The organism is Hyphobacterium sp., assembly GCF_965229905.1.
Taxonomy (GTDB): Bacteria; Pseudomonadota; Alphaproteobacteria; order Caulobacterales; family Maricaulaceae; genus Hyphobacterium.
In genome coordinates, this window is record NZ_OZ245930.1 from 1676886 (window position 1) to 1731447 (window position 54562).

The following is a 54562-nucleotide window of genomic DNA, read 5'->3' on the forward strand; positions in this document are numbered from 1 at the left end:
CGCCGAGCTTTCCCCCATTGGCGAAGACGCCCATCAGCGTGGCGATCGCCGTCGCGCTGCCATGTCCGTTGGCGGCGGGGAATTCGGCGCAGCGCCAGGCGTCCGCGCCGCGGCGGCCCGGGCTCGACCAGGGTTTGAGGAAGGCCAATGCCTTGATGTCGTTGATCTTGCCGAGGAAGGGCGGTTTCGGCGGCAGCTTGTGCTCGGCGATGCGGGCGTGCTCGCTTTCCGGCGTGCTGACGAAAAAGTCGATACCGCGCGGACCGGCGACCTCGTCCTTGAGGATTTCGCCAATCGTGCGCCCGTCGGTTCGCCGGGCAATGGCATCGGCAATAAAGCCAAAGGTTATCGGATGATAGCCCGTCCCCTTGCCGAGCGGCCAGAGCGGGGCCTGGGCGGCGAGCTTGTCCTCGATCGCTTCGCGGTCGAACCAGCTGGTCGCCTCCATCTCCTCGGAAAGGCCGGACAATCCCGCCTGGTGGGAGAGCGCCTGGGCGATCGTGACCTCGGCTTTTCCCGATTGCGCGAAGGCCGGCCAGTGGTCGGAAACGCGGTCACTGAACCTGAACTGACCCTGATCCTGAAGCCATCCCATGACCAGGGCTGTGATGGCTTTTCCGGTCGAGAACACCGGAACGATGGTGTCGTCCGACCATTCCGCCTCATGGCGCGGCGTGGTCCAGCCGCCGCGGAGGTCGATCACGCGCTCGCCCCCGATCTCGACCGCGAAGGCCGCACCGATCTCGTCCGTGCCGTCCCAGAGCGTGGAAAAAACATCCCGGACCGGTTCGAAACCGGCGGCGGTATGGCCGTTGATGGACGGTGTCTGTGTCATGGTGTGGAGCTACGCTTTCAGCGGCTGCAAATCAATCACCGCTTCGGCATGCAGCTTATGCCGGCGGGCGGAAATGTCGGGCAGTTCGAAGGCGTTCCAGTCGCGGGCTTTGAGCGCGGCATCCAGTGTATGACGTACCGCGGTCTCGAAGGCGTCGCCGGGGGCGGTGCCGAGGATCAGTTCGCCGAGCAATTCTCCGGCGAACAGATCACCCGTGCCGTTGGGAACCGTTTCCAGCTCCGCATGGGCGGCGAGCGCGGCATGGCCGCTGGCATGGTAAGCGGTGCCGAAGCGGTCGCCGAACCGTGCCGAGGTCATGAAGGTGACGGGCGCGGCCCGGTTGGCGGCGGACAGAAAGCCGGCCGGGCTGTCGACCGGTTGGCCGGCCAGCCAACCGAGCTCGAACGCGTTCGGCGTGATGATGTCGGCCAGCGGCACGAGCTGATCGCGGACGGCGTTGGCGACCCTGTCATCGACATAGAGCGCACCCCGATCGCCGATGATCGGATCGATAACGATGAGCGGCCGCTCGCTGAAGGCTTTTGCATCGCCCCGCCGGCGCGGCGCTTTGCGGATTTCCGCAATCGCGGCGGCAGCGATCTCGACCTGCCCGGCGCTGGCGAAGTAGCCGGTCAGGACCGCATCGAAGAGGCCGAACAGGCCGTGCGCGGCAAGGCCTTCCAGCATCGCGCCGAATTGTTCGTCGGGCACCGGGCCACCGCCCGGCTTCCCATGGCCGGGATGGCGTCCCATCAGCACGGTCGGGCAGAAGGAGGTGTCGATGCCTCGGGCTTCCAGGGCCGCCGCGCTGACGCGGCCCCCGACCCGGCTGCCGGCGACAAGGGAAGACAGAATCAGGACGTGCGGCATGTGGTCATGTTACCGGCGCGGCAAAGGCTGAACAGAGCCCTGCTTGAGGCTGCGCGCTGGCAGGGGGTCATCCGGCGTCAAGCGTGAATCGCCATTTTCAGGCCGCGGGCATCATAGGGCGGGTTTTCGGGCAGGGTGAGATGTTGTCCGTTCGCGATGCGCTGGGCGACCACCGCGCAGATCGCCGCGTCGACCAGATCGTCCGGCGCAGCCTGGGTGTTCGGATAGGCGTGCGGATCGATGACGGAAACGGGAAAGTCCATCTTGCGCAGAGCGGTGAGCCGCGCCGCGCGGCCTTCGGCGGTCCGCTTGCGTTCCAGAATCGGCCCCCGGTTGAGTACGGCGAACGCGGTCTCTGGATGGGTTTCATGAATGGCGGGGCCCAGGGAGGAGGCCATGAAAGCGTCGACTTCGCGCATTTTCGGAAACAGGTTGAAGGATTGCCGCGACAGACCCGGTCCGCCCTCCTTGGCGTTGATGCGGCATGCCTCCTCATAGCTCGCTGCGCCAAGCGCTTCGCGGCTGGGCGCGGAAAAAACCGAGGAGGTCTTGCCTTTCAGACGGGTGCGCGCTTCGCGTTCGCACTGACGGCCGCCCGGCTGGGCGCGTTCGGGAAAGCCGATGGGCATGTCTATCGCGATGACGTCCGGCCGGTCGGGCTCCAGCAAAATCTGGTCGAGCCGCGCAAAGACTTGATGGCGCGGCGAGGCATGGCCGTGAATGTCATACCAGACCCCGATCCAGCCGCCGCGGCAACCATCGAGGCCCAAGACCCAGCACGGCGATTTCCCGACCCGGTGATGGCGGCGCATGCCTCCGGCGATTGCGGCATCCGGGTGAATCCGACCGGATTTCTGCTGTGGCAATGGCAGCTGCGCATAGTCCCATTCGCGCGACTTCAATATCGCGTCATAGACCATCAGAACGGCATGGTGCAGGGCTACATCGATCGGAGCCCCGGCAACACGGTTGAGCAGGAATTCGGCGGCCAGCATATCGCCCGCCCCCCTCGGCGCCTTGTCGAAGCGCGGATGGGTGCGGAGCCGCATTTCGCCGGAATCCTCATACATCACGCCGATCTCGTCCCCGGCGGGTATCGACGAGACCAGGGCCGGGCGGCCCAGCTTCTGGACCGCGCGGCGTGCCGAATCGGCGTCGGTGACCTCATGGCCGGTCAGCCAGCCCAGTTCGAAGGCATTCGGCGCCACAAAGCTGGCCAATGGCACCAGATGTTTGCGGATGGCGCGGGCGACGGATTCGGCCACGTAGAGGCTGCCGTCATCGCCGATCACCGGATCGACTGCGACAATCGGTTTTCCACCGGCTTCGCGAATCCGCCGGATCGCCGCCGCCGCTATCTCGACCTGAACCGGCGATGCGAAATAGCCGGTCAGAACCGCATCGATATTTTCAAAACAGCCATTCTGCTCGACGCCGTCGAGCATATTGGCAAAAGCCTCGTCGGCGACGGCGGCTCCGCCAGGCGCGCCGAGGCCGGGATGGCGGCCATAGTTGGCCGTCGGGCAAAAGACGGTATCGACGCCCGCGTTTTCGAGGATTGTCGTCGCGACCTTCCCACCCACCCGGCTCGATGCCACATGTGATGACAGGACCAATACGTTCGGCATTCCGCCATGTTATAGCGGCCATCATGACGCGTTCAATTGCGATTCGACCGATCCGATCCGCGCTTTTCGTGCCGGGTTCGCGGCCGCGTGCGATCGAGAAAGCGGCCGGCCTCGGAGCCGACATGCTGATCCTCGATCTGGAGGATGCTGCCGGCCCGGAGGAAAAAGACGCGGCCCGCGAAAGCGTGCCGGAAGCCCTGGCGGCTTGGGCGGGCAGTGGCGCTTTGCGGGCCGTTCGCGTCAATGGCATCGGCACGGGCCTGGAAGCCGGAGATATCGCCGCCGCCCAGGAGGCCGATGCGATCGTGCTGCCGAAAGCAGAAACCGCTGCTGATCTGCGGTCAGCGCGGAATCTGATGCCATCGGGGCCGCCGATCTGGGCTATGATCGAAACACCGCTGGCCTTGTTCCATTTGCGCGAGATCGGGGAAGCAGCGGACGAACTCAAGCTGGCCGGACTGATCGCCGGCACCAATGACCTTGCGAAAGAAATGAAGACCGGGTCCCGCGAGGCGCTGGTGCCGCATCTCGCGCGGATCGCCGCTGCCGGCCATGCTTACGGGCTGACGCCGCTGGATGGGGTTTTCAATGCCTATACCGATACGGACGGGTTTGCCGCCGAAGCGCGCGCCGGCAAGGCGCTGGGGTTTGCCGGCAAGACGCTGATCCATCCGTCTCAGGTGGCGGCCGCGAATACGGCTTTCGGGCCTGACGCCGCAGAGATCGAGCGCGCGCAACGGCTTGTCGCGGCCTTCGCGGCGCCGGAAAACAGGGGCAAGGGTGCGATCCCGTTCGAAGGCACGATGGCCGAACGTCTGCATCTTGCTGAGGCGGAAGCGATTCTACAGCAAACAAGGGACAATCGATGAGCGTTGAAATCTGGCACAATCCGCGTTGCACAAAATCGCGCGAGACGCTGGCCTTGTTGCGCCAGAAAGGCGTGGAGCCCGAGATCCGCGAATATCTGAACGAGACGCCGTCGGTGGACGAGCTGAAAACCGTGCTGGGCAAGCTCGGGTTCGATACCGTTCGCGCCTGGATGCGCACGAAAGAGGCAGATTACAAGGCGCTCGATCTCAAGAATGAGGCGGATGAAGACCGGCTGCTGGCCGCGATGGCGGCACATCCCAAGCTGATCGAGCGGCCCGTCGTCATCAATGGCGCGCGCGCCGCGCTGGGCCGGCCTCCGGAGACCGTTCTCGGAATTCTCTAGCGCGGATCGTCATAACCCCAGCGCAGCGCCCAGGGGTCGAGGATCGGCCGGACGGCTTCGAGCGCGAAGGCGTAATCATGCCAGCGGCCCGCCGAGCTGTCATAGATCGGCTGCACCACCTGCGGCGCTGAAGGCGTCGAGATGGCACGGGTTTTTGCCTGTTCGCGATAATCCATCACCTCGCCGGTCCAGTCGAGGCCGAGGAAGCCGACCAGGCGCCGCGCCTGGGTTTCGAGGTCGGCGACGCAATCCTCGTATTTTATCTCGATCTTCTGCGCGTCCGGGACGCGATCGAGCGCCCGGCTCCCCGCGAGCATGGCGGCGTCGTAATAGGCCGCCGCACCCGGCATGGTGAGCATCCGGAACATGGCGGCATTCATGCCGAAGCGCTGCTTGTAGGCTGAGAGAACGCAATCGCGCGGATCGCGCAGGCAAAGGATGAATTTGGCGTCGGGAAAGACCGCCGACAGCAAGCCGGCATAGGCAAGGTTCAATGGCAATTTGTCGATGAAAACGCCTTCGGGCGGGCCCTTTTTCCAGCCTTCCCAGTATTTGCGGCGCAGCGCTTCACGCTCGGCAGGCATGGCTTCCATGAAGGTGAGCCAATCATCGGGCGTATCGCCAGCGGATTCGATCAGTGGCGCAGAGAGTTCGGCCTCGTCGCTGGTCGTGATGCCGGGATGCGCCGCCAGCACATTCTCGATCAGCGTCGTGCCCGAACGGGGAAATCCGACAAGGAAGACCGGGGCGGGATGCGTGAGTCCGGTTTCCGTATCCACCGGAATGCCGGGCCATTGCGCGAGCTGTTTGACCCGGTCGAGGGCAAAGCCGTTGCGGATACCGGCATAGGCGTTCGTATACTGGCGCTTCAGCTTCTGATTGGCGGCGGAAAAAGCCGCCAGCGCCGCTTCGAACTCCCCGGCCTTCTCCAGTGCCTCGCCGGCACGGCCGAGCGCCAACGCGGCATTGGTGGCCGGCGCGTCCGCGGGCAGGCGCGTCTGGATCATTTCCGCGGCTTCGCGATGCGCCCCGCGGCGGATCATGGCAGCGGCCTTGACGGCCAATGCCAAGGCATCGCCTCTGGCAAGCTTCAGCGCCGCTTCGGCGGCTTCTTCGGCTTGGTCGGCCTCGTGGGCCAGCTCCAGCACGTGCGCGAGATTGCGCAGGCTCGGCAAGTGATCCGGCTCGATCTTCAGCGCTGCGCGATACGCGTCGGCCGCTGCGTTCAATTCACCGGCAGCGGCCAGGATGCGGCCCAGATTGAACGGTGCATTGACGAATTGCGGATTGGCGGCGAGCGCGCGGTCGAAGGCCTGCCTTGCGTCCTCGAGCCGGTCGAGATCGCCAGCGCACAGCCCGGCCATGTTCGCGAAATCGGCGATTTGCGGATGCTCTTCGGTCAGCGCGGAAAACACGTCAAACGCCGCTTTGCTGTCGCCGAGTGCGCGCAAGGCCAGACCTTCCAGGTAGCGCGCATTGGGGTCGGCCTCATGGGCTCGGGCAATGTCGAGCGCGCGTTGCGCCTGCCCCGTCTGAAGCGCGGCAAAACCCGATTGAAGTGTCGTCGTCATGAAGCCTCGTAACCGTATTTATCAATCCAGGGGGCGAGCACCGGCAGCGCTGGTTCGAGCACAAAACGGTAGGCCGACCATTTGCCGATCGCGCCCTTATAGAGAGGTTTTACAACCTGCGGCGCCGATGGCGTCTTGATGGCCTTGTTGGCCGCGCGTTCGCGATAGGCTGCGACCTCGTCATGCCATCCGGCGCCCAGGAATTCGAGCGCACGGGTGATCTCGGGGCGCCAGTCGGCGATCAGATCCTCGTATCGCAAGGCATGGACCGGGACGGCATGTTTGGATGCCAATGCGGCCTGTCCGGCGCGCATGGCGGCATCATAGAGCTGTGCGCATTCGCCGATGCGCAGCGTGCGGTACATTTCCGGATTCACAGCGAAACGCTGCTGGAAAGCCGACAGCACGCAATCGCGCGGATCGCGCAGGCAGAGAATGATCTTCGCGTCCGGGAAGATGCGCATCAGCGGGCCGAGCCAGACCAGATTCATCGGGTATTTGTCGATGAATATCCGGCCGGAAGGCGGCGGGCCGTCGGGGCGGGCTTGCTGCCAGTAGGCGGCGCGGATGGCGTTGATGTCGGCCGCAGACAGGGTATCGAGACGGGACAGCGTTTCGGGCCGGTCGCCGACGGCGCGGATCACCGGGCCGATGGCATCCTGCTCCTCAAGCGTCTCGATATCGGGATGCGCATCCAGCATCTGTTCGAGCAGCGTCGTGCCCGAGCGCGGAAACCCGACCTGGAAGACTGGTGCCGGGCCGGTCAGGTCCGCGACTTCGGGCGGCGCGGGATCATGGTTGGAGAACCAGTTGGCGAGGCGTTCGGCGGAGGCCAGAGAGCGCGGGCCGTCATACGTCGCGAACCGGTCCTGCGAGGCGGCGCGCTGTATATCATTGGCCGACTGCCAGGCGTTGAAGGCGGCTGCGGGGTCCTTCAGCTTGTGACAGGCCTCTGCGAGGCGCCCCCAGGCTGTGGCCAGCAAGGCCGGTGCACCGCGGGCGCTGGCCATGACCGGTTCGAGACGGGTGCGCGCGGTCCCGGCGTCGTCCTCTGCGAGCGCGATGGCGGCCTGTGCGGACCGGACCAGCCAGGCGTCGGGATCGATCGACGCGGCGCGTCCGGCGAGGGCTTTGGCGCCATCGAGATCGCGCAGGCGCAGGCTTAGCCCTGTGGCGATGGCGAGCGGTTCCGGATTCTGCGGCTGCAAGGCGGCCAGCTTTTCGAACAAGGGAATGGCCTTCTCCGGCGCCGGGCCGGCCAGCAGGCTGGCCAGGTTTCCGATGGCCGGGGCATGATCCGGGCGCAACCTCACGACCTGTTCGAAATCGCGCTGGGCACCGGCACGATCGCCCATGTCGCGGCGGCACAGCCCCGCCATGTTGATGAGATCCGGCTGATCGGGAATCTGCCGGTTGAGCATGTCGAGAGTTTTCAGCGCTTCGCCCGCGCGCCCGGCCAGGCGCAATGCGGCGGCTGACAGGTAGTGCGCCGTCGCATCGTTGGGATTGGCGCGCACCGCGGCCTGCGACGCCTGCAGGGCGGCCTGGGCATTTCCGGCGGTCAGCGCGGCCTGGGCCTGTTTCAAAAGCGCGGTCATGAGAACGTCTCCGAGAGCAGACGCTCGCACCAGGCCGGCACGGTTTCGGTGGCGTTCCCATAAATGGCATGCGTGAAGGCGTGACCGCTTTCCCCGGCATCCAGAGACAATTCCCAGGTTTTCGCCCCGGCGCGCCCGGCTTCTTCGGCGAAACCGGCGGCCGGCCAGACGGCACCCGATGTGCCGATCGCTGCAAAATGGGTTGCCTGCGGCAGCAGCGCATAGATTTCGTCCATGCCGATCGGGATTTCGCCGAACCAGACGACGTGCGGGCGCAATTGTCCCTCGCGGCCGCACGCGCCGCAGCTCATCGTAATCGACAGATCGCCGTCGCAGTCACGCAGATCACCGCAGGCGGCGCAACGCGACCGCAGAAGCTCGCCGTGCATGTGTATGAGGCGTTCCGAGCCGGCGCGCTCGTGCAGATCATCGATATTCTGGGTGACAAGGGTAAATTCGCCGCCCGACCGGACCCAGGCCGCCTCGAGCGTGGCCAAAGCAGCATGTGCCGCATTGGGCGCGGCGCCGCGCAAGCCCTGGCGGCGCGCATTGTAGAAGGCGTGAACCTCGGAAGGGTCGTCGCGGAAGCCTTCCGGCGTGGCCAGCCTCTGCCAGTCGAACTTCGCCCAGATGCCATCCGTGTCGCGGAAGGTGCCGAGGCCGGACTCGGCAGAAACACCGGAACCCGTGAGGATGAGGAGCGAAGGCGTCATGGCGACAGTGTGGCGTCTTGGCCAATCCACGCCAACCGGAGAGGGCAGCGTTGTGCCGACCCTTTTTCTCCCCCCGCTTGCGGGGGGAGTGTCGCGAAGCGACGAGGGGGGCATGCCCCCTCCACCACTTCGTGGTCCCCCTCCCCCGTGAACGGGGGAGGAAAATCTCCTTGGCGGACGTCTAGGTAACAAAAAAGCCCGCCATGGCTGGCGGGCTTCTTCGAACGGAAATGGCGTCGGAAAGCCTAATCGGCCTTCTTGGCGCGGCCGTTTTCCATGCCGCGGCCGGTGGTGCGCTCGGAAATCCGGGCCGACTTGCCGCGGCGTCCGCGCAGATAATACAGCTTGGCGCGGCGGACATTGCCGTGGCGCACGACTTCCACCTTCTCGACATTCGGCGAGTGCAGCGGGAAGACCCGCTCGACGCCTTCGCCGAAGGAGATTTTGCGGACGGTGAAGCTTTCCTGCAGGCCGGCACCCGAACGGCCGAGGCAGACGCCTTCGAACACCTGGATCCGCTCACGCTCGCCTTCCTTGATGCGGACGTGGACTTTCAGCGTGTCGCCCTGGTCGAAATCCGGGTGTGACTTGTCGCCGAGGACACGGGCGGCTTCGGCTTTTTCGATCTTCTCGATGAGGTTCATCGGTCTTCTCCTTGCCGGCGGATGTGGCGCTCCCACAGATCCGGACGGCGTTCCTGCGTCGTCTTTTCCGCCATTTCCCGGCGCCAGCGGGCGATCGCCCCATGGTCACCGGACAACAGCACTTCGGGGATCTCCTCACCCTCGAACACGCGCGGGCGCGTGTATTGAGGATATTCGAGGAGATCGCCCTCGAAACTTTCCTCCGCGGCCGATTCCGGATCCCCCAGCACTCCGGGGATCAGGCGCACACAGGCCTCAATGAGGCACATGGCGGCCGCTTCTCCGCCGGCGAGGACCGCGTCGCCGACGCTGACCTCCTCCAGCTTGCGCGTTTGGATGACCCGCTCGTCGAGCCCTTCAAAACGCCCACAAAACACGACGACGCCGGGTCCGGCAGCCCAGTCCCGGACACGGGATTGGGTGAGCGGACGGCCCCGGGGCGTCATGTAGATCAGCGGCCGTTCCTCCTCATCGGAGGCAGTCACCGCATCAATTGCCGCCGCCGCCACATCCGGGCGCAAGACCATTCCGGCCCCGCCGCCAGCAGGCGTGTCGTCAACGGAGGCGTGCTTATGGCGGGAAAATTCCCGGATGTCCACCGTTTCTAGCGCCCATAATCCCTGCTTTTGCGCAGTCCCGATCAGGGAGACGCCGAGGGGCCCCGGAAAGGCCTCCGGGAAGAGGGTGAGCACGCTGGCGGTGAACATGGCCGCGGCGTTTAGCAGGCGGCGTCGCGCTTGGCGAGTCGGGGGTTGCGCTGCGCGGCAGCAGCCCGAAATCAGGCCAGCCGCGACAACCCATCGGCGACGAGGCCGCTCGCCGCTTTTCAGATACGAAAGCCCCGCATGATGAAGCGGTTATTCGTCCTGGGGGCAGGCCGGCGTGGCCGGCCATTCGGCCTCATCGCGCGCCTCCATCACGAAGGCGATCTGCAGCACTTCGCAGTCCACGTCCCGGCCATTGCTGAACACCCAGCGCCGGACCGTATTCCGGGCCTGGCGGCCGAATGAGCGGCCCTGTTCGCGGGCGTTGCAATTGGAATCGACCACCCGTGAGAAACCGTTTCGGATGTTGTACACAACCGTACAGCTCGCGGATGCCCCGACCATACTGCCGCGAAGCGAGTATTGCGGCGGAATGCGCACGAGGGGCTGTGAATAGCCCCACCATTCCAGACCGCTATCTGTTTGGTCCGCGGAGAGCGTGATCGTGGCCGTTACTTCGCTATCCAGCAGCTGCACCAGATGCTCATTGGCAGCCCTTTCCCATGTGGCGTGACGGATCGCCTCGGCTTCGGCGCCGGCCGCGTTTTCCTCTGTATCGCACTCGGCCCGGACATTGCGCGACCCGATGCGGTCGCCCGGCGCGCTGGCGATCGTGAAGCTGACCTCGCAGGCCGATTGCGGCACCGATGCCGGCATGGGTTCCATCCACAAACTGGCCACCAGCAAATCGAAAATCATCCGCGTCACCTCTTCCGCTTGAAAGTAGCAGCGGTTCAGCCTTAACAGGTGCGCCGTCAGCTTGTCAGCCGTTTTCGTCCGTTTCGCCCCATGGGTCTGGCGTCGCGCCGGTATATCGTGTTGCGGGAAGACATGCCTGACGGCGGTCAGACAAATGAGAAACCCGGTCTAATCCTCCACGGGGCAAAGGTCCGGCAAGGTATCGGGGTCGGTGCCCGGTACGCCGCGATCGTGCACCGCGCTGAAATTCTCGAACACGAATTCTGCGGTGAAACAGCCATCTTCGGCCAATGGCAGCCAGACCGCCGACTCGATCATTGCGCGGACGCTTTGATCGGCATGCGCGATGACGCCGGGAATTCGCGCCGGACTCACCGATGTCACGCACCTCACATCATACCAGCGGGTCCGCCAGTGATTGTCCGGGATCACGCTGGCGCGACATGTGACAGATGCCCGCCGCCGATACATTTCCTCACTGATTTCGAAAGGGTGGGAGACTAGCATCTGACCTGCCGGCAGGCGCCATCCCGTCGCTGCGTCAAACTCCGCTTCGATCTGCAGATCATATTCCCAGGCCGCGCCAGGCCGGCTGAGCGGGCCGGCCCTGTCCAGGGCATCGTTCACCAGTTCCAAGAGTTCGTCGTACCGCGGCGCGTCTTCCGGGCAGATCGCGCTGAACCTGTATCCCTGCCCGGTAATATGGGATCGCAGATTGCATTGCGCGTGTCCCTCATCGGGATTGTAAGTTCCGGGCTCGTACCGGCTGAAGAATTCCGACAGGAACGGCGCATAGGGCCGGACCGGTTCAGGATACAGGTCCAAATGGTCGGCGGGCGCCGCGCAATCCGGACGATCGGGCAATATCAATTGCGGCTCTGTCACCCAGGCCCTGCCGAACGTCACCCTCATGTCAGCGCAATAGACCGGGAGCCCTCGGGTGATCATATAATCTGAAAACGCGCGGCTGACGGCCTCGGCGAAGGCGTCGGCATCGCCATCGGACTGACAGGTGACCGCCACCGGTTGTGCGTGCGTGTCGACGATATGATAGCGGGCGAGGCATTTCGCCTCCCGGCCCCGCATGATCTGACGGCGTGGCGGTTCCGGGACGGCACGATGAATGGTCAAAGGCTGCAGATACCAGCGCGGTCCCTCATCAGAATCCACAAGAAAGGCAGCGATATCATGCTGGACGGGTTGTTGCCGAATGGCGGGCGGCAATAGCGGAATGTCGTGTTCCGCGATGCGGCCGCGGATTTCCTGTTCGAGTGCCTGGCGGTAAGCGACAGGCGGGCAGTCGATATCGATCTCGTCGATCCGGCGCGGACCGAAATCGATTGTCACCATGCAGCTGACGGGCTCGGCGGCTAGCACGGCTTGAACCGCAAGGGCGAAAAGCGCGCTCAACGCCTATTCTCCTTCAAAATTCCGCGTAACCGCATGTGCAGGCTCCAACGGGCCGGGCGCCGGCAAACTCAACACCGCTTGCATGCAGAGTCACTCCCCAACTGCGCACAACTCTAGCCAGCAGTCAGGGCTGCTGTCAGCCGTTTTCCTCGACCTCATCCAGCACCGGCGGGTCGATGGTGATGCGGCCGGCGGCGATATCGACGGCCGGGACGGCGTCGCGGGTAAACGGCAGGTAGAAGCGGCCCTCCGGGCCGTCGATCTCGAGAAGATCACCGGCGCCGAAATTCTGTACGGCCGCGACGCGGCCGGCAGGCTCGCCGTCCACAGTCTGCACCGTGAGGCCGATGAGGTCGGTGATGTAGAACTCGTCCGGATCGGGTTCCGGCAGGGCGGCCCGCGGGGCGCAGAGTTCACGGCCGCGCAGGGCGGCGACCTCCTCGCGCGTCAATGCTTCGCGGAATGTGACGATGAATTCGTCCTTCTGGCGCCGCCATTTGAGCGGTGTGAGAAAGGCTTCGCCGTCCTTGTCGAGGAAGGGTCCGTAGGTGAAACAGGCGTCGGGCGCGGCGGTGAAGGACTGGATCCGCGCCTCGCCCTTCACGCCATGGGCCCCCTTGATGCGGGCGATGGTGATGAGTTTGTCTGTCATCTCAGGAAGAGCCCCCATCCCTCCCCTCGACGGGGAGGGTGGCTGGCGCGCAGCGCCAGACGGGAGGGGTGGAGGCAGATTTCCTCACCCCCTCCGTCCCTTCGGGACACCTCCCTCGTCAACGGCGAGGATGTCGACCTTGGGCAACCTTAGCCCTCTTTCTTGTCGTCTTCGGCGGCGTCTTCAGCCGGAGCTTCCTCGGCCGGAGCCGCTTCAGCAGTGGCGTCTTCCGCAGGTGCTTCTTCAGCCGCAGCTTCTTCTGCCGGAGCCTCTTCCTCGGCCGGCGCTTCGGCGGCGGCCTTGGCTTCGTCTTCAGCCGCCTTCAGCTCGGCTTCCTTCTCGGCCTTCTCGGCGAGGCGCTCCTGCGCCTTGGCGCCCGGCTTGGCTTTTTGCGGGTTGTTGCCATGTTCCCACTTGAAGGTCTCGCCATCGGCCTCGTGCAGGAAGCGCGCGACGCGGTCGGTCGGGCGGGCGCCCTTGGCATACCAATCCTTGGCTTTTTCGAGGTCGAGCTTCACGCGCTCGGCATCCTTCGGCAGCATCGGATTGTAGGAGCCGATCTTCTCGATGAATCGGCCATCGCGCGGCATGCGCGAATCGGCAACGACGATGCGGTAATAGGGGCGTTTTTTCGAGCCACCGCGGGAGAGACGGATTTTCAGGGACATGAGTATTTTCCTTGGTTAGTCAGTGATTTGTCGGGGGTTGGCGATTAGCCCGCTGATTTCATTGGGCGTGCAATTCGAATTGGGTCCGGCCTCGGGAGGGGGAATTTCCGAGCCGTCATCCTCCGCAAGCATGAATTCGATCTGGGTGTGGATGTTCGTCCGCGCGGCGGCGCCTCCAGAATAGGTCCATTGCAGGATGGCCGCCTCACTTGCGCGGGCGAACTCTGCGGCCACGAATTCACGAGTCGATTGCGGCAGATAGTCAGGCGCGGACGTGTAGCAGGTCACACAGACATCGTGCGGACGGCCTTCGGGGCTGACGTCAAAGACCGCCGGGCACGTCGCGGTGATCCCGAACTGAGCGGCGATGCCAGGATAGTCCGGGGGTACCCGCAAAATCGGCGTGGCATGGCTGTCGGCCATCAAGAGGAAGAGGGCGGTAATGATCGTCATTTCTTGCCAAAACCGATCGGCAGGCCGTCCGGTCCGAGCTGCGGCGCACCGCCGAGCCCGGGCAGACCGCCAGATTGTTCCTTCGTGTCACCGCCGGGCAGTCCGGGCAGACCACCGGATGTGGCGCCCTTCATGCGCTCGATCAGCGCCGGATCGGGACCGCCGCCGCCTCCGGGCGGGGTGAAGCCGGACAGAAGGCCTTTCGGACCCTTCTTGCCGACCTTTTTCATCATGTCCGCCATCTGGCGGTGCATTTTCAGAAGCTTGTTGACTTCCGGCACACCGACACCCGCACCGGCGGCAATCCGCTTGCGGCGCGACGCCTTGATCAGGTCCGGCTTCCTGCGTTCCTGCCGGGTCATCGAGGAGATGATCGCGACCTGCTTTTTCACCAGGCTGTCGTCCATGCCGGCGGCCGCGGCCTGTGCCTGCATCTTCTTGTTCATGCCCGGCAGCAGACCCATGATGCCGCCCAGACCGCCCATTTTCTGAAGCTGCTGCAGCTGGTCGCGCAGATCGTCCATGTCGAACTTGCCCTTCGCCATTTTGCGGGCGAGGCGTTCGGCTTTCTCCTGATCGACGTCCTCGGCGGCTTTCTCGACGAGGGCGACAATGTCGCCGCGGCCGAGAATGCGGCCGGCCATACGCTTGGCGTCAAAAGCGTCTAGCCCGTCGACCTTCTCGGAGACGCCGACAAACTTGATCGGCAGGCCGGTGACATGGCGCATGGACAGCGCCGCACCGCCGCGGCCATCGCCGTCCATCCGGGTGAGGACCAGGCCGGTCAGCGGCAGGCGCTCATGGAAACGGCGGGCGGTCTCAACCGCGTCCTGGCCGGTCAGCGCATCGGCGACCAGCAGCGTCTCGCGCGGATTGGCGGCGTCCGAGATCGCCTTCGCCTCGGCCATCAGATCCTCGTCGATCGAGGTCCGGCCGGCAGTGTCGAGAATGATGACGTCATAGCCCTGAAGGCGGCCGGCCTGCAGCGCGCGCTTGGCGATATCGACCGCACCCTGGCCCTTGACGATGGGCAGGAAGCCGGCTTCGGCCTGCTTGGCCATCTGCTCGAGTTGTTCCATGGCCGCCGGGCGGCGCGTGTCGAGCGAGGCGAGCAGGACTTTCTTCTTGTCGCGGGTCTGGATGCGGCGTGCCAGCTTGGCCGAGGTCGTGGTCTTACCGGATCCCTGCAGACCTGCCATGAGGATGACGATCGGCGGTTCGCCGGTCAGTGACAAGCCTTCCGGTTCGCCCTCGCCGCCCAGCAGGTCGACCAGCCCGTCATGAACGATTTTGATGACCTGCTGACCCGGTGCGACGGCGCGGATGACATCCTCGCCGACGGCGCGCTCGCGCACCCTTTTGACGAAGTCCTTGACCACCGGCAGGGCGACATCGGCCTCCAGTAGCGCGACACGGATTTCGCGCAAGGCTGCATCGACGTCCTTCTCCGAGAGGGCGCCGCGTCCGGTGAGCTTGTCGAAAACCCCGGAAAGCCGTTCTGTCAGTGCGTCGAACATCTGTTCGCCGTCTCCAATCCTTGCTCCGCCCTTCGAGATGCGCGGCTGCGTCTGTCTCCCCCCGCGTGCGGGGGGAGTGGTCCGGAGGACCGAGGGGGGCGTGTTGGCGTTCGCCCCCTCCGCTCGCTTCGCGACCACCTCCCCCGTGAACGGGGGAGGACAACAGCTGACATCGGGTCAGCCCCGAAGGTTCACGTGCAGACATAGGCATTGCCACCCCGGTGAGCGAGCCTTCGCCGACCGCGGGACCTCGCCGGCGTCGTCGCACCGGTCAAGGCAAGCATCCCTGCTTGCACGTGTGAGCGGCGGGCAATACGCGGCCCGCCGGCGAAAGTCAAGAAATGCGGGCTTGAGCTTCGGTTGAAGCTGCGTCTGATAGGACGGCGCCGAAAGGAGACGTCATGCGTTTGTTGCTGATCGAAGACGATACCGACATCGCCGGCAATATCTGCGACTTCCTGGCGGCGCGCGGTCACGTCGTCGACTGGGCTTATGACGGGCGCAGCGGCCGGGACCAGGCGTTGGCCGGCGGGCACGACCAGCTACTGGTCGACGTCAACCTCCCCGGATGCGACGGGTTTTCGCTGTGCCGCGACCTGCGGGCGACGGGAGACTCGCGTCCGGTGCTGTTCATCACGGCACGCGGCGAGATCGAAGACAAGCTGTCCGGCTTCGAAGCGGGTGCATGGGATTATCTGGTCAAGCCGTTTTCGCTGGCCGAACTCGAAGCCCGGATTCGGGCTGCCGGTCTGCGATCGCTGCCGCCGTCACCGATCCGGTTCGGGCCGATCAGCTGGCAACCCGGCCGCCGGCTCTTCGTCGTGGAGGACAAACCGCTGGTCCTTCCCAATATCGCGCAGACCATTCTGGCGTCTTTGATCGCGGCCGCACCCGGCATTGTGCCGCGCGATCAACTGGTGTCGGCAATCTGGGGAGAGGAGGAGCCGGACTCCTCGCCCTTGCGGTCGCATATCAGCGATCTGCGCAGCCGGCTGAGTGCCTTCGGCATGACCATCAAAACGCTAAGAGGCGCCGGATACCGGCTGGCGTTGAAAGACAATGAATAAGTCACTCGCCCGCCGCATCTCGATCATTTTCGGCCTCTGGGGCGCGGTGCTGGTCCTCGTATACAGTGCCGCCTGTATCCTTCTCGCCTATACAACGGAAGACCGCCTGCTGGAGGACGTACTCCTTGCTCACGCGGCGGCTTATCGGTCGGCTGTGGCCGAAGACCAGACCTACCGGCTGTCACTCGACTGGATTGCGGTGGTCGACGGACCGGATGCGGAAGCCTTGATCCCGAACGGATTTTCCTGGACCAGCGACCGGATTCAGGAGTTCGACGGACGAGACGGCGCGCATTATCACGGAATGGTCCTTAACACGGCGGCGGGATCGTTCTCACCGGCAATCGTGCTTGAGACGTCGCGGACACGATCGGTCACGTCCGAGCTTGATGGCTATTTGCGGATTCTGGCCCAGTTCGGCGCAATACTGCTTCTCTGTTCACTCGTCGTGAGCTGGCTGGCCGGCTGGACGGCGGCGCGCCCGATCACGCGGCTCGCGAAGCTGGTCCGCGCTACGCCAAGCGACAAAATGCCCGACGATTTCGCCCAATCGTTCGGCTCGGGCGAAGTCGGGCAGTTGGCGAATGTGATCGAAACCAGCCTGCGGCGGTCCCGCGAAGCGCTCGCGCGGGAACGCGCCTTCAATGAAGGGATCAGCCATGAGTGGCGATCATGGCTGCAGATCGCCCAACAGGCGGCCGAGCTGCTGCCGGCCGAAAGGGAGCCCGCCGCCCATGATCGGCTGATGCGGTCCCTCGATTCGATGGGGGAAGCCTCGCAAGCCTTCTTGTGGCTAGCCGATCCGGCGCGGGATGCGTCAAGCCAGACCGAGGATGCCAGATTCGCAGTGCAGCAGGCGGCCGAGCGGCTGAAATCCGCCGCGTCCGCGCGCGGTGCGAAGATCAAGTTTGAAAACTTGGCGCCGCTGGCGGGCCAGACCCCGACGGCCGTGCTCGGTGTGTTGACCACCAATCTCGTACGCAACGCCATCCAGCATTCCGGCGCGTCGCAGGTATCCGTCGCATTGAGCCGGGAGGCGCTTGTGGTGTCAGACAATGGCTGCGGTCTGCCGCCAGAACGCCGGGCGGCGATCAACCGCCATGAACCGCCCGTCAGCGCGGATGGCGTCGGCCTCGGCCTGATCCTGTGTCAGCGTTTGTGCGAGCGCTTTGCCTGGCAGCTGCGTCTTGACGGCAATGGCCCGGATCCGGGCCTGTCGGCGACGATTACCTTCGGTTCGATCTAGTTCACGGGAGAGAAATATGAAACATCCAGAAGCCTTCGGGCTGGCCGGTCTCGCCATGTCGATTTTCCTGGCTTGGCCGGCCTCCGCAGACCCGCGCCATGCCGACTGGGGCCACGTAGACGCGCATCTTGCCTCGATGATGGAGCGGCACGACCTTGACGGTCTCAGCCTGGTGGTCGGATTTGGCGACGAGGTTTATCACGAACGCTATCTCGGGGACGACCGGCCCGACACGGTGCGTGTTGCGGCGTCTGCCACCAAGCTGGTGGTCGCAGCGACGTTGCTGACGCTTGTCGATGACGGACATTTGACGCTCGATACGCGGGCCTCGTCGTATCTTGCTTATCTGCAGCCGCGCTACAGAGATGTCACCTTGCGCCACATGCTTGCCCATACGTCGGGCATGAGCGAGGACCATGGCCTCGATCAAGACCATGCGGTTCCTCTCTGGGTTTCGGCACACGCACTGTCCCTGACCCTTCCGCTCAACCCGCCTGGCGGACAAGTGAATTATGGTGGCGCCGGCTTTGCCAATGCAGGTCTGTTGGCCGAGACCGCCACCGGGACCGGGTGGCGGGACCTGTTCGCGCACCGGATCGCCGGGCCGCTCGGACTGGAGGACACCTATTTCAGTCACCCGACATCGCCAGGACGCCAGCTGGACAGCGTCAATGTGAACCTGTCGGGCGGCTTGTTGATCTCGTCACGCGACTATCGCCGCATCCTGGCGTCGCTGACCGGAGGCGGAACGCGCATACTTTCGCCCTCAATGGTGGCCGAAATGACGCGTCATCAGAGTGCCAATGCCGACCGCAGTGACATGCCAGGGCCGATTCCCGCAGATGGCGGAACGGGGCTCGGTGTGTGGTGTGAAGATATTCGTATCGATGGCAGCTGCGGCCTTGTGCATTCACTGGGCGCTTATGGCGCCTTGCCGTGGATCGATTACGAGGCTGGAGTATTCGCGGTTTTGCTGATGGAGGGTGAGAGCTTGCGGGAGCTGCTGCCGGATTTGCGTGAGCTGCAGCGGCGGGTCCGCGAGGCCGCGCGATAGCTATGGCGAATTGCCCCATCCACTTGCGGCGCAACCGTGGCTAGGGTGGCAAAAACGGGGAGACAAGATGGGCCAGGAAGTCGCCAGCTGCGATTATGTCGACGAACAGGCATTCGTGAAGCGCTTGCGCGCGGAAACGCGGCTTGTCTCCAACCTTTACAAGGATCAGCGCTTCGAGAGCTTCGATCCGCCGATGGGTGGGGCGGAGGTCGAGGCTTGGCTGGTCGATGACAACTGGCTGCCGGCGCCGGCGAATGATGCCTTTCTCAAACGGCTTGATGAGACGCTGGCGACGCATGAGCTGGCGCAGTTCAACTTCGAGCTCAATCTCGATCCGCATCCCTTGCCGGGCGGCCTGCCGAAACTGAAACAGCAGATCGAGGCGCTGTGGGCGAAATGTGCGGAGACGGCCGATGCGCTCGCGCTGAAGCCGTTGATGATCGGCATGCCGCCGACGCTGATCCAGGACATGCTGTCGCTGGACACGATGACGCCGACCAACCGGTATCGCGCCCTTAACGAGCGCGTGATGGAGCTCCGCGGTAAGCCGACCGAAGTCGACATTTCGCGACGCGAAAAGCTAGAACTGGCGCAGAACCATCTGATGCTGGAAGCCGCCTGTACCTCGCTGCAGACCCACTCCACCGTCAATCCGGGCGAGGAGGCGCGGATGTATAATGCGGCGCAGATCGCAGCGGCGCCGGTGGTGGCGATCTCCGCGAACTCGCCCTTTCTCTATGGCCGCCGGCTGTGGGAGGAGACCCGCATCCCGGCGTTCGAGCAGGCGATCGGGATCAACAGTTTCAGGGGCCGGGACGGGGCCAAGATCGGCCGTGTCACCTTCGGGGCGAAATGGCTGCGGCACAGCTTCCTGGAACTCTTCCTGGAGAATCTCGACGGGCATGAGGCCTTGCTGCCGATCCTCGAGGACGCCGAGCCGGAACGCCTGCGGCATTTCAAGCTGCAGAACGGGACGTTGTGGCGCTGGAACCGGCCGATCCTCGGTGGCGACTGCCACGGCACGCCGCATCTGCGGATCGAGAACCGCGTAACGCCGGCCGGGCCGACGGCAGCCGACATGGTGGCGAACGCCGCCTTCTTCATCGGTCTGACGCGGTATTTGGCCGGACTCGAGATTGCGCCGGAAACCGATATGGAGTTCGCCACCGCGCGCAGCAATTTCTATGCCTGCGCACGGCGCGGGCTGGGCGCGCAGATCGCCTGGACCGGCGGCAAGCCGCACGATGTGCAGCGCCTGATCCATGACCGGCTGGCCGATCAGGCCCGCGAAGGCCTGGTCGCGGCGGGCGTGCCCGAGCCCGAAGCCCGTGCGGTGCTCGATCCGATCCGCGGCCGGGCCCGGACCGGGCTTAATGGCGCCGCCTGGCAGCGCAATTGGGTGAATTGTCATGGCCGGGATTTCCAGGGCCTCGTGGCGGCCTATTATGAGCGCCAGCAAAAGGGGCGGCCGGTTCACACATGGCGGATCTAGAGCTGCGGCTTGACCGGCTGGACAACCTGCCCGGCGCGATTGCGCGCACGGCGGCGAAGGATGTGCGTACGGTGTTTCCGGAGAGCACGCTGATCTCGCTGGACGGGCGCCATCCCGATCCGCTGTTCGTTGCTGTGCTGGAGCATGGCAATGAGACGGTGGGCTGGGCGGCGCTGCAAAAGCTGCAGGCCTGGATGGCGCATCATCCCCTGCCGCGGTCGATGCTGATCTTTGTCGGCAATGTGCGCGCCGCCGAATTGCAGTCACGGATGGTGCCGGGGCGGCCGGACTACAACCGGATCTGGACCGGCGGCGATACGCCGGAGCACGCTCTGGCGCGGCAGGTGCTGGAAATCGCGCGCGCGGCAAAGCCCTTTGCCGCCATCGATCTGCACAACAATACCGGGGCCAATCCGCTTTACGCGCTGGTGCACAAGGAGCGGGCGCCCGATCTGCAGCTGACCAGCCTGTTTGCGGCGCACGCCATGCTGACGCGCAATCCGCCGGGCACGCTGTCGGAGGCGTTCTCGGACTTCTGCCCGGCGATCACCGCCGAGTGCGGCCATTCCGGTGTCGCGGTCAATGAGGAGGCGGCGTTCAATCTGGTGCTGGATGCGCTGCATCTGGATCACTGGCGCGGCGCGGCCGATCTGGAGCTCGATCTCTATACGGTGGCCGGGCGGATCGAGATCGCTCCCGAAGCCCGGATGGTATTCGAGCACGGTGTGGACGGCGATATCGAATTTCCGGCGAGTTTGGAGAAATGGAATTTCTTCGACCGGCCGGCCGGTTCGACATTCGCGCGGATCCGCGGCGATGGCGCGGTTATCCGCGTGTGCGACGATCAGGGCCGGGATGTGACCGGCGAGGTATTCCGCCGGGAGGGCGACCGGCTCTTGCTGACGCGCGATTTCACGCCGGCGATGCTGACCGTCAACGAGCCGGCGATCCGTGCCGACTGCCTCGGTTATCTGATGGAGAAGGCCTAAGCGCGCAACCGCCGCGCCAGCTTGGGCAGGGCAAAGACGAACCAGACGGCCGCCCAGATATTGCCGAGGATGGGCAAAGGCGCGATCCAGACGATGGCGCGCCACAGGCGGCGCTCGAACAGGGCGATGACGATCGCGATCAGGAAAAAGCCGAGATAGAGGTCGAGTAGCGTGACCTGTCCCCAGGGGTCGGAGATGAGCCAGGCGCCGGCGGCGCCGAAATCGCCCTGCGAGATGGCGATCCAGATCAGGCCGCCAAGGGCGAGCCCGCCGAGCGCGACCAGAATGCGGAGAATGAGCATGATGCGTATCCTTTCATGAAGGATACGTGGTGATGGGCCGCGTGGATTGGTGGTCTGAATCCGGAGGTCGCCGGAAAGAGATGCCCCGGACCCGCGCCGGCGCGGCCGGGGCATGACGCGTGCTTGAATTGGAGCGGCCGGTGCCTAGTAAACCCGCGCTTTCGGCTCGATATAGGCGACGTCATTCGACAGGGTGAAATTGTGCACGCCGCGATAGGAGAGGCGGACATTGCCCTCATCGTCGCACCAGGCGAGCGTGTGCTTCATCCAGTTCTCGTCGTCGCGATCCGGGAAGTCCTCGCGCGCATGGGCGCCCCGGCTTTCCTCGCGGGCAACGCCGGAGTTCACGGTGACCGCTGCCTGGGCGACGAGATTGTCGAGCTCCAGCGTTTCCATCAGATCGGTATTCCAGACCATGGAGCGGTCCTCGACGCGGATATCGGGCAGGCCGGCATAGACCTGATTGATGCGTTCCACGCCTTCGCTCATCACCTCGCCGGTGCGGAAGACGGCGCAGTTTTCCTGCATGGCGCGCTGCATCTGATCGCGCAGCTGGGCGGTGCCGGTCTTGCCTTTCGCATTGCGGTACTTGTCGAGACGGGCCAGCGAACTGGCGCCGGCGTCCTTGGGCAGGTCGGGCTGGCTGGAGGCGGCATCGACCGTATCGCCGACGCGGATGCCGGCGGCGCGGCCGAAGACGACGAGGTCGATGAGCGAGTTCGAGCCGAGGCGGTTAGCGCCGTGCACCGACACGCAGGCGGCTTCGCCGACCGCCATCAGGCCCGGCACGACGATCTCCTCGCCCTCCTTGTTCTGGGTCAGGACCTCGCCGTGATAATTGGTCGGGATGCCGCCCATATTATAGTGCACGGTCGGCAGGACCGGGATCGGGTCCTTGGTCACATCGACACCGGCAAAGACGCGCGCGCTTTCCGAGATTCCGGGCAGGCGCTTGTGGATGATGTCCGGGTCGAGATGGTCGAGATGGAGGTAAATGTGGTCCTTGTTGGGGCCGACGCCGCGGCCTTCGCGGATCTCGATGGTCATCGAGCGTGAAACGACGTCGCGGCTGGCGAGATCCTTGGCGGACGGCGCATAGCGCTCCATGAAGCGTTCGCCTTCCGAATTCGTGAGATAGCCGCCTTCGCCGCGCACGCCCTCGGTGATCAGCACGCCGGCGCCGTAAATGCCGGTCGGGTGGAATTGCACGAACTCCATGTCCTGCAGGGGCAGGCCGGCGCGCAGCACCATGGCATTGCCGTCACCGGTACAGGTGTGGGCCGAGGTGCAGGAGAAATAAGCGCGGCCATAGCCGCCGGTCGCGAGGATGACGGTCTTGGCGCGGAAGCGGTGCAGCGTGCCGTCGTCGAGCTTCCAGGCGGTGATGCCGCGGCAGATGCCGTCATCGTCCATGATCAGGTCGAGCGCGAAATACTCGATGAAGAATTCGGTCTCTTCCTTGACGCACTGCCCGTAGAGCGTGTGCAGGATGGCGTGACCGGTGCGGTCGGCGGCGGCACAGGTGCGCTGCACCGAGCCTTCGCCATAATTGCGGGTCATGCCGCCAAAGGCGCGCTGGTAAATCTTACCGTCTTCGGTCCGAGAGAAGGGTACGCCCCAGTGTTCGAGCTCGTACACGGCATCCGGCGCATTGCGGCAGAGATATTCGATGGCATCCTGGTCGCCGAGCCAGTCGGAGCCCTTGACGGTGTCGTACATGTGCCAGCGCCAGTCGTCCTCGCCCATATTGCCGAGCGAGGCGGAAATGCCGCCTTGTGCCGCGACAGTGTGCGAACGGGTCGGGAAGACTTTGGAGATGCAGGCGGTCTTCAGGCCGGACTGGGCGGCCCCGAGCGCGGCGCGCAGGCCCGATCCGCCGGCGCCCACGACGACAACGTCATAGGTGTGATCGATCCAGATGTATTCGGACATGTCTTCTAGTCTTCCCGTTATCCCGTCACGGCGAGGCGGATGAGGGCGTAGGCGCCCGCCAGCCACAGGCCGTAAGTGATCAGCGTGTTGGCGATCAGGAGAAATATCCTGGCGCCGGATGTGTGGATGTAGTCCTCGACCACGACCTGCAAACCGAGGCGCATGTGGTAGAGCGTCGCAGTCAGGGTGATGAGCGTCAGGATCGCGCCCCAGGCCGAGCCGAAGAAGGCGCGGCTGGCGGCCGGATCGGGTGCGCCGGAGAAGGCCAGCGCGATCACGAAGACCGGCATGGACAGGGCCAGCGCGATGGCGCTGACGCGCTGGCCGACAAAGTGATGCACGCCGGATTTCGCCGAGCCGAGCTTGTTGATGCGCTTGGCGGGGGTCAGGAAGCTCATGATGCGCCTCCCGTCAGGGCAAAGAACCAGATGACGGCCGGCGGCACGACCGAAGCGCCAATGATGATGGTCGAGCGGAGATTCGAGCCGGCGGGGTCGAAGCCCTTCCCAGCGTCCCAGGCAAGGTGTCGCAGGCCATTGAAGAAGTGGTAGGTCACCGACCAGGTGAGGACGATCAGCCCGATTGTCGTAAGCCAGGCCAAAGATCCGGTTGTCAGGATCTCTACGGCGCCCTCGCTGCCGGTCGCCAACAGCACCAGCCAGACTGTCAGCACGACCGCGCCGATGTAATTGATGATGCCGGAAACGCGGTGGAGGATGGATGACAGCATGGTCGCGTGCCATCGCCACACGGACAGGTGTGGCGAAAGCGGCCGCGTATCGGTGGTTCCGCTGGCCATTTGGTTTTCCCTGATCAGACAAATCCCAATTCGGGCGAGACAATAAGCTGCGCCGGTCTCAAATCAATGCGCGGCTGCGGCGGGATTGATCCCGATGATTAAACGAGCTTTCTTTCGCGAAGGTGTGAAAATTTGGACCAGGATATATTGGGCCGATGCGACAGAAAGTGAATCTCGCGAAATTCAACGCGGAATTTGAGTATCCATACAATTTGCGACAGGAAGATTTCTTGTTGGCAATGCAGGACGTTTATGACTTTTTTCAGGATGTTAATGCCCTTCTCGTCGGCCGTGGCTTGCACAGACTCGATGATATGTTGCGGCCGGCGGCAATGTCCGGATTGATCTCGGACATGCTCACCACCAGCATGGCAAAGCACGCCAGATCGCTTGTCGAGAATTCTTTCTTTAATGGCCATCCGGACTTGCTCGTTAATGGGAAATATCCGGATAACGCTGTGAAGTCCGGGACCGAAGGTATTGAAATCAAAAGCACTCGGAAAAGAGGCGGAGCCGTAGATACGCATGGAGCACGTGAGCAATGGATGTGCGTGTTTGTGTATCAGGTCGATGCTACCAGCCAGCCGACATCGGAAAGGAGCCCAATGAAATTCACCGAAGTCTATCTCGGATACGTTGAAATTGGCGACTTTCGGAAAAATTCTCGCGGTGAACTCGGTACGAGAACCGCAACACTTGACAGATTTGGCTTGTCAAAACTTAGAAAACAGTGGGTTTATTTAGATTGATGAAGCTTGCTTAGTTTTGGAATGGCTAATTGCGCGAGTTCAAAATAATAAGGGTCAATTTCCAAGCCTATGCTTGAGTATCCGAGGGCATTTGCGGCAGCAAGCGTCGAAGCGCATCCAGCGAACGGATCTAAGATGGTGCCCTCTCCCAACGGTAGCGAGCCCCTTACTATTTGTCGCATGAAGGCTTGAGGCTTCAGGGACGGATGTGGAGCAATTCGCCGTTCAATTGCCCGCGTCGGTGAAGATTGAATAACATCAGCGAAGGGTCTGTCACTCGATATCCTGCGAAATCCACCGGTTCTCCATTTTCTAAGATTGTCTTGCACCCGGCCTTCGAGCGGTTTTCGGAGTACAACCCAAGGCTCCCACATAGAACGCGGCATCACGCTCACATCAGAGAACTCCTCATGAGCGTTTTTCGGGCGATCGCCGCCCCGCATGGTCGTGGTTAAACGGGAAATAGCACCGCGATGTTCAAGCCCTGCATCTGACATTGCCGATGCAACGATATGAAATAGCAGCGAATTGCTTGCCACGACAACATTCGCACCAGGCACAAGAACACGGTTTAACTTCACACCCAGACGTTTGAAAAAGCGAAAGATAGCCACACGATCTTTGTCTGTGAGCGTGGTAAAGCGCGGCAGTGGTGCGCGTTTCGCCCCGTCAAAGGTTGGAGGAATTCGCCATACACCACCCTGACCAGACTGGAGCTTCTTTTGCTCGGTAGAGCTGTATTCAACAATGCCATAAGGCGGGTCAGTTACGATCGCCTCGATGCTGTTCGGCTTCCTGTTCGAAAGCCAATCCATACAGTCGGCCAGATAAAGTGAAGCCCTCTCATGATGAAACTTGCGGTGATCGCGCGATTTGACGGGAGTGGGCAGGTTGCTTTCATCGCGCTTTATAAGGCGATACTCACCTCGGTCAGTGCGTTCGAAAAGCCGAGGCGTATTGAGGTTCAGGTATGATCGAACAGAAGACGAAGCGACTTGGGTGCCCAGCGCTCGTTCAACAGCTAAAGCAATGTCCGCTAATCGCGCTGCGCCTTCAATATCGCTTAGATACGCGATTATAGAATCACGGACGACGCCCGGAGCGACGGTCATGTGACTGATCTCCAATTTGCGATCAGTAACATGGGGGAATGACGTCTAGACGTCAATATCAATTTAGAATTGTGCACTTGAAGCGCTTGGATACATTGCGTTTACGCGCCAAAGTTAGATCTCTCGCAGCTACTTCATCAACAAGAGAGAGTCTCAAATCAATGCGCGGCTGCGGTGAACCGGCGCGCCGGATCGGAGGGTCCGTCCGATCAACCTATTTACCTTTCTGGGGAAAATCGTAGTCTGAACCTTTAAGTGTATCGGGGACGGGGTGGTTGGATGACAGACATCAAACGTTTTCGCGAAACGCCCGGACGGCGGATATCGGATATCATCAAGAAGATCGCGCTTTACCGCGGGAAGGATGCCGAGGTGGAGCTGATCCAGGCTTTTGGCGAAGCCCGGCTCAAGGCGATCTATGCGGGTGACGAACCGCGGTTCAGCGAACTGGAGGAAATTGCGTCGATCCTGTCCGTGCCGTTGTCGACCTTCCAGCTGTCCTGTCCCGGTGATTTTCCGGAGCTAGAGATTGCGTGGATGGAAATCCTTTACCATGCATACAGTTTGAACCGCCGCGAACGCGAGAAGCTGGCATCCGACATGACGGGGCTTGTCCCTGACCCGATGGAGTGCGGCAATGTGCTCGATCTCACGCGGCGTCAGAAGAACCGGCGCACCCCCAGCTAGCGCTTAAAGCGAAATAATCCCCCTTGCGTAGCGTTCGTGCTATACACACGCTTCAATAGAAATCCGGATCCTTGTGAATGGCGCTTCAGACCATCCTCGTTCTTCACGCCCCTGACGATGCCAGGGATGCTTTTCGCATGGCGGAAGCGTTGTCGGCTGCGTCGGGCGGGGAGCTGGACGTCCGCCCCCTGCCGGCCGTGGATGACGACGCCCCCGGGGGGCTGGACGGCGTAACCGATATCGTGCTGATCGCCTCGGAGGCGGCTGTCGCCTCCCTCGCAGTCAGCCTCATCCTGGATGATTTTCTTGAAGCGAATGACCGTGAGCGGGTCTTTCCGATCGTGTCGTCGCGTGCGGCGGGCCAGGAGTCTGCGAACGCATTCATCAGCCCGTTGCTCAAATACCAGCGCACGTCGGATGACGGTCTCCTGGAAAGCGTGATGACGCCGGTGTCTGTGGCCGGCGATTTGCGGACGGAAACAGCCCGTGCGATCGCCGACCGCCTGTCGTCAAAGTTCCCCGCACAGGGGCTTTTTGGCTTGCAGCGTTTCGCGGAGCGGCCCGGTGTCGGCTGGGGCGTCGCCGCCGGTCTTGCCTTGCTGGCCGGCGTGTTCGGGGTCGAAATGATCGACCGCGACCGGCAGCTCGCCGAAGCCGATCTGGCGATCCACCAGGCGCGCGTGGAATCGACACGGCTGCTGGCGCGGCTCGAAGACACGCTTCCGGCGGACGCCCGCCGCGAAGTGTTTGCACGGCTCGGCGAGGACGTGATCTTAATGGCAGGCGCGGACGCGCCGGATGCCTCTGAAGAGGACCTTTCCCGCCTTGCGCAGCTTTTACACGTCGTCGGCGAGGCGCGGCGCGAGAATAATGATGTGGATGGCGCGTTTGCGGCGTTCAATGCCGCTGCGGGGATCAGCGGCCAATTGCTGGCTATGGCGCCGGAAGATCCGCAGCGTATATTCGATCACGCTCAGTCCGTTTTCTGGATCGGCGATTTGGGATTTATCTCCGGCCGTTATGAAATAGCCGCGGAACAGTATGCAGAATACGAACGCCTTGCGGCTCTGCTCATCGAGATTGATCCGGAGAATCCGGTTTACCGCGGCGAATGGGCTTATGCGCAAATCAACTCCGGCATCATTGATCTCGAGTTCGACAATTGGACTGGCGCGCTCGCGCGCTTCGATCTCGCGGCGGAGCTCTTCCAGGACGGGCTGATTGAACAGGGCGTTATCAGCGAAACCAGCCTTGCCAATGCTTATGGCTGGGCGGCGGCACCGCTCCGATCCCTGGGGCGACTGACAGAAGCGGCGGAGCGGCGTCAGCAGGAAATCGCCATCCTCGTGGACAGCCTCGCCGAAAATCCGGAGAGCCGGACGCGCCGCAACCGGCTGCTGTCAGCCCGCACGGCGTTGGCCATCCTGCAAATGGATCTTGGAGATCTTGACGCGGCCCAGGCGCAGATCGATTTGGCTGGCGAATTGGCGTCCGACCTGTCGGCCGAGTGGCCGGCGAACCGGTCGATTCTGCGGCAACATCTCACTCTGGAACGCCAGCGCGCCCGCCTTGCCTTGTGGCGCGGCGATCTCAGGACGGCGCAGCTTATCAATGCGCGGGCGCGGCTCGAGTTCGCCAATTCGGCGGATGCGGAGATCGACGATCACCGCTATGTCGACGCCGCCTATTTCGACCTGCTGGCCGGCGAAATCGCGATCTCGGCCGGTGCGTATGATGCGGCGTTGTCATCGGCAGCGGCGGCACTGGTGAGTTTCGAGCGAGATATCAGAACCACCGGCTCCCGATTAAGGCACTTCGCGGCGGCATCATTGCTGATCCAGGGACAGGCTTTGGACGCCATCGGCGGGCGCGGCGAAGCCGAGCGCGCCTGGCGCGCCGGTCTTGCCCATATCGATGCGATGCCGGAGCCGCGCGACCTTCGCGCCGAGGATTATCGTGCCCGCTTGCTCTGGGAGCTCGAACAACGCGATGCGGCCGAAGCGATCCGCACGCAACTGGCCGCCAGCGAGTACAACCGGCCGGACTTCCGGTCATTCTGGAATCAACCCGAGAGCTCGGTGAATACCGCGAGCGCGACGTTAAGCGAGGAGCAAGATGGCTAACCCGACCAGCGCCTTTTTCCAAAGCCTGGGTTTTTCCGGGAAAGATGTGAAGCAGATCGCGGTCAACGTTTTTCCCTACATGTTCGAACAGGGCGGCCAGCTGGTCGCCGGCTGGAAGGCCTATGCGGGCACTCATTGCGGCGATATCCGGTCAAGCCTCGCGACCGATTACATTTTCGCCGTCACCGATCCCGACTGGGAGTTTGCCGAGTTCGAACTCGGCGGCAAAACCTGGCCTGGGCTTTCGATCTATCCGGATGATGGTTGTGCGACAGTCGCGTTTGGCGATGAGAACCGCCGCAGCGTGATTCTCCAAAATACGTGCGACAAGCTCTACACGCACCGCTATCAGCTGGTGCTGAAACACCGTCAAACGGGCGAGATCGCAATCTGCGATCCGGGCTCGGGCAATGAGAACGGCAAGGGCGGCGACTGAAAAAAAGTGACCCGGTGAACGGGCATTAGTGCTTTCTGCGCGTTTTGGTGTACTCTATAAGCTCGTTAAAGCTGTATCGAGTCGCCTTTGCGGGAGCGCTGCCATGATTGACCATTCCCCTCGAAGCGCCACAAGTGTGGATATGCATGTCGGTTCGCGTATCCGCCTGCGGCGCCAATTGCTGAAAATGAGCCAGGAAGCGCTGGGCAATGAGCTCGGCGTAACGTTCCAGCAGGTCCAGAAATACGAGCGCGGTGCGAACCGGGTCGGTGCGAGCCGGCTGTATTCGCTGTCGCGGGTGCTGGATGTGCCGGTTTCCTACTTTTTCGAGGGGTTGGACGCCGAGCCGTCGGGCCGCTCGGATGGCACGGACGACCGGTCGGTCATTCAGGACCTGATCCAGAGCCATGACGGTGTGGCGCTGGCACAGGCCTTCTCGCAGATCGAGACCCCGAAGGTGCGCCGCCGGGTGATCGAGCTGGTCCGTTCGCTGTCGAGTGAGGAGGAGTAATCCTCACTCCATCCGCAGGCTTTGTGGCAGACGCTCCTCGATGACATTCCCGTCCTCGACATAAACAACGCCGCCCTTCATCACGAAATCGACGCTCTGCAATAGCGAGGGATAGGTCAGGAGATCGCCCTCGACGGCGATGATGTCGGCGTACAGGCCCGCCTGGATCCGGCCCCACTGATCCTGAACGCCCATCAGCACGGACGGCCAGTAGGTCGCCGAGCGGACGACGTCCATGACCGGAACGTCGAGCTCGCGGGTCCAGATGTCGATCTCGTTCCAGGTCGACTGGCAATGGAATTTGGTGGGGATGCCGGAATCGGTGCCGATCAGCATGACGACACCGGCCTCGCGCAATTGCTCGAACTTGCGGCGCAAAGTCGGACGGCGCAGCGGGGTGAGCTGCATGTATTCGAGCTGATCGACATGTTCGAGCGACGCTTCGATGTCGGCGATGGTGTCCGGCTGCAAGCCGCGATGCCAGCAGGTATTGTCGAGACGTTCGGGATTGTCCCGCGTGCGTTCGTAATTCCACAAGCCTTCAATCGTCGGCGTCCAGTAGAGCGGGCCGCCGCGGACCCGGCCTTGCGAGGTGCGGCGGCGCAGGGCTTCAATGACTTCGGGCGGATATTCCGGTGCGGTGGTGAGGCCGGTGTGCTCGAAATTGTCGACCCCGACGTCGAGGCCGATAAGGATTTCGTCGGCGCGGTGGGAATGGCCGACCACGCGCAGGCCGTGCGCATGGGCTTCGTCTACCAGGGCGCGGACTTCCTCGATCTCCATCTCGTCCTGGTCGACAAGCTTGATGATATCGACGCCGGCCTCGGCCAGTTCGCGCACCCGGGCGCGGGCTTCACGCACCGATGAAATACCCCAGCGATAGGCCTCGGTGCCGGGATAGGGCTCGTTTTGCAGGAAGGGTCCGGAGACGAAGAGGCGCGGGCCCGGCAGTTCGCCGGCATTGATGCGGTCGCGGATCGACAGGCTCTCCGCCAGCGGGGCTCCCAGATCGCGTGCCGTGGTCACGCCGGCGAGGAGCAGCTGGACGGCCGAGGCCGGCATGATCTCGTCCTCGAAGCGGTCGCGATAGGCCGGGTGCCAGTGGGCATAGTCGGCGTGGCCGGTCAGCATGAGATGCGCATGCATCTCCCACAGGCCGGGCAGCACGGTCATGCCCTCTGTCGAGACGATCTCATAGCCGTCGGGTACGGGCAGCGAATCCTGATTGCCCACCGCGGTGATGCGGTCATCTTCGACAAGGATGACGGAATTGCGGACCGGCGGGCCGCCATTGCCGTCGATCAGCGTGCCGCCGACGAGCGCCTGCCGGTCCTGCGCCGTGGCGGTGGCGGTCAGGACCAGCCCGGCGGCCAGCGCAAACATGCGTGTCATCATGATAAAGCCCCTCGAGAATCTGTCGGGCCGACACTAGGCCGAACTCCGCCCTGCGGCCAAGGGTCGCGATGAGGTGTTTGAGTGCACATGCGCCCTGTCACCAACATTATGTTCGCGTTATGTTCCGGTCCACAAGAGGAGACCGGAATGCCGAAGCGGAGCCTGATCGACAAGCTGTCCATTCTCGCCGATGCCGCGAAATACGATGCCTCTTGCGCGTCGTCCGGTACGACGAAACGGGATTCGCGGGGCAAGGCGGGGATCGGATCCAGTGGCGGGATGGGTATCTGCCATGCCTATGCGCCGGACGGGCGGTGCATCTCGCTTCTGAAAGTGCTGCTGACCAATTTCTGCATTTATGACTGCCGCTATTGCGTCAACCGGGTGTCGTCGAATGTCGAGCGGGCGCGGTTCTCACCTAAAGAGCTCGCGCAGCTCACGATCGATTTCTACAAGCGCAACTATATCGAGGGGCTGTTCCTGTCCTCGGGCATCATCCGCAATGCCGATTACACGATGGAGCAGATCAATGAAGTGGCGCGCCTCCTGCGCGAGGAGCACCATTTCCGCGGCTATATCCATCTCAAGACAATTCCCGAGGCGGCGCCGGAGCTGATCGAGGCGGCAGGACGGCTCGCCGACCGTTTGTCGATCAATATCGAATTGCCGACCGAGACCGGCTTGCGGCAATTGGCGCCGGAAAAGACGGGCACGTCGATCCGAAGGGCGATGGCCGGGGTGAAGACCGGTATCCAGGCCGCCACGTCCGATCCGGGCCGCAGTGAAAAAGCCCGGCGGGCGAGGACGTCATTCTCGCCGTCCGGGCAGAGCAGCCAGATGATTGTTGGCGCCGATGCGTCCGACGATGGCATGATTTTGAAGACCGCCGCAGGGCTCTATGCCGGCTACAGCCTGAAGCGGGTCTATTACTCGGCGTTCTCGCCGATCCCGGATGCGTCCGGCGATCTGCCGCCGCAAGCCCCGCCCTTGAAGCGCGAGCACCGGCTTTACCAGGCCGACTGGATGTTCCGATTCTACGGGTTCGATGTCGAGGAAATCGTGCCGGCGGACGGCGACGCCATGCTGGATCTTGATCTCGATCCGAAGCTGGCATGGGCGCTGCGCAACCGGCATCTTTATCCGCTCGATCTGAATACGGCCGACCGCGAACTTCTTCTTCGCGTGCCGGGGCTGGGTCCGCGCTCGGTCGACCGTATCCTCCAGGCGCGGCGCAACGGGCTGTTGCGGCTCGACGGGGTGAAACGCATTGCGCGGTCAATAAGGAAATCGCTGCCCTTCATCCAGACGATCGATTATTCGCCGGGCGGCCTGACCGACAGCGCCGATTTGCGTGCCCGCTTCGCGCCGCCCGCCCAGCAGCTGCAGCTGATCTGACGCGATGTATTCGGTTGAGTTGGCAACGCCGTCGGATTTCGATGGGTGGCGCGATGCGGCGCGGCGGCTCGCATCGCACCGCATCCCGGCATCAGACGTCTGCTGGCGCGCGGGCGGCGAGGGCGAAGATCTGTTCGCGGCGGCAAATGACCTGCCCGAAACCGACGGTCCGCACCCGGTCCGGGCCTCGAAGCGGTTTCTCGATTTCGCGGAACGCGCCGTCTGCCGTGGCGATCCCTCGCGGTTTGCGCGGCTCTACAAGCTGCTGATGCGCCTGCAGGACAAACCGCGCCTGCTGGGCGATGCGGCGGATGGCGATGTCGCCTGGCTGATGGGGCTTGAAAAATCGGTGCGGCGCGACATTCACAAAATGCATGCTTTCGTGCGCTTCCGGAAAACCGGCGAACGGGACGGGCGTGAAACTTTTGTTGCGTGGTTCGAGCCGGAACACCGGATCGTCCGGCTCGCATCGACTTTTTTCCGCAACCGCTTTGCCAATATGGACTGGACGATATTGACGCCGCATGAGTCTGTGAGATGGGACGGCGTCCGGCTGGAATTCGGATCGGGCGCTCGGCGCGAGGATGCCCCGGCGGACGATGCTCTGGAAGAGCACTGGAAAACCTATTTCCGGTCCATCTTCAATCCGGCCCGGGTGAAGATCTCGGCGATGACCTCGGAAATGCCGCGAAAATACTGGAAGAATTTGCCCGAGGCGTCGTTGATCCGCGAGATGATCGCAGAGGCGCCGCGGCGGGCGCGGGAGATGGCGCTGAATGCAATCAGCGAGCCGGCGCCGCTCGCTGCGAAAATCGCGGAACGGCGGGCGGCGATGCCGGACGGCGACCCGCAGACGCTCGCCGAGGCGCGGCAATTCGTGCAGGCGTGCCGCCGCTGCGGGTTGTGCGATCACGCCAGCCAGGCGGTGTTCGGCGAAGGGCCGGACAATGCGCGCCTGATGATTGTCGGCGAACAGCCGGGCGATCAGGAGGATCTGGCGGGGCGTCCCTTTGTCGGGCCGGCGGGCGAGGTGCTGGATGCCGGGCTCGAAGCCGCGGGGCTCGACCGGTCGCAGGCCTGGATCACCAATGCGGTCAAGCACTTCAAGTTCAAGCGGCGGGGCAAACGCCGCCTGCACCAGACGCCGGACACTAGCGAAATCGATCAGTGCCGATGGTGGCTCGATTTCGAGCGGGCGCAGGTGAAGCCCGAATTGATCGTGGCGCTGGGCGCGACGGCATGCCGGTCATTGCTCGGTCCGCGTGTCCGGTTGGCGGATGTGCGCGGAAAGATCGTCAAACCGCGCGGCACGCCGGTCCTGGTAACCTATCACCCCGCCTATCTGCTGCGCGAGCCCGACGCCGACACCAATGCGCAGGCCAAGGCCGCCTTCGCCAACGATCTCTGCCGCGCGCGGGAATTTCTTGCGGCGCGACTGGCGGGCCGCCGCGTCGGCGCTATGTTGCTCTGGCGAAGGAGAAATATGCCATGTCCCTGTCCAAACCCGCCGCCGTTGTCACCGGTGCCTCGACCGGTATCGGTCATGCCACGGCCAAAGTGCTCATCAAGAAGGGCTGGCATGTCTTCGCCGGTGTCCGGAAGGATGAGGATGCCGCGAAGCTCCGCGAGGCGTTCGGCGACGATGTCACGCCGCTGTCGATGGAAGTGACCAGCAGCGAGTCGATGAATGCGGCCGGCGACAAGGTGCGCGCGGCATTGGGCGGCAAGACGCTGCGCGGCCTGGTCTGCAATGCGGGTGTCGCTGTCACGGGACCGCTTTTGCATATCCCGATCGACGAGGTGGAAAAGCAGCTCGACATCAATGTGCTGGGCGTCATCCGCACGGTGCAGGCTTTCGGTCCGTTGCTCGGCGCGGACCGGAGCCTGGACGGACAGCCCGGGCGGATCGTCACCATGTCCTCGGTTGCCGGCAAGATGGGCATGCCGTTCGTCGGCCCATACGCCGCGTCGAAACACGCGCTGGAAGGCCTGTCGAAATCGCTCCGCAAGGAGCTCGCGCTGTATGGTATCAGCGTTCACATTATCGGGCCGGGCGCGGTCGCCACGCCGATCTGGGACAAGGCGGACGACACCTCCGAAGTGGACCGCTACAAGCATACGGATTTCGCCGCCGCGATGCAGAAAGTCTTCAAATGGATGATGGACCGCGGACCCAAGGGCCTCGCGCCGGAACGGATCGGGCGCCGGGTGCATCACTGCCTGACCGCGGACGATCCGAAGCTGCGTTATGCCGAGGTGCCGGACCGGCTGACCAATTGGACACTGCCGCTGCTTTTGCCGGAAAAACTGGTGGACCGGCAGGTCATCAAGCGGCTGGGATTGAGGCCAGAGGGCCGGGGAGCGTAATGAAGAACGCTAAGTATATGTAATATATACGTTATTTCGTGAAGATCAATAAATTACAAGAAATTTTTGTTTGGAGCTGCGAATCCTGGGACTTGCTCGATAAATAGATGTGAGAGCGAAGCTCTCTGCGTCCTCATTTAAGGCGTAAATAATTGAATTTAAGGAGTTATTCTTATGATTGATATTGTAGTCCTATTTGTCATGTGTGCCCAGCTTTGTGTGGCGCTGTATAACGTTCATAACCGCAGATAGACGGCGGAAGAAGGTGGCAGCTCCTTCGTAAGCGGGACAGTCGGCTGCACCAAAGGCTGACAAGCGCGAAATTGGCTCTAGGCTCGCCGGAAACCAATTCGGGAGAGAAACATGCTGCGCGCGCTACTGATTTCGGGATTGATCCTGACGGCTCCGGCCCTGGCCGATGATGCCGAGGATTTCGAGGCGCTGATTGCCGATTTCGAAGCGCACGAGAACCGGAACAACCCGGATGAAAATCCGGACGCGGCGGGCCGCTGGGCCGATCTCTCGCCGGAAGCCCTCGCGGGCATTCGGGAGGATGAAGCTGTTTTCCTGGAACGCCTGGAATCGATCGATCCGGATGCGTTGCCGGACGAGCAGGGCGTCAATCATGCGACGCTGGATTACATCCTGCGTTTCCGCGTCGAGCTGGCAGCTTTCGACATGCAGCGTGCGCCGTTTTCCAATGATAGCGGCTTCTTCTCGACGCCGCTCTACACGGCGTCGTCGACACGGCCGCGAGATGTCGAAGCGGCCGAGAACTGGATCTCGCGCCTCGAGGATCTGCCGCGCTTTCTGGACGAGAATGCCCACTGGATGCGCCAGGGGATCGAGGCCGGTTACACGCAGCCGGCCAATATCATCGGAGGCGTCCGCGACCAGATTGCCGCCATCGCCGCGATGAGCGTGGAGGAGACCGGCCTGGTGGCGCCGATCGATGCGCTGCCGGCGACTGTTTCGGAGGCCGAGCGCGCGCGGCTGAGAGCCGAGGCCGTTGCGGCCGTCGAGAATCATGTGCTGCCGGCTTATGCCGACCTCCTGGCATTCATGGACGAGGAATATGTGCCTGCGGCGCGCGAAGCGCTGGGCATCTCCTCGGTGCCCAATGGCCGCGAGCAGTATCAGGCGCTAGTCCGTTTCCACACCACAATCGATACCTCTCCGGAGGAGCTGCATCAGCGCGGGCTTGCCGAAGTGGCCCGGATCCGCGGCGAAATGGAAGACATCATCGAAGCGGTCGAGTTCGAAGGCAGCTTTGCCGAGTTCCTGCATTTCCTGCGGACCGACCCGCAATTCTATGCCGAGAGCGAAGTCGAGCTGATGATGTATGCCGCCTATCTGGCCAAGCGTGCCGACGACGCCATGCCGCGCTTTTTCGGACGGATGCCGCGCCTGCCCTATGGTGTGCGGCCGGTCCCGGCTTCGATCGCGCCGACCTATACGACGGGACGCTATTGGCCGGGTTCGCTCGAGAACGGCGTTGCCGGCGGCTACATGGTCAACACCTACGACCTCTCGCAGCGCCCGCTCTACAATTTGCCGGCTTTGACCGTGCATGAAGCGGTGCCAGGGCACCATCACCAGATTGCGCTTGCGCAGGAGCTGGAGAATGTCCCGGAATTCCGCCGCAACACCTACATCACGGCCTTCGGCGAGGGATGGGGGCTGTATACCGAGTATCTCGGCGAAGAGATGGGCATGTACGAAACGCCCTATGACCAGTTCGGACGCCTGACCTATGAGATGTGGCGGGCCTGCCGCCTCGTCGTCGATACCGGCCTCCATTATTTCGGATGGACCCGCGAGCAGGCCGAGGCCTGCTTCCTCGAAAACTCGGCCTTGGCGCCGCACAATATCCGCACCGAGGTGTCGCGTTACATTTCCTGGCCGGGACAGGCGCTGGCCTACAAGACGGGCGAGTTGCTGATCCGCGATCTGCGGTCCCGTGCCGAAGCGCGACTGGGCGAGCATTTTGACATCCGCGATTTCCATGACGAGTTGTTGTCCGAAGGGGCCGTGCCGCTGGGGTATCTCGAATCCCGGACGGAAGCCTGGATCGAGACGACTTTGGCGGAAGCGGACGCCGGGGAGGATGCTGCGGAGTGATCTCCAACGCGATTACATTCCTCATTGCGCTTGCCGGGCTGATCAATGCCCTGCCGGTGATCGGAATGGTCTCGGGTCGGCGGATCGAACGTCTCTATGCCGTCGAAATAAAGGGGCCGGACCTCGCCATCCTGATGCGACACCGGGCGGTGCTGTTCGGATTGCTCGGCGGCTTCATGATCTATGCGGCGTTCAATCCAGCACTGTGGCTAGCGGCCTGCGTGATCGGGCTCGTGAGCATGGCCAGCTTTATCATGCTGGCATGGATGACCGGTGGCTACAATGCGGCGCTTCGCAAGGTGGTCTGGATCGATATTGCGGGAATTATTCCCGTTCTCGTGGCGCTCGCGCTGATGGCGATCTAACCGCCCGTCCGGCGGGCCTCATTGATATGGCCGCGGATCAGCAGGACGGCGACGGTCTCGTCATCGGTCCGGGCCAGCTCGAGCGCGCGCTCCATGTCCCGCTCGGCGGCCGCGAGATCACCCAGCTCCAGGCGCGCCTCGGCACGCGTGCGCCAGCCGTCATAATTCGCCGGCTCATGCGTGATGGCCTGCGCCGCATCGGCCTCGACCGCTGCCCATTCGCCCAGCGCCGCAGCCGCGCGGGCGCGGCCCAGCCAGAGCGGCGCGGATTGCGGGGACAGCTCGACGCCGCGCGAATAGGCGCGGCGCGATTCCGACGGATAACCGGCGACCATCCAAGCTTCGCCCGCTTCGGCCAAAAACACGACTTTCATCGCGGTCGGTCCGCCGTCCGGCGCTTCCGCGAGAGCCTGGAGCCGGAACGCCCCTTCTTCCTCTTCACCGAGCGCGATCAGCGCCCGCGCTACGCAATGACGCGCCGGCCAGCCGCCCCCGTCGAAACGCCAGGAGAGCGCATCCTCGTACGCCATCTCGGCGTCGGTTTCGATCCGTTCCAAGCAATCTTCATATCGCTCGGTATCGCGCGACTGCGCATGTCCGGAGGCGGCGAACGCCAGAATGGCCAGAGCGGCCAGAATGCAACGCGTCATGTTGTGAGCTCCCAAACGCCCATTGGAGGCACCATAGGGACGGCCTAGATTGGCGTCCATGATGGACCACCGTTCAGCCTTGCTATTGGGTTGCGGCTATGTCGCGAAAGCCACGGCGCCGCGCTTGCGCGCTGCCGGATTCCCGCTGACCGGCACGACACGGTCCGAAGAAAAGGCGGATCGTTTGCGCGATCTGGGCATAACGCCGCTTATCGATCCGGACCGCGAGCGTCTGATCGCGGCATTGCGCGCGGCGAGCCATGTTCTGGTCTCCGTTCCGCCCGGCGCCAATGGCGATCCGGTGCTGGCGCAGATCGGCCTGCCGGATCTGCCGCGGCTGGAATGGCTGGGCTATCTGTCGACGACCGGTGTTTATGGCGATGCCGGCGGTGGCTGGGTCGATGAGGATACGCCGCCACAGCCCGCCGAAGACCGTTCCCGCCGCCGGCTGGAAGCCGAACAGGGCTGGCAGGCTCTGACGGACCGCACGCGGATTTTCCGTCTGGCCGGAATCTACGGCCCGGGCCGCAGCGCGCTGGACAAGCTCGCGGACGGAACGGCGCGGCGTATCGTCAAGCCTGGCCAGGTCTTCTCGCGCGTCCATGTCGACGACATCGCCACCGCGTTGATGGCATCGATCGCGCGGCCGGAGATTGGCGGGCCGTTCAATCTCGCGGATGCCGAACCCGCTCCGCAGGCCGATGTCGTGACCCATGCAGCAGAGCTGCTGGGCGTCGAACCGCCACCGCTGGAGGATTATGAAACCGCCGAGATGAGCGGCATGCTGCGCAGTTTCTATGCGAGTTCGCGGCGGGTGTCCGGTGAGAGAACGCGGCAAGAGCTCGGGATCGCGCTGGCCTATCCGACCTACCGGGACGGCCTGGCGGCGATTTATTCGGCCTCGACCTGACGCGAAAGGCGTTCCGCGACAACGGTCAGCCGGGCCAGATCGCGGTCCGTCGACAGGCGGTGATCGCCATTCTTGATCAGGGTGAAGACCACGTTCTCGCTGGTGACCAGATCGACGCATTTCCGGGCGTGCTCCCAGGGAACGCTCTCGTCTCTCATACCCTGCAGGATGCGGACGGGACCGTCGAACGGAACGGGTTCGCCCAGGACCGACCAGTTCTTGCCGTCCTCGATGAGCTTGCGCGTGATTACGAAAACTTCGTCATCATAGGCGGACGGCTCCTCGTATCGGCCCTCATTCGTGATTTGCCGGCGCACTTCTTCGGAGAAGCTGGGCCACATCAGGGCCGAGGTGAAATCCGCGGCCGGTGCGATCAGCAGGAGCCCGGCGAGCCGTTCGGCCCGCGCCCTGGCCGCGAGAAGGCTGATCCAGCCGCCCATCGAGGATCCGATCAGGATTTGCGGACCATCTGTCAGCTCGTCGATGACCGCCAGCGCATCGTCGCGCCAGCGTCCGATGGTGCCGTCCTCGAAATCGCCGCTGGAGCGGCCATGACCGAAATAATCGAAGCGCAGGAAACCGCGGCCGGATTCGCGCGCCCAGTTCTCAAGCACCAGGGCCTTTGTGCCGTCCATGTCCGACTTGAACCCGCCGAGCCAGACCAGGCTGGCTTTGCCGGGTTGGGCGTCGTGTTTCACATAGGCGATCGTCTCGCCGTCGCGGCGGTCCAGAAAGCGGATGTCCGGCGCATTTGTCATGGTCAGGGTCCTGTGAAACAAGTTGGTCAGACCTTTCCGGCATACCGGTGAGCCAGGTCAAGACCGGAGTGTGCGTCTTCGCATGAACGTCCTGCAAGTCATTCCAGAGCTGGAAACCGGCGGTGCCGAGCGGACGACGGTCGAGGTCGCCGAAGCACTGGTCCGCGAGGGGCACACGGCGATCGTGGCCAGCGCGGGCGGCGCGATGGCCCGCGAGCTGGAGGCCGCTGGCGGAAGGCTGGTGACATTGCCGCTGGCGACAAAAAATCCGCTGACCGCCTGGGCCAATGCCGGTGCGCTGGAACGTCTGATCCGGGCGCAGGACATTGATCTGGTGCATGCCCGCTCGCGGGCACCGGCCTGGAGCGCGCTGCGCGCGGCGCGGGCGGCGGGCGTGCCGTTCGTGACGACCTATCACGGCACGTATACGGCGCGTCATCCGCTGAAACGGTTGTATAATTCCGTGATGGCGCGCGGCGACCGGGTGATCGCGAATTCCGAGTTTATCCGCGATCATATCGTGGCCGAGCATGGCCTCGCGCCGGACGCGATTTCGGTCATTCCGCGCGGTGTCGACATCGCCCGGTTCGAGGTCACGGATGAGGTGAGGGCGCGCGGCCAGGCCCTGGCAAAGGTATGGGGCGTACCGAAGGAACGCTTTGTGGCGCTGCTGCCGGCGCGGCTGACTCGCTGGAAGGGACAATTGCTGGCGGTGGAGGCGTTGGCCCGGTTGAAACCGACCGGCGCGCCGCTGCCCCTTCTCGTACTGGCCGGCGATGATCAGGGCCGCGAGCGCTACCGCGGCGAGATTGCGGCCCTTGTCCGCGAGCACGGTCTCGAAAACGATGTGATCCTGACCGGTCATTGTCACGACATGCCGGCGGCGTTCGCCCTGGCGGATGTGGCGCTGAACCCGTCCATCGAGCCGGAAGCCTTCGGCCGCACCGCCGCCGAGGCCAGTGCAGCGGGACGTCCCGTTATCGTGGCCGATCATGGCGGTGCCCGCGAAGTCGTCGATCACAATGTCACGGGTTGGCGGATACCGCCCGGCGATGCCGGCGCGTTGGCAAAAACATTGCAGGCAGCGCAGATGCTTGATACGGGCTCGCGCGCAGCGATGGGGGCTGCAGGGCGCAAGCGTGTGATGGCCCGATTTACGGTCGCGGCACTGCAGGAATCCACCTTGCGGGTCTACCGCGAGCTTCTAGAGTAAGCGGATGGAAGCGATGGCAAAAGAAACGATCTACGTCCTTTTGTGGGGCGATCTGCCGTCGACCGTGCGCGGCCTGGCTTCGTGCCAGCGGATCCGCGAGGCGCATCCGCGCGACAAGCTGATCCTCTTAACGGCTCCCGATTACGAGGCCTTGCTGAAGCACTGTCCGTATTTCAGCCAGATCGAGACGGATGCGACCGCGACCGGCCCGGTCGCCAAGCTGACATCGAAGCGGATCAAGGCGATCAAGCCGAAACTGGTTTACGATCTCGTGGGCGACGCCGACGCCCGGCGGATCAAGAGCGGGCTGCGCTTTTCGCGCGTGAAGTGGATCGATGCTGCGCCCAAATCGGCGAGTGGGCAGCACCCGGTGGAGGCGGCCGCCGCAGCGCTCGGGCGGGCGGGCCTCGGGCGTTCGGATTTCCGGTTGGGCGAAGCCCCGTCGCCGGACGTTTCCTGGGTCGATTATCTGGCGCGCAATTCCCGCATGCTCGAGCCCGAATATTTCGGCCTTAACGGCCCCTACGCCCTTCTGGCGCCGGCCGGCGAAGAGGTGAAACAGAATCTGCGCTGGCCACGTGAGCGCTGGGCGTCACTGGCGCAAGCGCTGCTGGCCGAAGGGGTTACGCCGGCCGTCGTCGGCGGGCCGTCGGCGCGCGAAATCGGGCGCCATATCGCGTCGTCCGTCAGCGAAGCGCGCGATCTGACCGGCAAAGCCAAGCTGGTGCAATTGGCCGGGCTGGCGCGGCGGACGCGTTTCGTGTTCGGCGAAGAGACCGATCTGTTGCACCTGCTTGTCGCCGCGGGCCCTCCCGCCGCTGCACTGTTCCCGGATAGCGAGGCGCTCGAGCTGAAAGCGCCGCGCGGGGCGTCGCCGGTGGTGCTGCTGCATGCGCCGGTTCTGGCTCAGCTGACGGCGCCGGAAGCCCTTCAGGCGATGCGGGTGGCGGGCGGTTTCGAGGAATCACCGCGCGCGGCTTGATTTTCCGTGTGTGACCCCCATAACACTCCGATCCGCGCGGGCGCGGCCGGCTGTCAGTTGACCGTCGCCTTTTCGCCTGTCTGTGGTAGTTTTCGCGTTCTGGCTATTAGTGGAGAAGTTACATAGCTCGCCGACCATTTGCTGCGCCGCCTCCCAAGAAGGAGGGCCCCCGCATTAATGAAGACATCCGTGTTCCCCGTGTTCTGCTCATCGATGAGGACGGCGAAAAGCAGGGCGTCATGCCTGTCGAAGCCGCGATCGAAGCGGCCCAAGAAGCGGGACTCGACCTGGTCGAAGTGTCGCCAAACGCGGATCCGCCGGTCTGCAAGATCCTGGATTACGGCAAGCTGAAATACCAGGAACAGAAGAAAAAGGCCGAGGCGCGCAAGAAGCAGAAGACCCAGGACGTCAAGGAGATCAAGCTCCGGCCGAATATCGATGTCCATGACTATCAGGTCAAAGCCAAGGCGATGACGCGATTCTTCGAGGACGGTGACAAGGTCAAGGTGACGCTGCGATTCCGGGGCCGCGAAATGGCGCACCAGGATCGCGGTCTGGAAGTCATGAACCGGGTCAAGGAAGATTTCGCCGAGATTGCGAAGGTCGAGTTTGAGCCGAAACTCGAAGGCCGGCAGATGACCATGGTTCTGGCACCGCGATAGCGGCCGCCAGACGGTCCTCCGACACCAAAATTGACGAGATTCGGGCCGGAAATTGCCGGCGCGGCGTTTTTTTCGTTCAAGCGGGGTTCACGCCCCGCCGGTGTTTAATGCTAGTCTCCAAGCAGAAGTGGGTCAGGGGAGGACCCGACCCGTTCTGCGCCGGCTCCGGTTGTCGGAACCGGCCGATCAAAAGGGGACAGAATCATGCTTCGCAAGCTTTCCATTTCCACTGCCGTTTCGGCCCTCGCCGTTCTGGCCGTCACCGGTGCCGCCGGGGCGCAGGACTGGCGGCTCAATCCGGCCTATGGCGGCGTTTCGCTCAGCACCGGATTTACGCCCGACCCGTATGTCGTGAATCTGCAGTCAGGCGGCTCGATCGACGCGTCGCGTTCGATTGGCGGCAATTGCCGCGGTTTTGTGGCCAACGCACCGGATTACCGCCTGCAGTACAGCGCCGGGTCGGTATTGCCGCTGATCATCTCGGTCAATTCCAACTCCGACACGACGCTCGTGGTCAACGGGCCGGATGGCCGTTGGTATTGCGATGATGACGGTGGTCAGGGTCTGAACCCGTCTTTGCGCTGGAACACCCCGATGTCAGGACAGTACGACATCTATGTCGGCACTTATGGTGACGCGTCCTACCGCAATGCCACGCTGTCGATTTCCGAACTGAATTCCTACTAGCCTCCCACGCCAGTCAAGGAGGCTGACACCATGAAATATCTCATTCCAGCCCTGGGTTTGGCGGTGGCTGCCGCTGGGTCCGTGGCCGCACAGAATGTCTCGCAACCGCCCAGCTACGGGTCGATCACGCTGGATGCCGGCTTTGTGCCGGATCCGCACAGCGTGCAGATGCGCGCCGGGGGCACCATTTCCGTCAGCGAGCATATTCGGGGCGAAGGCGTTTGCCGCGGCTATATCGCCAACGCGCCCGATTATAATCTCTATTATACGGCCGGCAGTTTCGAACTCTTCCTCTCCGCGTTCTCGCAGCGGGATACCACGCTGGTCGTGCGCGATCCGCGGGGCGACTGGTTCTGCGATGATGACAGCGCCGAGGGTGTGAATCCCGGCATCCAGCTGGCGCGCCCCGCGTCGGGACTCTACTCGATCTGGGTCGGAACCTATTCCAGCGAAGCCGGTTTGCCGCCGTCGACGCTTTTCATTTCGGAACTCGGGTTCGGGCCGCGCCCGGTAATCGAGGGGGGACTCAACCCGTCTCTCGCCGCGAATTATGGAAGCCGCTCCCTGCAGTCGGGCTTCACGCCCGATCCGCTCAATATCCCGCTGTCAGCCGGCGGCGATGTCGATATCCGTGAGGACGGCCCGGAAGGCTGCTGGGGTTACGCCACTTCGGCGCCGGACTTCGAGCTGAACTATGCGGCGGGTTCGACGTTCGACTTGTACCTGTCGGCGACATCGGAGCGCGATACCGTGCTGGTCGTGAACGGCCCGGACGGCAACTGGTATTGCAATGACGATGGGGCTTCCGGCCTCAATCCGGGTTTGCGGTTCGAAAATCCGCAGTCGGGAATCTACGATATCTGGGTCGGGACCTATTCTTCATCGGCCGGCAACCCTCCAGCGACGCTGCATATATCCGAACTCGATTTCGGCGGCGAGGTGATGGTCGGGCGCAACCAGCTCGATTACACCCTGCCGGCCAATTACGGCTCGGTGCGGCTTGACAACGGTTTCCTGCCGGACCCGTACAACGTCCAAATCGCGGCCGGTGGCAATATTGATGTCGGCGAGAACGGTCCGGACGGATGCTGGGGCTATACGACCGCGGCGCCGGATTTCGAACTGACTTACGCAGCCGGTTCAACCTTCGACCTGTATCTGTCGGCCACCTCGCAACGCGACACGGTCCTCATCGTGAACGCGCCAGATGGCAACTGGTACTGCAATGATGACGGGGCAGCGGGGCTCAATCCGGGCCTGATGTTCGAAAACCCGCAATCGGGTGTCTACGACATCTGGGTCGGAACCTATTCCTCGTCGGCCGGTACACCTGCGGCCACGTTGCACATTTCCGAGATCGAGTTCGGCGACAACTAGCCGCCGGTTCGCAGATATCGGGAAAGGGCGGTCTTCGGGCCGCCCTTTTCTTATGCGGAAAGTCGATACCGGCGCTTTTCATCCGGGTTATGTTATATTATATCGCGCGCAACCGGATGACGAAGGCCTGATGACCCACCGCACCAAATCCATGCTCGACATGTCCGGCGCCAGCCTGTCGGTCGTCTGCCTTTTGCACTGCCTCGCCTTGCCGACCGCGGCCGTAGCGGCTCCGGCCTTGGCGCCCGACATCGCCGAGCGCCTGTCGCTGGTCGACCATCACGCGCATCTCTGGCTGTTCCTGGCGGCCGCGCCAATTACCGTGCTCGCCTTTTTCTGGGGCGAACGGACGATGCGCGCCGGAAAATGGACCATGCTGGTGGCGGGAAGCGGCCTGCTGCTGATGCTTGCCGGCGCGTCGCATGTCTTTGCGCAACCTTATGAGTCCTTGCTCACGCTGACCGGAGCGATCCTGCTGGTCGGAGCGCATTTCGCCAATTGGCGCCGCCGGCAGCGCGAAGGCCATGACCATGCCCGCGAATGCGGGATGTGCGAGGACTAGCGCGCCAGCAGGCCGCCCAATTCCTTCATCAGTTTGAGAGCGGCCGCAGCCGTCATACCGGACACGTCGCGGCCGGGATTGAACTCGACCAGATCAGCGCCGACGACCGGGCCGGGAATGGCCTGCAGATAGGCGATCAGCTGGCGCGTCGACAGGCCGCCGGGCTCGGGATGCGAGACGCCGGGAGCGAAGGCCGGATCGAGCGCATCCAAATCAATCGAGACATAAACCGGTTCGTCCGCGCCGAGCGGCAGGCTTTCGGGGAGGCTCGTCATGTCGAAGCACTCGACACCGAAACGCCGGATCTGCTCGCGCTGATGGGCATTGAGCGTGCGGATTCCGATCTGGATCAGGCGCGCGCACAGGCTTTCCTCGATGATGCGGGCGAAGGGACAGGCGTGCGACCAGGGCGAGCCCTCATAGGCCTCGTAGAGATCCGGATGCGCATCGAAATGAACGATAACCGGCGCCGGTCCGGCCTTAGCGATGGCGCGCAGCACCGGCACTGAAACGGAGTGATCGCCGCCGATCATCAGCGGTTTGGCGCCTTCGGCAAGGATTTCCGCGACGGCGGCTTCGATAGCAGGATAATCCGCATCGCCTGCGGTGTTCGCGAGGTCTATGTCGGGGCCGAAGCGGAAAACCGCCGGGTCGGCGAGATCGACGCCGTTTTCGGCACAGAGATTGGCATAATCCTTGGCGATTTCGGCCCGCAGGGCCGCCGGTCCTTGGGCTGTGCCGGGCAGATGCGAGGAATTGGCGTCGAGCGGGATCCCGCGTGCGATGATCCTCGCGCTCATGGCGGCGGCCGGCGTCTTGCCAGCAGGCGCGCCAGCCACGGGAAGAGCAGGATGAAACCGAACAGGCTCATGCCGAGCGCAAACAGGCTGGCGGCGATCAACAGCGGATGGTTGAAATTCGAGCGCTCCGAATAATCCATGATGTGGAGCATCCAGAAGAAATCATAGACCCGCCAGACATCGTTACGCCGCGCCACCACCTCGCCGGTGGCGGCGCTGACATAGAGGCGCGTGCCTTCACCATCGGCAAAATCGATCCGCCAGGTCGGCATGTCGCGGCGGGATTCCCAGGTCGCCTCACCGAAAAACGTGACAGCCTCAATCTCCGCCTCGCCGGCATAATCGGCGCGCGCGACGGCGATGGCCGTTTCCTCGTCGATGGGCGAGAGCACCTCGCCGGTGACGGCGTCGATAAGGACCGGCAGCCCGCGATCCCGGCCAAATTCGTAGACGGTGCGCCCGAGCCAGGGCCGCAATTCGACGGTGCGCGGCACGATGACAGCGCTGGCGGCGATTTCTGCGGGCGAGCGGACGCCAGTCAGATCGAGGCGCTCGGTTGTTTCCGCTATATTGTGCTCGCCCCGTACCCGTTCGATGGGAATGGCGCTCATGACGACGCCGCCGGCCACCCAGGCCAAAACCTGCAAACCGATGACCAGAGCGGCCCATTTGTGGAGCCGGATCAGCCATCGTGTGACGGCGTGCATCAGTCGTCCACTTCCGGCGTGGCAGCGATGACCGTCAGGCCGGTCTCGTTCATCGCGGCGGTAATCGTCAAAGCGGCGCCCGGCTCGAAGAGGGCGATTTCGACCTGCGGACCGATCGCAAATTCCATCACCATCGCTGGCATGCCGAGCTCGGGCATCGCTTCATGGCGCAGCAGCGCGGTGCGATTCTCCAGATCGACAGTGCGCACATCCGCCGCCACAGTCGACCGGGCGGCCATTTCCGCTCCGTGATGATGATCATGGCCATCCGATCCGTGATCGGCGGCACCGGTCAATAGCGCGAGAACAAAGAGGGCATGCATGGCGAGCTCCTAGTGACAGCGTTTTAGCTGACGTTTCAGCAAATAATAGTTTACCGGCCAAGCGGCGAGGAAGCCGGCGGGAACGGCTGCCGCAATCCCGACCCAGAACATCGGCGCGAAAACCGAGCCGGCCGTCATGCCGCCGACGGCATAATCAACGCCATTCATGGCGATTTCCATCACGCCGATGGAGATCGCCTCACCAAGCCAGATCACCGACATGGCCTGGCGGAATGACAGGCTTTCCCGTTTCATCAGCGGAAAGACCGCAAAAGCGAAGCCGGTTATGTAGGCGAGCGTTACGGCCAGGACGATTGTCCAGAATACGCCAATGCCCAGAGACGTGCCGATGGCCAGACCGGCGACTTCGCCGATGACGCAGCCGAGCAGGCAATGTAGCGTAGCCAGAGCGGATGAGCCGAGAGTCGTGTGTCCGCGGCCATCCGCGTGAGAATGATGAGTGTGATGCATTTCGGCCATTTCGGCCTCCGCTAATTATCCGTTCGGATCGATTCCGTCGCGCTGCAACTCGGCGCGGCTTGCTTCGCGGGCCTGGGTCCCGTCCGGCGCGTCGTACCAGCCCGGATCGCTCCCGCCGACAAGCCGGTCGCGCACTTTGAGAATGGTGAACATCCCGCCCATGGTGATGTAGCCGTGCGGTCCGTGCGCACCGACCATGGGGATGGAATTGTCGGGCACGTTCATGTGACCCATCTCGATATGGGCGCCGTGTTCGCCCATGCCGTCATGTCCCATGGTCATATAGGCCGGCAGCAATTGGCCCACCGCGCGGTCGATGGCGCGGGCGTTGACGCCGATCATGTTCGGAAAGCCGTGGCCCATCTGGTTCATGACGTGGTGCGTCATGTGGCAGTGCATGGCCCAGTCACCGGGATTGTCGGCGATAAATTCAATCGTGCGGGTCGAGCCGGTGGGCACCAGCACCGTCGTGTCCGGATGCTGAGCGGTCTCGGGGATCTCGCCGCCATCGGTCTCGATCGTCCGGAAGGCATAGCCGTGCAGATGGATCGGGTGGTGATCCATCGCCGACAGATTGCCGAGCCGGATCCGCACGCGTTCGCCGCGCTCGGCGAGCAGAGGCTGGGTGCCCGGATAGACGCGGGCATTCATGGTTAAAAGGTTGAAGTCCGACATCTCGTTCGGATCGGGCCGCCGGGCTCCGGGCTCCAGCTTCCAGGTCGACAGCATGAGGGCATAGTCGCGATCGGGGCTAGGTCCGCGCGGACGGCGCGGATGCACGACGATCATGCCCATTAGGCCCATCGCCATCTGGGTCATCTCGTCATGGTGCGAATGGTACATGAAGGTGCCGTGCTGGCGGAATGTCCACTCGTAGACAAAGGTTTCGCCGGGAGGAATGGACCGCTGGGACAGACCGCCAACGCCATCCATGCCGGAGGGCAGGATGACGCCGTGCCAGTGAACCGTGGTGGGTGCGATCAGGCGATTGGTCACATAGATCCGCACGCGGTCGCCCTCGACGCATTCGATCGTCGGCCCGTGGGTGCGGCCGTTATAGCCCCAGGTCCGGGCGGTCAGGCCGGGCGCGAATTCATGCTCGACCTCCCCGGCCACGAGATGAAAGACCTTCACCCCCTCGACGATGCGATAGTCCAGCGTCGCGCCGTTCGGCGTGATGACCGGGCGATAGTCTTCGCCGGGACGTCCCGGGCGATAGCGCTGACCATGGTTCACAGTGGTGGAATGCGCGTGCCGCGGGCCGGATTGCGCGGCCGCCGTGCCCGCCAGCATCGGCGTGGCGACCAGGCCGCTCGCGCCGGCGAGAAGGGCGTCTCTGCGGGACAGGCTCATATCAGTGATCCTCCGCGCCGGCATTTCCGGCATTCAGGGCCTGCGTCGCGGCCATGCCGATCGGCGATCCGCCCTGCATCAATGCGGTCAGCGCGATGCGGGCGCGGTGATAACGCTCCAGCGTATCGACATAGGCGCGGCCGGCTTCGACCTGGGCATTGAACGCATCGAGCAGGGCATACACCCCGATCTGCATGCCATTGTATTGCTGCAGGGTCTGTTCGAGCGCCAGCGTTGAGGCGGGCAACCAATCCTCGCGGATCAGCCGTGTGCGTTCGGCGGCGCGCTCCATCTCCATGAGATGAAGCTCGATTTCAGCGGCAATTTCGGTTTCCAGCGCCTGAAAGCGGTCGGCCGCCTGGCGGGCGCGGATACGGGCAGCGGCGCGGCGCGGATGGCCCAACCCGTTCACCGGGATGTCGACATGCGCCGAGATCCCGCGCTCGGTCTCGCCGTCCTCGATATCGAGCGCCAGGCCGAGCTCGCCGTGCAAGAGACTTTCGATTCCCGCGAAGCCCGCCGCCTGTGCCGCCGCTTCGGCGTCCGCGCGTGCGGCGGCCAGCGGCAGGCTGGCGTCTTGCGCTGCCATGCGGGCCGCATCGTTCTCCGGCCATTCCATGACATCGGCCGGGAGGCGATCAGGCAGCTCGACCTGTGTCGTCAGTACGGTTTCCAGCCGGATACGGGCGGCGAGCGCGGCCTGTTCGGCGTCCTGCGCGGCCGCCTGCGCGGCGAGCGCGTTGACGCGTTGCCGCGTCAGATCGAGTCCGGGAGCATTGCCCTGCGCATCGATTTCCTCGGCGACCAGAAGGGCGGCCTCGGCCGATTGCAGGATTTGCGCATACATGTTGGCGCGCTCGCGGGCGGCAACCGCCTCGATCCAGGACAACCGCGTATTGGCGGCAAAATCGATCAGCCGCTGCAGCGCCCGGGCCTGGGCGGCATCATAGCGCGCGCGCGCCGCGGCGCGCCGTTGCGGCCAGCCGATCAGTGCCGCGACCGGGGCCCGGATATCCGCGTCGAGAATGGCTCCGCTGCCCTCGGGATTGAACCAGGTCAGCTCCGCAATGAGGTTCGGCGGCATGACGGCCGACGCCCAATCGGCGCGGGCGAGGCCGGCGTCCGCCAGACCGGCGGCGAGCCGCGGATTACGGGCGATAGCGAGCGCGACCGCGTGATCTTCGCTGATCGCACCCTCGATCGAGGGCGGCGCGTCGACCGGGATATCGAGCGGGCGCGCGCGCTCTTCGATGGCGGCGCGTTCGATTGCAGGATCGACGCTGACGCAACCGGCGAGGATCAGCAGGGCGGGCAGGCAGGCAAAACGGGCACGCATTGACATGGTGGGCTCTCTATCATACCCCTAGGGGGTATACAAGAAGGTGACAACCGCATGACTGATATCTGCGAATCCGGCAGTGCCCACGCGGACCACTCGGCCCTGCTCGGACGCTTGCGGCGGGTCGAGGGACAGGTGCGCGGTGTGGCACGGATGATCGAAGACGACCGTTATTGCATTGACATCCTGACGCAGATTTCGGCGGCAAAATCGGCGCTTACCGCCGTCGAACGCGAGGTCCTGAAAGCACATGCGGATCATTGCGTGGCAAACGCGATGGCTTCGGGCGATCCCGACGAGCAGAACCGGAAAATGTCAGAGCTGATTGGATTGCTGCTGAAAGCCGGAAAGTGATTCCGCTCTGGCCGTCCGGGCGCCAACGCGTCGCCCTATCCGACGTTTATCGGGGGCATGACAATCTCTTTACCCTTATCCGGCTGCTGCTGGCCGGCGCCGTGGCCGTCGAACATGCTTTCGTCAATCGGCTCCCGCCGGATGCACCCGCGCCGATGGAGTGGCATGATTTTTCGCTGAGTTATGCAGGGGTCAACGCGTTTTTCATCCTGAGTGGCTTTCTGATCTCCGACAGCCTGCAACGCCGCAGAAGCCTAGAGGCGTATGCGGCCGCTCGGATTCTCCGCATCTATCCAGCGCTCATTATCCTTGTGTTTCTGGCGATCTTCGTGTTCGGGCCGATATTTTCGGCATTCGATGCAGCGGAGTACTGGTGGTCGGCGGACATGTGGCGCTTTCCGGCCGAGACCCTGACCTTCGTGAATGGCGAAGGTGGTCCGCCAGGCATTTTCCCCAACTCCCATTTCGCGGGAGAATTCTCTGCCAGCCTGTGGACGCTGCGATATGAAATCGTTGCCTATCTTGTCCTGCCAATCTTCTCAGCCATACCGCTAATATCGGGCCGCTGGGCGCGGTTGGCGCTGCCAATTGTATTGGCAAGCACCTATGAGTTATTGCTGGCCAGCGGCGGCGAAGCGGTCTGGTCGGCGACCATGGTCAGCTTCGCTCGGCTCGGAGCGTGTTTTGCCCTCGGGATGGCTATCTATTCGTTCAGGGAGGCCCTCACCCTGGGATGGGCAATACCCGTCGGGCTGACTCTGCTTTGGGCTACGCTGGCCGGTGGGACATTTGCCGGGGAACTCGTTGGCAATGCGGCTATTGCGGCGTGGATGTTCACTTTGGCGTTCGCGTCGAAGGTCGCGATCAGCCGGCTGAAATCCATGCCGGACTATTCCTACGGGCTCTATATCTGGCATTGGCCCATGATGCAGGTCTGGGGAGAGCTGGACACGGATGCCACAGCCCTTGAAACCCTCGCTTTCGCCTTGCCGACAGGCCTGATCCTTGCTGCCCTTTCCTGGCATATCATTGAACGCCCGGCGCTCGACTCGAAACGCCGCCTCGCGTGGCTTTTTGAGAACATGGCGGGCCGGTGAAACTAAGCCGAAAAATTCTGCCTGACACAGAAAGTCTGGAACAAGGCCTCAATCCAGCCGTTGCCGTCATTGCAAGAATGAGAGGACGCCAATGTCTGAGAACGCACAAAAATATTTCAAGTTCGCGGCGATGATCGCGACGTCGATGATCGTCATGTTCGTGATCAAATACCTCAATACATTCGAAGCCAGCCACGTCCATTTCTCAGAAACGCGTTTCTACATGACGTTCATGATGGGCGCGGCAATGGCCGTCGTCATGCTCGGCTTCATGTTGAACATGTACAAGGACAGTCGGATTAATGCCGCGATATTCGGCGGTAGCGGCGTCGTGTTCTTCCTTGCGCTATGGCTGGTGCGGTCGCAGGCGACGATCGAGGACGAGAGCTGGATGGATGCGATGATCCCGCACCATTCGATCGCCATCCTGACGAGCGAACGAGCCGATATTTCGGACGTCCGTGTCCGGGATCTCGCAGACGGCATTATCGAAGCCCAGCGCCGCGAGATTGCGGAGATGAAATGGTTATTGGCGGACATTGCCGAGAATGGTGAGGCGTCTACCCGCGCCGAGGCCGAAACGAGGCCGGTCCCAGACTTCAGTGTCCCGGCCCAGTAGGCGCAAAGACGCTTGCATTGCGCGCGCTTTGCCCTTATGACGCCCGCTCTTTGAAAGACCCCAGTTGTCCGGGCCGGATCGACATGCCTGACAGCTGCAAGAACGCAAGGTGGCCTGGCCCACCGGAAATGGAGCGGAAATGTCGAAAATGAAGACCAAGAGCGGCGCCAAGAAGCGCTTCAAGCTCACGGCCACGGGCAAGGTGAAAGCCGGCCAGGCCGGAAAACGTCACGGCATGATCAAGCGGACCAACAAGCAGATCCGCAACAAGCGCGGCACCACCGTCATGGCGGAAGCCGACCAGAAGATCGTGAAGAAGAATTATATCCCGTACGGCCTCTAAGGCTGACGGCGACGTTTTTGGAGTTTGAACCATGGCTCGAGTTAAACGCGGCACTGTCTCCCGCGCCCGCCACAAGAAAGTCATTTCCCAGGCCAAAGGTTATTATGGCCGCCGGAAGAATGTGTACCGCGTTGCCGTACAGGCGGTCGAGAAAGCCGGCCAGTACGCCTATCGCGACCGCCGCGCCAAGAAGCGCAATTTCCGCCGCCTGTGGATCCAGCGCATCAATGCCGGTGCGCGTCTCAACGGCGTGACCTATTCCCGATTTATGGCCGGCCTCACGAAGGCCGGGATCGAAGTGGACCGCAAGGTACTCTCCGATCTGGCCATTCGGGAACCTGAGGCCTTCAAAGCCCTGGTCGACCAGGCACAGGCCGCGCTGGACGCGTAAGGCAATATGCCGCTCGAGATGAAGCCCGCTTGCCAGACCTGCGAGCGGGCGCTCGAGCCGGACGGCCCGGCTTTCATCTGCAGCTTTGAATGCACCTTCTGTGCGCCCTGTACGGAAGACGTTCACGAATTCGTCTGCCCGAATTGCGGCGGCGAGCTGGTGGCCCGGCCGAAACGCATAAAATCACCCGGCTAACCCTCGCCAAGTCCGGAAACGGGCGGTAGACAGCGCAAAACCCGATTGCGCGCTGAAACTGGCGAGGAAAACGAGATGGCCGGACCGTCCGATATCGAGGCCCTGAAGAGCGAATTGCTGACCGCTGTCGAGCGCGCCGGCGATGCCGCCGCACTGGAAAGCTTGCGCGTCGAAGCGCTGGGCAAGAAGGGCCAGATCTCGCTGATGATGCGCTCGCTGGGGCAGATGAGCCCGGAGGAGCGCCAGGTGATGGGGCCGGCGCTGAATGGTCTGAAAACCACGATTGGCGATGCGATCTCTGCCAAGAAATCGGCGCTCGACGATGCGGCGCTGGATGCGCGCCTTGCGACCGAGCGGGCCGATGTCACCCTGCCGGTGCGCCCGGAACCGCGTGGCAAGCTGCACCCGGTCACCCAGGTGATGGAAGAGCTCGCCGTGATCTTTTCCGACATGGGCTTCACGGTCGCCGAGGGGCCAGATGTCGAGGACGATTTCCATAATTTCACGGCGTTGAACTTCCCGGAAGGCCATCCGGCGCGCGACACGCACGACACCTTTTTCATGAAACCGCGCGAGGACGGTTCGCAAATGGTGCTGCGCACGCACACCTCGCCGGTCCAGATCCGCACCATGATGAATGAAAAGCCGCCGATCCGGATCATCGCGCCGGGCCGGGTCTATCGCTGCGACTGGGACCAGACACATACGCCGATGTTCCACCAGGTCGAAGGGCTGGTGATCGACCGGAAAGCGCACATGGGTCACCTGAAGGGCGTGCTGATGGATTTCCTGGCGGCGTTTTTCGAAACCGACCGGGTCGAAGCGCGCTTTCGCCCGCACCATTTCCCTTTCACCGAACCGTCAGCCGAGATGGACGTGAAATACTCGCGGGTCGGCGATGCCGTGAAGATCGGCGAGGGCGACAGCTGGATGGAAATCCTCGGCTGCGGGATGGTGCATCCGAATGTGATCCGCTCTTGCGGGCTCGATCCGGACGAATACCAGGGTTTTGCCTGGGGGATGGGCGTCGATCGCCTCGCCATGCTGAAATACGGCGCACCCGATCTGCGCGATTATTTCGCCAACGATACGCGCTGGCTGGCGCATTACGGCTTCTCGCCGCTCCTGCAGGCCAATCTCGCGACGGGGCTGAGCTGATGCGTGTCAGCAAGATCCGTTTCTCCCCCCGCTTGCGGGGGGAGTGTCCCGAAGGGACGAGGGGGGCGCTGGCCCCCTCCGTCAGCTTCGCTGCCACCTCCCCCGTTTACGGGGGAGGAAAAAGGAGACGCTGATGCTCAACTGGTTCAAATCCAATCACCATGCGCTGACGGCGATTGGGGCGATGGTCGTGGGTCTGGCGGCGCTGTTTGTCGCCTGGGACCA

The 54562-nt window shown here is 63.4% G+C and carries 60 protein-coding genes (2 of these 60 only partly in view); 32 read left to right on the forward strand and 28 right to left on the reverse strand.

The window, feature by feature from the left end:
- The 3 genes from ACO08C_RS08510 to ACO08C_RS08520 all read right to left on the reverse strand — a co-directional run.
- Positions 1-835, reverse strand: partial view of a serine hydrolase domain-containing protein gene (locus ACO08C_RS08510; RefSeq protein WP_421784869.1) — the 5' portion only. 299 nt of this gene lie to the left of the window's left edge; the window shows 835 of its 1134 coding nt (coding positions 1-835); it begins with the start codon at positions 833-835; the stop codon falls past the left edge of the window.
- Between the two features lie 9 nt (positions 836-844).
- Positions 845-1705, reverse strand: a complete 861-nt coding sequence (locus ACO08C_RS08515; protein WP_421784871.1) for a bifunctional hydroxymethylpyrimidine kinase/phosphomethylpyrimidine kinase — start codon at positions 1703-1705, stop codon at positions 845-847.
- A gap of 77 nt (positions 1706-1782) precedes the next feature.
- A complete protein-coding gene (locus ACO08C_RS08520; RefSeq protein ID WP_421784873.1) occupies positions 1783-3333 on the reverse strand; it encodes a DUF429 domain-containing protein in 1551 nt (516 codons plus the stop codon).
- A 23-nt stretch (positions 3334-3356) separates the two neighbouring features.
- On the opposite strand from ACO08C_RS08520, the gene ACO08C_RS08525 reads away from it, so the two are divergent.
- Together ACO08C_RS08525 and arsC are read left to right on the forward strand one after the other, a co-directional pair.
- A complete protein-coding gene (locus ACO08C_RS08525) occupies positions 3357-4202 on the forward strand; it encodes an HpcH/HpaI aldolase/citrate lyase family protein (RefSeq protein ID WP_421784875.1) in 846 nt (281 codons plus the stop codon).
- Positions 4199-4546 carry an arsenate reductase (glutaredoxin) gene (gene arsC, locus ACO08C_RS08530; protein WP_421784876.1) on the forward strand — a complete coding sequence of 116 codons (348 nt, stop codon included), beginning with the start codon at positions 4199-4201 and terminating at the stop codon, positions 4544-4546. Before ACO08C_RS08525 ends, arsC begins: the two co-directional genes overlap by 4 nt.
- Here arsC and ACO08C_RS08535 read toward each other — a convergent pair.
- The 11 genes from ACO08C_RS08535 to ffh form a co-directional block, all read right to left on the reverse strand.
- Positions 4543-6117 carry a sulfotransferase gene (locus tag ACO08C_RS08535; protein ID WP_421784878.1) on the reverse strand — a complete coding sequence of 525 codons (1575 nt, stop codon included), beginning with the start codon at positions 6115-6117 and terminating at the stop codon, positions 4543-4545. The two genes, arsC and ACO08C_RS08535, sit on opposite strands and share 4 nt — an antisense overlap.
- Entirely contained in the window at positions 6114-7715 is a 1602-nt protein-coding gene (locus ACO08C_RS08540) for a tetratricopeptide repeat-containing sulfotransferase family protein (protein WP_421784880.1), read from the reverse strand. Before ACO08C_RS08540 ends, ACO08C_RS08535 begins: the two co-directional genes overlap by 4 nt.
- On the reverse strand, positions 7712-8428 hold the full coding sequence (locus tag ACO08C_RS08545) for a Sir2 family NAD-dependent protein deacetylase (RefSeq protein ID WP_421784882.1): 717 nt from the start codon (positions 8426-8428) through the stop codon (positions 7712-7714). The genes ACO08C_RS08540 and ACO08C_RS08545 overlap by 4 nt, the downstream gene beginning before the upstream one ends.
- Positions 8429-8673: 245 nt before the next feature.
- Entirely contained in the window at positions 8674-9072 is a 399-nt protein-coding gene (rplS, locus tag ACO08C_RS08550) for a 50S ribosomal protein L19 (RefSeq protein WP_421784883.1), read from the reverse strand.
- Complete coding sequence (gene trmD / locus ACO08C_RS08555) at positions 9069-9779, reverse strand: tRNA (guanosine(37)-N1)-methyltransferase TrmD (RefSeq protein WP_421784885.1); 711 nt, start codon at positions 9777-9779, stop codon at positions 9069-9071. The genes rplS and trmD overlap by 4 nt, the downstream gene beginning before the upstream one ends.
- Before the next feature lie 150 nt (positions 9780-9929).
- Positions 9930-10535, reverse strand: coding sequence for a hypothetical protein (locus ACO08C_RS08560; protein ID WP_421784887.1), 606 nt, complete (start codon positions 10533-10535; stop codon positions 9930-9932).
- A gap of 168 nt (positions 10536-10703) precedes the next feature.
- Entirely contained in the window at positions 10704-11945 is a 1242-nt protein-coding gene (locus ACO08C_RS08565) for a hypothetical protein (RefSeq protein WP_421784889.1), read from the reverse strand.
- Positions 11946-12081: 136 nt separating this feature from the next.
- Positions 12082-12597: a ribosome maturation factor RimM gene (gene rimM, locus ACO08C_RS08570; protein WP_421784890.1), complete on the reverse strand. Its 516-nt coding sequence runs from the start codon at positions 12595-12597 to the stop codon at positions 12082-12084.
- 149 nt (positions 12598-12746) lie between these two features.
- Positions 12747-13265: a 30S ribosomal protein S16 gene (gene rpsP / locus ACO08C_RS08575; RefSeq protein ID WP_421784891.1), complete on the reverse strand. Its 519-nt coding sequence runs from the start codon at positions 13263-13265 to the stop codon at positions 12747-12749.
- Between the two features lie 15 nt (positions 13266-13280).
- Positions 13281-13718, reverse strand: a complete 438-nt coding sequence (locus ACO08C_RS08580; protein ID WP_421784893.1) for a hypothetical protein — start codon at positions 13716-13718, stop codon at positions 13281-13283.
- On the reverse strand, positions 13715-15235 hold the full coding sequence (gene ffh, locus ACO08C_RS08585) for a signal recognition particle protein (RefSeq protein ID WP_421784894.1): 1521 nt from the start codon (positions 15233-15235) through the stop codon (positions 13715-13717). Before ffh ends, ACO08C_RS08580 begins: the two co-directional genes overlap by 4 nt.
- Positions 15236-15636: 401 nt before the next feature.
- Between ffh and ACO08C_RS08590 the strand changes: the two genes are divergently transcribed.
- From ACO08C_RS08590 to ACO08C_RS08610, 5 genes are all read left to right on the forward strand, one after another.
- Entirely contained in the window at positions 15637-16302 is a 666-nt protein-coding gene (locus tag ACO08C_RS08590; protein ID WP_421784896.1) for a response regulator transcription factor, read from the forward strand.
- Entirely contained in the window at positions 16295-17548 is a 1254-nt protein-coding gene (locus tag ACO08C_RS08595) for a sensor histidine kinase (RefSeq protein ID WP_421784898.1), read from the forward strand. Before ACO08C_RS08590 ends, ACO08C_RS08595 begins: the two co-directional genes overlap by 8 nt.
- Before the next feature lie 16 nt (positions 17549-17564).
- Positions 17565-18602 carry a serine hydrolase domain-containing protein gene (locus ACO08C_RS08600; protein WP_421784900.1) on the forward strand — a complete coding sequence of 346 codons (1038 nt, stop codon included), beginning with the start codon at positions 17565-17567 and terminating at the stop codon, positions 18600-18602.
- A 67-nt stretch (positions 18603-18669) separates the two neighbouring features.
- Complete coding sequence (locus tag ACO08C_RS08605; protein ID WP_421784902.1) at positions 18670-20094, forward strand: glutamate--cysteine ligase; 1425 nt, start codon at positions 18670-18672, stop codon at positions 20092-20094.
- A complete protein-coding gene (locus ACO08C_RS08610; RefSeq protein WP_421784903.1) occupies positions 20082-21083 on the forward strand; it encodes a peptidase M14 in 1002 nt (333 codons plus the stop codon). The genes ACO08C_RS08605 and ACO08C_RS08610 overlap by 13 nt, the downstream gene beginning before the upstream one ends.
- Here ACO08C_RS08610 and ACO08C_RS08615 read toward each other — a convergent pair.
- The 4 genes from ACO08C_RS08615 to sdhC form a co-directional block, all read right to left on the reverse strand.
- The gene (locus ACO08C_RS08615; protein WP_421784905.1) at positions 21080-21385 is read right to left on the reverse strand and encodes a hypothetical protein; all 306 of its coding nucleotides are present in this window, start codon (positions 21383-21385) and stop codon (positions 21080-21082) included. The two genes, ACO08C_RS08610 and ACO08C_RS08615, sit on opposite strands and share 4 nt — an antisense overlap.
- A 144-nt stretch (positions 21386-21529) precedes the next feature.
- The gene (gene sdhA, locus ACO08C_RS08620; RefSeq protein ID WP_421784907.1) at positions 21530-23317 is read right to left on the reverse strand and encodes a succinate dehydrogenase flavoprotein subunit; all 1788 of its coding nucleotides are present in this window, start codon (positions 23315-23317) and stop codon (positions 21530-21532) included.
- A 17-nt stretch (positions 23318-23334) separates the two neighbouring features.
- A complete protein-coding gene (sdhD, locus tag ACO08C_RS08625; protein WP_421784908.1) occupies positions 23335-23715 on the reverse strand; it encodes a succinate dehydrogenase, hydrophobic membrane anchor protein in 381 nt (126 codons plus the stop codon).
- Complete coding sequence (sdhC, locus tag ACO08C_RS08630; protein WP_421784910.1) at positions 23712-24116, reverse strand: succinate dehydrogenase, cytochrome b556 subunit; 405 nt, start codon at positions 24114-24116, stop codon at positions 23712-23714. The genes sdhD and sdhC overlap by 4 nt, the downstream gene beginning before the upstream one ends.
- A gap of 155 nt (positions 24117-24271) precedes the next feature.
- On the opposite strand from sdhC, the gene ACO08C_RS08635 reads away from it, so the two are divergent.
- The gene (locus ACO08C_RS08635; RefSeq protein ID WP_421784912.1) at positions 24272-24865 is read left to right on the forward strand and encodes a hypothetical protein; all 594 of its coding nucleotides are present in this window, start codon (positions 24272-24274) and stop codon (positions 24863-24865) included.
- On the opposite strand, the gene ACO08C_RS08640 is transcribed toward ACO08C_RS08635, so the two are convergent.
- Positions 24853-25977 carry a DNA-methyltransferase gene (locus ACO08C_RS08640; RefSeq protein WP_421784914.1) on the reverse strand — a complete coding sequence of 375 codons (1125 nt, stop codon included), beginning with the start codon at positions 25975-25977 and terminating at the stop codon, positions 24853-24855. The two genes, ACO08C_RS08635 and ACO08C_RS08640, sit on opposite strands and share 13 nt — an antisense overlap.
- Positions 25978-26256: 279 nt before the next feature.
- On the opposite strand from ACO08C_RS08640, the gene ACO08C_RS08645 reads away from it, so the two are divergent.
- The 4 genes from ACO08C_RS08645 (at position 26257) to ACO08C_RS08660 (ending at position 29734) form a co-directional block, all read left to right on the forward strand.
- Positions 26257-26664 (forward strand): hypothetical protein, encoded by a 408-nt coding sequence (locus tag ACO08C_RS08645; protein WP_421784916.1) that lies wholly within the window; start codon positions 26257-26259, stop codon positions 26662-26664.
- A 77-nt stretch (positions 26665-26741) separates the two neighbouring features.
- Positions 26742-28787, forward strand: a complete 2046-nt coding sequence (locus tag ACO08C_RS08650) for a hypothetical protein (RefSeq protein WP_421784917.1) — start codon at positions 26742-26744, stop codon at positions 28785-28787.
- Positions 28780-29223: a hypothetical protein gene (locus ACO08C_RS08655; RefSeq protein ID WP_421784918.1), complete on the forward strand. Its 444-nt coding sequence runs from the start codon at positions 28780-28782 to the stop codon at positions 29221-29223. Before ACO08C_RS08650 ends, ACO08C_RS08655 begins: the two co-directional genes overlap by 8 nt.
- A gap of 103 nt (positions 29224-29326) precedes the next feature.
- Positions 29327-29734, forward strand: a complete 408-nt coding sequence (locus ACO08C_RS08660) for a helix-turn-helix domain-containing protein (protein ID WP_421784919.1) — start codon at positions 29327-29329, stop codon at positions 29732-29734.
- Between the two features lie 3 nt (positions 29735-29737).
- Here the strand turns inward: ACO08C_RS08660 and ACO08C_RS08665 are convergent, their stop codons facing one another.
- On the reverse strand, positions 29738-31126 hold the full coding sequence (locus ACO08C_RS08665; RefSeq protein WP_421788678.1) for an amidohydrolase family protein: 1389 nt from the start codon (positions 31124-31126) through the stop codon (positions 29738-29740).
- Between the two features lie 150 nt (positions 31127-31276).
- Here ACO08C_RS08665 and ACO08C_RS08670 point away from each other — a divergent pair, with 150 nt between their 5' ends.
- From ACO08C_RS08670 to ACO08C_RS08690, 5 genes are all read left to right on the forward strand, one after another.
- Positions 31277-32524 carry a putative DNA modification/repair radical SAM protein gene (locus tag ACO08C_RS08670; RefSeq protein ID WP_421784920.1) on the forward strand — a complete coding sequence of 416 codons (1248 nt, stop codon included), beginning with the start codon at positions 31277-31279 and terminating at the stop codon, positions 32522-32524.
- A 4-nt stretch (positions 32525-32528) separates the two neighbouring features.
- Complete coding sequence (locus ACO08C_RS08675; protein ID WP_421784921.1) at positions 32529-34193, forward strand: UdgX family uracil-DNA binding protein; 1665 nt, start codon at positions 32529-32531, stop codon at positions 34191-34193.
- On the forward strand, positions 34082-34891 hold the full coding sequence (locus tag ACO08C_RS08680) for an SDR family NAD(P)-dependent oxidoreductase (RefSeq protein WP_421788680.1): 810 nt from the start codon (positions 34082-34084) through the stop codon (positions 34889-34891). Before ACO08C_RS08675 ends, ACO08C_RS08680 begins: the two co-directional genes overlap by 112 nt.
- 363 nt (positions 34892-35254) lie before the next feature.
- Positions 35255-37012 carry a DUF885 domain-containing protein gene (locus ACO08C_RS08685; protein WP_421784923.1) on the forward strand — a complete coding sequence of 586 codons (1758 nt, stop codon included), beginning with the start codon at positions 35255-35257 and terminating at the stop codon, positions 37010-37012.
- On the forward strand, positions 37009-37377 hold the full coding sequence (locus ACO08C_RS08690) for a phosphopantetheine adenylyltransferase (protein ID WP_421784925.1): 369 nt from the start codon (positions 37009-37011) through the stop codon (positions 37375-37377). Before ACO08C_RS08685 ends, ACO08C_RS08690 begins: the two co-directional genes overlap by 4 nt.
- Here ACO08C_RS08690 and ACO08C_RS08695 read toward each other — a convergent pair.
- Complete coding sequence (locus ACO08C_RS08695) at positions 37374-38027, reverse strand: hypothetical protein (protein WP_421784927.1); 654 nt, start codon at positions 38025-38027, stop codon at positions 37374-37376. The two genes, ACO08C_RS08690 and ACO08C_RS08695, sit on opposite strands and share 4 nt — an antisense overlap.
- A 58-nt stretch (positions 38028-38085) precedes the next feature.
- Here ACO08C_RS08695 and ACO08C_RS08700 point away from each other — a divergent pair, with 58 nt between their 5' ends.
- Entirely contained in the window at positions 38086-38937 is an 852-nt protein-coding gene (locus ACO08C_RS08700) for an SDR family oxidoreductase (protein ID WP_421784929.1), read from the forward strand.
- Here the strand turns inward: ACO08C_RS08700 and ACO08C_RS08705 are convergent.
- A complete protein-coding gene (locus tag ACO08C_RS08705; RefSeq protein WP_421784931.1) occupies positions 38919-39695 on the reverse strand; it encodes an alpha/beta hydrolase in 777 nt (258 codons plus the stop codon). The two genes, ACO08C_RS08700 and ACO08C_RS08705, sit on opposite strands and share 19 nt — an antisense overlap.
- 82 nt (positions 39696-39777) lie before the next feature.
- Here ACO08C_RS08705 and ACO08C_RS08710 point away from each other — a divergent pair, with 82 nt between their 5' ends.
- The 6 genes from ACO08C_RS08710 to ACO08C_RS08735 all read left to right on the forward strand — a co-directional run bounded on the left by ACO08C_RS08710 (position 39778) and on the right by ACO08C_RS08735 (position 45178).
- The gene (locus ACO08C_RS08710) at positions 39778-40908 is read left to right on the forward strand and encodes a glycosyltransferase family 4 protein (protein ID WP_421784933.1); all 1131 of its coding nucleotides are present in this window, start codon (positions 39778-39780) and stop codon (positions 40906-40908) included.
- A gap of 13 nt (positions 40909-40921) precedes the next feature.
- Positions 40922-41890, forward strand: coding sequence for a glycosyltransferase family 9 protein (locus ACO08C_RS08715; protein WP_421784934.1), 969 nt, complete (start codon positions 40922-40924; stop codon positions 41888-41890).
- A 122-nt stretch (positions 41891-42012) separates the two neighbouring features.
- On the forward strand, positions 42013-42552 hold the full coding sequence (gene infC / locus ACO08C_RS08720) for a translation initiation factor IF-3 (protein ID WP_421788682.1): 540 nt from the start codon (positions 42013-42015) through the stop codon (positions 42550-42552).
- Positions 42553-42756: 204 nt separating this feature from the next.
- Positions 42757-43239 carry a peptidase S1 gene (locus ACO08C_RS08725; protein ID WP_421784936.1) on the forward strand — a complete coding sequence of 161 codons (483 nt, stop codon included), beginning with the start codon at positions 42757-42759 and terminating at the stop codon, positions 43237-43239.
- Between the two features lie 30 nt (positions 43240-43269).
- Complete coding sequence (locus ACO08C_RS08730) at positions 43270-44616, forward strand: hypothetical protein (protein ID WP_421784938.1); 1347 nt, start codon at positions 43270-43272, stop codon at positions 44614-44616.
- 130 nt (positions 44617-44746) lie between these two features.
- A complete protein-coding gene (locus tag ACO08C_RS08735; RefSeq protein ID WP_421784940.1) occupies positions 44747-45178 on the forward strand; it encodes a MerC domain-containing protein in 432 nt (143 codons plus the stop codon).
- Here the strand turns inward: ACO08C_RS08735 and speB are convergent.
- The 6 genes from speB to ACO08C_RS08765 are packed head-to-tail and all read right to left on the reverse strand — an operon-like array spanning position 45175 to position 50183.
- A complete protein-coding gene (gene speB, locus ACO08C_RS08740; RefSeq protein ID WP_421784941.1) occupies positions 45175-45978 on the reverse strand; it encodes an agmatinase in 804 nt (267 codons plus the stop codon). The two genes, ACO08C_RS08735 and speB, sit on opposite strands and share 4 nt — an antisense overlap.
- Positions 45975-46685: a PepSY domain-containing protein gene (locus ACO08C_RS08745; protein WP_421784943.1), complete on the reverse strand. Its 711-nt coding sequence runs from the start codon at positions 46683-46685 to the stop codon at positions 45975-45977. Before ACO08C_RS08745 ends, speB begins: the two co-directional genes overlap by 4 nt.
- On the reverse strand, positions 46685-47008 hold the full coding sequence (locus tag ACO08C_RS08750) for a copper-binding protein (protein WP_421784945.1): 324 nt from the start codon (positions 47006-47008) through the stop codon (positions 46685-46687). The genes ACO08C_RS08745 and ACO08C_RS08750 overlap by 1 nt, the downstream gene beginning before the upstream one ends.
- 9 nt (positions 47009-47017) lie before the next feature.
- Positions 47018-47488: a DUF4396 domain-containing protein gene (locus ACO08C_RS08755; protein ID WP_421784947.1), complete on the reverse strand. Its 471-nt coding sequence runs from the start codon at positions 47486-47488 to the stop codon at positions 47018-47020.
- Positions 47489-47503: 15 nt separating this feature from the next.
- Positions 47504-48841: a multicopper oxidase family protein gene (locus tag ACO08C_RS08760; protein ID WP_421784949.1), complete on the reverse strand. Its 1338-nt coding sequence runs from the start codon at positions 48839-48841 to the stop codon at positions 47504-47506.
- Position 48842: 1 nt separating this feature from the next.
- Positions 48843-50183: a hypothetical protein gene (locus ACO08C_RS08765; RefSeq protein ID WP_421784951.1), complete on the reverse strand. Its 1341-nt coding sequence runs from the start codon at positions 50181-50183 to the stop codon at positions 48843-48845.
- Between the two features lie 51 nt (positions 50184-50234).
- On the opposite strand from ACO08C_RS08765, the gene ACO08C_RS08770 reads away from it, so the two are divergent.
- The 8 genes from ACO08C_RS08770 to ACO08C_RS08805 form a co-directional block, all read left to right on the forward strand.
- Positions 50235-50534, forward strand: coding sequence for a metal-sensitive transcriptional regulator (locus ACO08C_RS08770; RefSeq protein WP_421784952.1), 300 nt, complete (start codon positions 50235-50237; stop codon positions 50532-50534).
- Positions 50531-51631: an acyltransferase family protein gene (locus tag ACO08C_RS08775; protein WP_421784954.1), complete on the forward strand. Its 1101-nt coding sequence runs from the start codon at positions 50531-50533 to the stop codon at positions 51629-51631. The genes ACO08C_RS08770 and ACO08C_RS08775 overlap by 4 nt, the downstream gene beginning before the upstream one ends.
- 91 nt (positions 51632-51722) lie before the next feature.
- Complete coding sequence (locus ACO08C_RS08780; RefSeq protein WP_421784956.1) at positions 51723-52250, forward strand: DUF305 domain-containing protein; 528 nt, start codon at positions 51723-51725, stop codon at positions 52248-52250.
- Between the two features lie 139 nt (positions 52251-52389).
- On the forward strand, positions 52390-52593 hold the full coding sequence (rpmI, locus tag ACO08C_RS08785; protein ID WP_421784958.1) for a 50S ribosomal protein L35: 204 nt from the start codon (positions 52390-52392) through the stop codon (positions 52591-52593).
- A 31-nt stretch (positions 52594-52624) separates the two neighbouring features.
- Complete coding sequence (gene rplT / locus ACO08C_RS08790; RefSeq protein ID WP_421784959.1) at positions 52625-52984, forward strand: 50S ribosomal protein L20; 360 nt, start codon at positions 52625-52627, stop codon at positions 52982-52984.
- Positions 52985-52990: 6 nt separating this feature from the next.
- A complete protein-coding gene (locus ACO08C_RS08795) occupies positions 52991-53179 on the forward strand; it encodes a DUF1272 domain-containing protein (protein ID WP_421784960.1) in 189 nt (62 codons plus the stop codon).
- A 75-nt stretch (positions 53180-53254) separates the two neighbouring features.
- Positions 53255-54337 (forward strand): phenylalanine--tRNA ligase subunit alpha, encoded by a 1083-nt coding sequence (gene pheS, locus ACO08C_RS08800; RefSeq protein ID WP_421788684.1) that lies wholly within the window; start codon positions 53255-53257, stop codon positions 54335-54337.
- Positions 54338-54470: 133 nt separating this feature from the next.
- Positions 54471-54562 carry the start of a hypothetical protein gene (locus ACO08C_RS08805; protein WP_421784962.1) on the forward strand. The gene runs 544 nt beyond the window's last position, so the window shows 92 of its 636 coding nt (coding positions 1-92); the start codon lies at positions 54471-54473; its stop codon lies off the right edge, out of view.

Excerpts from the sequence above, each read along its gene's own strand:
- ACO08C_RS08515 (WP_421784871.1), bottom strand. The coding sequence starts at position 1,705 with ATGCCGCACGTCCTGATTCTGTCTTCCCTTGTCGCCGGCAGCCGGGTC.
- ACO08C_RS08520 (WP_421784873.1), bottom strand. The coding sequence starts at position 3,333 with ATGCCGAACGTATTGGTCCTGTCATCACATGTGGCATCGAGCCGGGTG.
- ACO08C_RS08525 (WP_421784875.1), top strand. The coding sequence starts at position 3,357 with ATGACGCGTTCAATTGCGATTCGACCGATCCGATCCGCGCTTTTCGTG.
- arsC (WP_421784876.1), top strand. The coding sequence starts at position 4,199 with ATGAGCGTTGAAATCTGGCACAATCCGCGTTGCACAAAATCGCGCGAG.
- ACO08C_RS08535 (WP_421784878.1), bottom strand. The coding sequence starts at position 6,117 with ATGACGACGACACTTCAATCGGGTTTTGCCGCGCTTCAGACGGGGCAG.
- ACO08C_RS08540 (WP_421784880.1), bottom strand. The coding sequence starts at position 7,715 with ATGACCGCGCTTTTGAAACAGGCCCAGGCCGCGCTGACCGCCGGAAAT.
- ACO08C_RS08545 (WP_421784882.1), bottom strand. The coding sequence starts at position 8,428 with ATGACGCCTTCGCTCCTCATCCTCACGGGTTCCGGTGTTTCTGCCGAG.
- rplS (WP_421784883.1), bottom strand. The coding sequence starts at position 9,072 with ATGAACCTCATCGAGAAGATCGAAAAAGCCGAAGCCGCCCGTGTCCTC.
- trmD (WP_421784885.1), bottom strand. The coding sequence starts at position 9,779 with ATGTTCACCGCCAGCGTGCTCACCCTCTTCCCGGAGGCCTTTCCGGGG.
- ACO08C_RS08560 (WP_421784887.1), bottom strand. The coding sequence starts at position 10,535 with ATGATTTTCGATTTGCTGGTGGCCAGTTTGTGGATGGAACCCATGCCG.
- rimM (WP_421784890.1), bottom strand. The coding sequence starts at position 12,597 with ATGACAGACAAACTCATCACCATCGCCCGCATCAAGGGGGCCCATGGC.
- rpsP (WP_421784891.1), bottom strand. The coding sequence starts at position 13,265 with ATGTCCCTGAAAATCCGTCTCTCCCGCGGTGGCTCGAAAAAACGCCCC.
- ACO08C_RS08580 (WP_421784893.1), bottom strand. The coding sequence starts at position 13,718 with ATGACGATCATTACCGCCCTCTTCCTCTTGATGGCCGACAGCCATGCC.
- ffh (WP_421784894.1), bottom strand. The coding sequence starts at position 15,235 with ATGTTCGACGCACTGACAGAACGGCTTTCCGGGGTTTTCGACAAGCTC.
- ACO08C_RS08590 (WP_421784896.1), top strand. The coding sequence starts at position 15,637 with ATGCGTTTGTTGCTGATCGAAGACGATACCGACATCGCCGGCAATATC.
- ACO08C_RS08595 (WP_421784898.1), top strand. The coding sequence starts at position 16,295 with ATGAATAAGTCACTCGCCCGCCGCATCTCGATCATTTTCGGCCTCTGG.
- ACO08C_RS08600 (WP_421784900.1), top strand. The coding sequence starts at position 17,565 with ATGAAACATCCAGAAGCCTTCGGGCTGGCCGGTCTCGCCATGTCGATT.
- ACO08C_RS08605 (WP_421784902.1), top strand. The coding sequence starts at position 18,670 with ATGGGCCAGGAAGTCGCCAGCTGCGATTATGTCGACGAACAGGCATTC.
- ACO08C_RS08610 (WP_421784903.1), top strand. The coding sequence starts at position 20,082 with ATGGCGGATCTAGAGCTGCGGCTTGACCGGCTGGACAACCTGCCCGGC.
- ACO08C_RS08615 (WP_421784905.1), bottom strand. The coding sequence starts at position 21,385 with ATGCTCATTCTCCGCATTCTGGTCGCGCTCGGCGGGCTCGCCCTTGGC.
- sdhA (WP_421784907.1), bottom strand. The coding sequence starts at position 23,317 with ATGTCCGAATACATCTGGATCGATCACACCTATGACGTTGTCGTCGTG.
- sdhD (WP_421784908.1), bottom strand. The coding sequence starts at position 23,715 with ATGAGCTTCCTGACCCCCGCCAAGCGCATCAACAAGCTCGGCTCGGCG.
- sdhC (WP_421784910.1), bottom strand. The coding sequence starts at position 24,116 with ATGGCCAGCGGAACCACCGATACGCGGCCGCTTTCGCCACACCTGTCC.
- ACO08C_RS08635 (WP_421784912.1), top strand. The coding sequence starts at position 24,272 with ATGCGACAGAAAGTGAATCTCGCGAAATTCAACGCGGAATTTGAGTAT.
- ACO08C_RS08640 (WP_421784914.1), bottom strand. The coding sequence starts at position 25,977 with ATGACCGTCGCTCCGGGCGTCGTCCGTGATTCTATAATCGCGTATCTA.
- ACO08C_RS08645 (WP_421784916.1), top strand. The coding sequence starts at position 26,257 with ATGACAGACATCAAACGTTTTCGCGAAACGCCCGGACGGCGGATATCG.
- ACO08C_RS08650 (WP_421784917.1), top strand. The coding sequence starts at position 26,742 with ATGGCGCTTCAGACCATCCTCGTTCTTCACGCCCCTGACGATGCCAGG.
- ACO08C_RS08655 (WP_421784918.1), top strand. The coding sequence starts at position 28,780 with ATGGCTAACCCGACCAGCGCCTTTTTCCAAAGCCTGGGTTTTTCCGGG.
- ACO08C_RS08660 (WP_421784919.1), top strand. The coding sequence starts at position 29,327 with ATGATTGACCATTCCCCTCGAAGCGCCACAAGTGTGGATATGCATGTC.
- ACO08C_RS08665 (WP_421788678.1), bottom strand. The coding sequence starts at position 31,126 with ATGACACGCATGTTTGCGCTGGCCGCCGGGCTGGTCCTGACCGCCACC.
- ACO08C_RS08670 (WP_421784920.1), top strand. The coding sequence starts at position 31,277 with ATGCCGAAGCGGAGCCTGATCGACAAGCTGTCCATTCTCGCCGATGCC.
- ACO08C_RS08675 (WP_421784921.1), top strand. The coding sequence starts at position 32,529 with ATGTATTCGGTTGAGTTGGCAACGCCGTCGGATTTCGATGGGTGGCGC.
- ACO08C_RS08685 (WP_421784923.1), top strand. The coding sequence starts at position 35,255 with ATGCTGCGCGCGCTACTGATTTCGGGATTGATCCTGACGGCTCCGGCC.
- ACO08C_RS08695 (WP_421784927.1), bottom strand. The coding sequence starts at position 38,027 with ATGACGCGTTGCATTCTGGCCGCTCTGGCCATTCTGGCGTTCGCCGCC.
- ACO08C_RS08700 (WP_421784929.1), top strand. The coding sequence starts at position 38,086 with ATGATGGACCACCGTTCAGCCTTGCTATTGGGTTGCGGCTATGTCGCG.
- ACO08C_RS08705 (WP_421784931.1), bottom strand. The coding sequence starts at position 39,695 with ATGACAAATGCGCCGGACATCCGCTTTCTGGACCGCCGCGACGGCGAG.
- ACO08C_RS08710 (WP_421784933.1), top strand. The coding sequence starts at position 39,778 with ATGAACGTCCTGCAAGTCATTCCAGAGCTGGAAACCGGCGGTGCCGAG.
- ACO08C_RS08715 (WP_421784934.1), top strand. The coding sequence starts at position 40,922 with ATGGCAAAAGAAACGATCTACGTCCTTTTGTGGGGCGATCTGCCGTCG.
- ACO08C_RS08725 (WP_421784936.1), top strand. The coding sequence starts at position 42,757 with ATGCTTCGCAAGCTTTCCATTTCCACTGCCGTTTCGGCCCTCGCCGTT.
- ACO08C_RS08730 (WP_421784938.1), top strand. The coding sequence starts at position 43,270 with ATGAAATATCTCATTCCAGCCCTGGGTTTGGCGGTGGCTGCCGCTGGG.
- ACO08C_RS08735 (WP_421784940.1), top strand. The coding sequence starts at position 44,747 with ATGACCCACCGCACCAAATCCATGCTCGACATGTCCGGCGCCAGCCTG.
- speB (WP_421784941.1), bottom strand. The coding sequence starts at position 45,978 with ATGAGCGCGAGGATCATCGCACGCGGGATCCCGCTCGACGCCAATTCC.
- ACO08C_RS08745 (WP_421784943.1), bottom strand. The coding sequence starts at position 46,685 with ATGCACGCCGTCACACGATGGCTGATCCGGCTCCACAAATGGGCCGCT.
- ACO08C_RS08750 (WP_421784945.1), bottom strand. The coding sequence starts at position 47,008 with ATGCATGCCCTCTTTGTTCTCGCGCTATTGACCGGTGCCGCCGATCAC.
- ACO08C_RS08755 (WP_421784947.1), bottom strand. The coding sequence starts at position 47,488 with ATGGCCGAAATGCATCACACTCATCATTCTCACGCGGATGGCCGCGGA.
- ACO08C_RS08760 (WP_421784949.1), bottom strand. The coding sequence starts at position 48,841 with ATGAGCCTGTCCCGCAGAGACGCCCTTCTCGCCGGCGCGAGCGGCCTG.
- ACO08C_RS08765 (WP_421784951.1), bottom strand. The coding sequence starts at position 50,183 with ATGTCAATGCGTGCCCGTTTTGCCTGCCTGCCCGCCCTGCTGATCCTC.
- ACO08C_RS08770 (WP_421784952.1), top strand. The coding sequence starts at position 50,235 with ATGACTGATATCTGCGAATCCGGCAGTGCCCACGCGGACCACTCGGCC.
- ACO08C_RS08780 (WP_421784956.1), top strand. The coding sequence starts at position 51,723 with ATGTCTGAGAACGCACAAAAATATTTCAAGTTCGCGGCGATGATCGCG.
- rpmI (WP_421784958.1), top strand. The coding sequence starts at position 52,390 with ATGTCGAAAATGAAGACCAAGAGCGGCGCCAAGAAGCGCTTCAAGCTC.
- rplT (WP_421784959.1), top strand. The coding sequence starts at position 52,625 with ATGGCTCGAGTTAAACGCGGCACTGTCTCCCGCGCCCGCCACAAGAAA.
- ACO08C_RS08795 (WP_421784960.1), top strand. The coding sequence starts at position 52,991 with ATGCCGCTCGAGATGAAGCCCGCTTGCCAGACCTGCGAGCGGGCGCTC.
- pheS (WP_421788684.1), top strand. The coding sequence starts at position 53,255 with ATGGCCGGACCGTCCGATATCGAGGCCCTGAAGAGCGAATTGCTGACC.